Annotated in this window: 54 protein-coding genes (2 of these 54 cut by a window edge); 22 read left to right on the forward strand and 32 right to left on the reverse strand. The window is 70.6% G+C overall.

The features are described 5' to 3' along the window. Positions 1-408: the final stretch of an anti-sigma factor RsbA family regulatory protein gene (locus ACWEFB_RS00265; protein ID WP_452280743.1), read on the forward strand. Its footprint begins 528 nt before the window's first position; the window shows 408 of its 936 coding nt (coding positions 529-936); its start codon lies off the left edge, out of view; the stop codon is at positions 406-408. A gap of 26 nt (positions 409-434) precedes the next feature. Here the strand turns inward: ACWEFB_RS00265 and ACWEFB_RS00270 are convergent, their stop codons facing one another. Both ACWEFB_RS00270 and ACWEFB_RS00275 read right to left on the reverse strand, forming a co-directional pair. Further along, on the reverse strand, positions 435-2081 hold the full coding sequence (locus tag ACWEFB_RS00270; protein WP_452280745.1) for a thiamine pyrophosphate-binding protein: 1647 nt from the start codon (positions 2079-2081) through the stop codon (positions 435-437). Between the two features lie 13 nt (positions 2082-2094). Then, positions 2095-2856, reverse strand: coding sequence for a cyclase family protein (locus ACWEFB_RS00275; protein ID WP_452280747.1), 762 nt, complete (start codon positions 2854-2856; stop codon positions 2095-2097). Between the two features lie 333 nt (positions 2857-3189). On the opposite strand from ACWEFB_RS00275, the gene ACWEFB_RS00280 reads away from it, so the two are divergent. Continuing rightward, positions 3190-4374 (forward strand): DUF418 domain-containing protein, encoded by a 1185-nt coding sequence (locus ACWEFB_RS00280; RefSeq protein ID WP_452280749.1) that lies wholly within the window; start codon positions 3190-3192, stop codon positions 4372-4374. Positions 4375-4460: 86 nt separating this feature from the next. On the opposite strand, the gene ACWEFB_RS00285 is transcribed toward ACWEFB_RS00280, so the two are convergent. Then, a complete protein-coding gene (locus tag ACWEFB_RS00285; protein WP_452280751.1) occupies positions 4461-4808 on the reverse strand; it encodes a hypothetical protein in 348 nt (115 codons plus the stop codon). 279 nt (positions 4809-5087) lie between these two features. On the opposite strand from ACWEFB_RS00285, the gene ACWEFB_RS00290 reads away from it, so the two are divergent. The 3 genes from ACWEFB_RS00290 (at position 5088) to ACWEFB_RS00300 (ending at position 7813) form a co-directional block, all read left to right on the forward strand. Continuing rightward, positions 5088-6110 (forward strand): LacI family DNA-binding transcriptional regulator, encoded by a 1023-nt coding sequence (locus tag ACWEFB_RS00290; protein WP_326558655.1) that lies wholly within the window; start codon positions 5088-5090, stop codon positions 6108-6110. Positions 6111-6302: 192 nt separating this feature from the next. Then, positions 6303-6545, forward strand: a complete 243-nt coding sequence (locus ACWEFB_RS00295; protein WP_452280754.1) for a hypothetical protein — start codon at positions 6303-6305, stop codon at positions 6543-6545. A 14-nt stretch (positions 6546-6559) separates the two neighbouring features. After that, a complete protein-coding gene (locus tag ACWEFB_RS00300; protein WP_452280756.1) occupies positions 6560-7813 on the forward strand; it encodes a cupin domain-containing protein in 1254 nt (417 codons plus the stop codon). A gap of 33 nt (positions 7814-7846) precedes the next feature. Here ACWEFB_RS00300 and ACWEFB_RS00305 read toward each other — a convergent pair whose 3' ends face one another. From ACWEFB_RS00305 to ACWEFB_RS00325, 5 genes are all read right to left on the reverse strand, one after another. After that, complete coding sequence (locus tag ACWEFB_RS00305; RefSeq protein ID WP_452280758.1) at positions 7847-8497, reverse strand: hypothetical protein; 651 nt, start codon at positions 8495-8497, stop codon at positions 7847-7849. Further along, complete coding sequence (locus ACWEFB_RS00310) at positions 8494-11196, reverse strand: FtsK/SpoIIIE domain-containing protein (protein ID WP_452280760.1); 2703 nt, start codon at positions 11194-11196, stop codon at positions 8494-8496. The genes ACWEFB_RS00305 and ACWEFB_RS00310 overlap by 4 nt, the downstream gene beginning before the upstream one ends. Then, positions 11189-12058: a hypothetical protein gene (locus ACWEFB_RS00315; protein WP_326558650.1), complete on the reverse strand. Its 870-nt coding sequence runs from the start codon at positions 12056-12058 to the stop codon at positions 11189-11191. Before ACWEFB_RS00315 ends, ACWEFB_RS00310 begins: the two co-directional genes overlap by 8 nt. 7 nt (positions 12059-12065) lie before the next feature. Beyond that, complete coding sequence (locus ACWEFB_RS00320) at positions 12066-12326, reverse strand: hypothetical protein (protein ID WP_326558649.1); 261 nt, start codon at positions 12324-12326, stop codon at positions 12066-12068. 229 nt (positions 12327-12555) lie between these two features. Continuing rightward, positions 12556-12936: a hypothetical protein gene (locus ACWEFB_RS00325; protein ID WP_452280762.1), complete on the reverse strand. Its 381-nt coding sequence runs from the start codon at positions 12934-12936 to the stop codon at positions 12556-12558. Between the two features lie 89 nt (positions 12937-13025). On the opposite strand from ACWEFB_RS00325, the gene ACWEFB_RS00330 reads away from it, so the two are divergent. From ACWEFB_RS00330 to ACWEFB_RS00340, 3 genes are all read left to right on the forward strand, one after another. Continuing rightward, positions 13026-15590: an ATP-dependent Clp protease ATP-binding subunit gene (locus tag ACWEFB_RS00330; RefSeq protein WP_363601624.1), complete on the forward strand. Its 2565-nt coding sequence runs from the start codon at positions 13026-13028 to the stop codon at positions 15588-15590. A gap of 76 nt (positions 15591-15666) precedes the next feature. Continuing rightward, a complete protein-coding gene (locus ACWEFB_RS00335) occupies positions 15667-15864 on the forward strand; it encodes a hypothetical protein (RefSeq protein ID WP_326558646.1) in 198 nt (65 codons plus the stop codon). After that, on the forward strand, positions 15864-16214 hold the full coding sequence (locus tag ACWEFB_RS00340; RefSeq protein WP_326558645.1) for a DUF3140 domain-containing protein: 351 nt from the start codon (positions 15864-15866) through the stop codon (positions 16212-16214). The genes ACWEFB_RS00335 and ACWEFB_RS00340 overlap by 1 nt, the downstream gene beginning before the upstream one ends. A 144-nt stretch (positions 16215-16358) precedes the next feature. Here the strand turns inward: ACWEFB_RS00340 and ACWEFB_RS00345 are convergent, their stop codons facing one another. The 5 genes from ACWEFB_RS00345 to ACWEFB_RS00365 all read right to left on the reverse strand — a co-directional run bounded on the left by ACWEFB_RS00345 (position 16359) and on the right by ACWEFB_RS00365 (position 21271). Next, a complete protein-coding gene (locus ACWEFB_RS00345) occupies positions 16359-16595 on the reverse strand; it encodes a hypothetical protein (protein ID WP_452280765.1) in 237 nt (78 codons plus the stop codon). 388 nt (positions 16596-16983) lie between these two features. Then, positions 16984-18468 (reverse strand): S1 family peptidase, encoded by a 1485-nt coding sequence (locus ACWEFB_RS00350; RefSeq protein ID WP_326558643.1) that lies wholly within the window; start codon positions 18466-18468, stop codon positions 16984-16986. Positions 18469-18826: 358 nt separating this feature from the next. Beyond that, entirely contained in the window at positions 18827-19798 is a 972-nt protein-coding gene (locus ACWEFB_RS00355) for a LysR family transcriptional regulator (RefSeq protein ID WP_326558642.1), read from the reverse strand. A 100-nt stretch (positions 19799-19898) separates the two neighbouring features. Continuing rightward, positions 19899-20576, reverse strand: a complete 678-nt coding sequence (locus tag ACWEFB_RS00360) for a ThuA domain-containing protein (protein ID WP_452280768.1) — start codon at positions 20574-20576, stop codon at positions 19899-19901. Positions 20577-20623: 47 nt separating this feature from the next. Further along, positions 20624-21271, reverse strand: coding sequence for a hemerythrin domain-containing protein (locus tag ACWEFB_RS00365; protein ID WP_452280770.1), 648 nt, complete (start codon positions 21269-21271; stop codon positions 20624-20626). Between the two features lie 229 nt (positions 21272-21500). On the opposite strand from ACWEFB_RS00365, the gene ACWEFB_RS00370 reads away from it, so the two are divergent. After that, positions 21501-22829 (forward strand): M20/M25/M40 family metallo-hydrolase, encoded by a 1329-nt coding sequence (locus ACWEFB_RS00370; protein WP_326558638.1) that lies wholly within the window; start codon positions 21501-21503, stop codon positions 22827-22829. A gap of 90 nt (positions 22830-22919) precedes the next feature. Further along, the gene (locus ACWEFB_RS00375; protein WP_452280772.1) at positions 22920-23606 is read left to right on the forward strand and encodes a hypothetical protein; all 687 of its coding nucleotides are present in this window, start codon (positions 22920-22922) and stop codon (positions 23604-23606) included. 18 nt (positions 23607-23624) lie between these two features. Here ACWEFB_RS00375 and ACWEFB_RS00380 read toward each other — a convergent pair whose 3' ends face one another. Further along, entirely contained in the window at positions 23625-23816 is a 192-nt protein-coding gene (locus ACWEFB_RS00380; RefSeq protein ID WP_326558636.1) for a DUF5703 family protein, read from the reverse strand. 63 nt (positions 23817-23879) lie between these two features. After that, complete coding sequence (locus ACWEFB_RS00385) at positions 23880-24851, reverse strand: aldo/keto reductase (RefSeq protein ID WP_452280774.1); 972 nt, start codon at positions 24849-24851, stop codon at positions 23880-23882. Between the two features lie 210 nt (positions 24852-25061). Here ACWEFB_RS00385 and ACWEFB_RS00390 point away from each other — a divergent pair, with 210 nt between their 5' ends. The 6 genes from ACWEFB_RS00390 (at position 25062) to mshC (ending at position 30806) form a co-directional block, all read left to right on the forward strand. After that, positions 25062-26114 carry an LLM class F420-dependent oxidoreductase gene (locus tag ACWEFB_RS00390; protein WP_452280776.1) on the forward strand — a complete coding sequence of 351 codons (1053 nt, stop codon included), beginning with the start codon at positions 25062-25064 and terminating at the stop codon, positions 26112-26114. A 16-nt stretch (positions 26115-26130) separates the two neighbouring features. Then, the gene (locus ACWEFB_RS00395; protein WP_452280778.1) at positions 26131-26964 is read left to right on the forward strand and encodes an undecaprenyl-diphosphate phosphatase; all 834 of its coding nucleotides are present in this window, start codon (positions 26131-26133) and stop codon (positions 26962-26964) included. A gap of 147 nt (positions 26965-27111) precedes the next feature. Next, a complete protein-coding gene (locus tag ACWEFB_RS00400) occupies positions 27112-27828 on the forward strand; it encodes a histidine phosphatase family protein (RefSeq protein WP_452280780.1) in 717 nt (238 codons plus the stop codon). Between the two features lie 154 nt (positions 27829-27982). Further along, on the forward strand, positions 27983-28567 hold the full coding sequence (locus ACWEFB_RS00405; RefSeq protein ID WP_326558631.1) for a DUF3090 family protein: 585 nt from the start codon (positions 27983-27985) through the stop codon (positions 28565-28567). A 58-nt stretch (positions 28568-28625) separates the two neighbouring features. Continuing rightward, positions 28626-29444 (forward strand): SCO1664 family protein, encoded by an 819-nt coding sequence (locus ACWEFB_RS00410; RefSeq protein ID WP_326558630.1) that lies wholly within the window; start codon positions 28626-28628, stop codon positions 29442-29444. 123 nt (positions 29445-29567) lie between these two features. Continuing rightward, positions 29568-30806, forward strand: coding sequence for a cysteine--1-D-myo-inosityl 2-amino-2-deoxy-alpha-D-glucopyranoside ligase (gene mshC, locus ACWEFB_RS00415; RefSeq protein ID WP_452280783.1), 1239 nt, complete (start codon positions 29568-29570; stop codon positions 30804-30806). 100 nt (positions 30807-30906) lie between these two features. Here the strand turns inward: mshC and ACWEFB_RS00420 are convergent, their stop codons facing one another. From ACWEFB_RS00420 to ACWEFB_RS00435, 4 genes are all read right to left on the reverse strand, one after another. Beyond that, a complete protein-coding gene (locus ACWEFB_RS00420) occupies positions 30907-31698 on the reverse strand; it encodes a GntR family transcriptional regulator (protein ID WP_452280785.1) in 792 nt (263 codons plus the stop codon). 150 nt (positions 31699-31848) lie between these two features. Further along, positions 31849-32865 (reverse strand): methyltransferase, encoded by a 1017-nt coding sequence (locus tag ACWEFB_RS00425; RefSeq protein WP_452280787.1) that lies wholly within the window; start codon positions 32863-32865, stop codon positions 31849-31851. Positions 32866-32952: 87 nt separating this feature from the next. Then, a complete protein-coding gene (locus ACWEFB_RS00430) occupies positions 32953-33822 on the reverse strand; it encodes a PAC2 family protein (protein ID WP_326558626.1) in 870 nt (289 codons plus the stop codon). Beyond that, positions 33819-33947, reverse strand: a complete 129-nt coding sequence (locus ACWEFB_RS00435; RefSeq protein WP_326558625.1) for a hypothetical protein — start codon at positions 33945-33947, stop codon at positions 33819-33821. Before ACWEFB_RS00435 ends, ACWEFB_RS00430 begins: the two co-directional genes overlap by 4 nt. A 240-nt stretch (positions 33948-34187) precedes the next feature. Here ACWEFB_RS00435 and metH point away from each other — a divergent pair, with 240 nt between their 5' ends. Then, positions 34188-37718, forward strand: a complete 3531-nt coding sequence (gene metH / locus ACWEFB_RS00440) for a methionine synthase (protein ID WP_452280790.1) — start codon at positions 34188-34190, stop codon at positions 37716-37718. Positions 37719-37900: 182 nt separating this feature from the next. Here metH and ACWEFB_RS00445 read toward each other — a convergent pair whose 3' ends face one another. From ACWEFB_RS00445 to ACWEFB_RS00465, 5 genes are all read right to left on the reverse strand, one after another. Further along, entirely contained in the window at positions 37901-38110 is a 210-nt protein-coding gene (locus ACWEFB_RS00445) for a hypothetical protein (RefSeq protein WP_452280792.1), read from the reverse strand. Positions 38111-39187: 1077 nt separating this feature from the next. Continuing rightward, the gene (locus tag ACWEFB_RS00450) at positions 39188-39790 is read right to left on the reverse strand and encodes a hypothetical protein (RefSeq protein ID WP_452280794.1); all 603 of its coding nucleotides are present in this window, start codon (positions 39788-39790) and stop codon (positions 39188-39190) included. A 63-nt stretch (positions 39791-39853) separates the two neighbouring features. Continuing rightward, on the reverse strand, positions 39854-40465 hold the full coding sequence (locus ACWEFB_RS00455) for a hypothetical protein (protein WP_452280796.1): 612 nt from the start codon (positions 40463-40465) through the stop codon (positions 39854-39856). A 195-nt stretch (positions 40466-40660) separates the two neighbouring features. Then, complete coding sequence (locus tag ACWEFB_RS00460) at positions 40661-40903, reverse strand: hypothetical protein (protein WP_452280798.1); 243 nt, start codon at positions 40901-40903, stop codon at positions 40661-40663. Beyond that, complete coding sequence (locus ACWEFB_RS00465; protein WP_452280800.1) at positions 40900-41100, reverse strand: hypothetical protein; 201 nt, start codon at positions 41098-41100, stop codon at positions 40900-40902. Before ACWEFB_RS00465 ends, ACWEFB_RS00460 begins: the two co-directional genes overlap by 4 nt. Before the next feature lie 887 nt (positions 41101-41987). Between ACWEFB_RS00465 and ACWEFB_RS00470 the strand changes: the two genes are divergently transcribed. Then, the gene (locus ACWEFB_RS00470) at positions 41988-43193 is read left to right on the forward strand and encodes a helix-turn-helix domain-containing protein (protein WP_452280802.1); all 1206 of its coding nucleotides are present in this window, start codon (positions 41988-41990) and stop codon (positions 43191-43193) included. Positions 43194-43486: 293 nt separating this feature from the next. Here ACWEFB_RS00470 and ACWEFB_RS00475 read toward each other — a convergent pair whose 3' ends face one another. The 5 genes from ACWEFB_RS00475 to ACWEFB_RS00495 all read right to left on the reverse strand — a co-directional run bounded on the left by ACWEFB_RS00475 (position 43487) and on the right by ACWEFB_RS00495 (position 47464). Then, the gene (locus tag ACWEFB_RS00475) at positions 43487-44698 is read right to left on the reverse strand and encodes a helix-turn-helix transcriptional regulator (RefSeq protein ID WP_452280804.1); all 1212 of its coding nucleotides are present in this window, start codon (positions 44696-44698) and stop codon (positions 43487-43489) included. Between the two features lie 177 nt (positions 44699-44875). Continuing rightward, complete coding sequence (locus tag ACWEFB_RS00480; protein ID WP_452280806.1) at positions 44876-45214, reverse strand: hypothetical protein; 339 nt, start codon at positions 45212-45214, stop codon at positions 44876-44878. A gap of 173 nt (positions 45215-45387) precedes the next feature. After that, complete coding sequence (locus ACWEFB_RS00485) at positions 45388-45771, reverse strand: VOC family protein (RefSeq protein WP_452280808.1); 384 nt, start codon at positions 45769-45771, stop codon at positions 45388-45390. A gap of 77 nt (positions 45772-45848) precedes the next feature. Beyond that, entirely contained in the window at positions 45849-46751 is a 903-nt protein-coding gene (locus ACWEFB_RS00490; protein WP_452280810.1) for a PHP domain-containing protein, read from the reverse strand. 98 nt (positions 46752-46849) lie between these two features. Next, positions 46850-47464: a dihydrofolate reductase family protein gene (locus ACWEFB_RS00495; RefSeq protein WP_452280812.1), complete on the reverse strand. Its 615-nt coding sequence runs from the start codon at positions 47462-47464 to the stop codon at positions 46850-46852. A 1290-nt stretch (positions 47465-48754) separates the two neighbouring features. Here ACWEFB_RS00495 and ACWEFB_RS00500 point away from each other — a divergent pair. Both ACWEFB_RS00500 and ACWEFB_RS00505 read left to right on the forward strand, forming a co-directional pair. Next, positions 48755-49408 (forward strand): TetR/AcrR family transcriptional regulator, encoded by a 654-nt coding sequence (locus ACWEFB_RS00500; protein ID WP_452280814.1) that lies wholly within the window; start codon positions 48755-48757, stop codon positions 49406-49408. A gap of 24 nt (positions 49409-49432) precedes the next feature. Beyond that, positions 49433-51304 carry a bifunctional sugar phosphate isomerase/epimerase/4-hydroxyphenylpyruvate dioxygenase family protein gene (locus ACWEFB_RS00505; protein ID WP_452280816.1) on the forward strand — a complete coding sequence of 624 codons (1872 nt, stop codon included), beginning with the start codon at positions 49433-49435 and terminating at the stop codon, positions 51302-51304. A 61-nt stretch (positions 51305-51365) separates the two neighbouring features. On the opposite strand, the gene ACWEFB_RS00510 is transcribed toward ACWEFB_RS00505, so the two are convergent. Both ACWEFB_RS00510 and ACWEFB_RS00515 read right to left on the reverse strand, forming a co-directional pair. Continuing rightward, positions 51366-52790 (reverse strand): Nramp family divalent metal transporter, encoded by a 1425-nt coding sequence (locus tag ACWEFB_RS00510; protein ID WP_452280818.1) that lies wholly within the window; start codon positions 52788-52790, stop codon positions 51366-51368. 165 nt (positions 52791-52955) lie between these two features. Continuing rightward, positions 52956-53828, reverse strand: a complete 873-nt coding sequence (locus tag ACWEFB_RS00515; protein ID WP_452280820.1) for a shikimate dehydrogenase — start codon at positions 53826-53828, stop codon at positions 52956-52958. A gap of 111 nt (positions 53829-53939) precedes the next feature. Here ACWEFB_RS00515 and ACWEFB_RS00520 point away from each other — a divergent pair, with 111 nt between their 5' ends. Then, entirely contained in the window at positions 53940-54686 is a 747-nt protein-coding gene (locus ACWEFB_RS00520) for an IclR family transcriptional regulator (protein WP_452280822.1), read from the forward strand. A 123-nt stretch (positions 54687-54809) separates the two neighbouring features. On the opposite strand, the gene ACWEFB_RS00525 is transcribed toward ACWEFB_RS00520, so the two are convergent. Beyond that, positions 54810-55676 (reverse strand): aldo/keto reductase family oxidoreductase, encoded by an 867-nt coding sequence (locus ACWEFB_RS00525; RefSeq protein WP_452280824.1) that lies wholly within the window; start codon positions 55674-55676, stop codon positions 54810-54812. Positions 55677-55816: 140 nt separating this feature from the next. On the opposite strand from ACWEFB_RS00525, the gene ACWEFB_RS00530 reads away from it, so the two are divergent. After that, a protein-coding gene (locus ACWEFB_RS00530) for a winged helix-turn-helix transcriptional regulator (protein WP_452280826.1) crosses the window boundary here: on the forward strand, positions 55817-56015 show its 5' portion. Its footprint extends 245 nt past the window's final position; 199 of the gene's 444 nt are visible here — the first part of the coding sequence; it begins with the start codon at positions 55817-55819; the stop codon falls past the right edge of the window.

Raw genomic sequence — 56015 nt, forward strand, 5'->3', positions numbered from 1 at the left:
GACGGCTTCAACCTGCCACTGCCGCCCCCGCCCGCGTACGCCGAGACCGTCGTGATCGAGTTCCACACGCTCTGGGCGCTGCGCCGGCTGGTGACCGCGCAGGCACTGGCCGCCGGGCTGGCACCGGACCGGGTCACCGACCTGACCCTGGCGGTCAACGAACTCGCCGCCAACACGGTCGAGCACGGCGGCGCCACCGGCACCCTGGCGGTCTGGACCGACGGGAGCCAGTTGATCTGCCAGCTCACCGACACCGGGCACATCACCGAGCCGCTCGCCGGTCGGATCCCGGCCGCGCCGGACCAGGACGGCGGGCGCGGCCTGGTGCTGGTCAACGAGCTGTGCGACCTGGTACGCGTACACACCCGGCCCGGGGCGACCAGCATTCGCGTGCACATGCATCGCTGACCGGCAGCAGGGGCGCACAAAGGCGCTCAGTGCCCGCGGAAAGCCTCCTCCAGCCACCACGAACCGCGCTCGCCCGACACCTTCGCGTCGACCACCATCGGCCGGCTCCGGGAACCGGCGAGCCAATCCCGTACCGGGTCGAGGTCCTCGACGCCCCGGACGGTCACCCCGGCGCAGCCGTAGCCCCGGGCGATCGCGGCCAGATCGGTCTGCGGGAACGTCACCGTGTCCAACGGATACCCGTCCGGGCCGAAGTGGTGCACCTCCGCGCCGTACGCCGCGTCGTCGTAGACGACCACGACCAGCGGCAGGGCCAGCCGGGCGGCGGTGACCAGCTCGGCGGCCGACATGAGGAAACCGCCGTCACCGAGCGCGGCCACGGTGAGCCGGTCCGGCCGGGCGACCGCCGCGCCGAGCGCGCTGGCCAGACCGAGCCCGATCGACTGGAACGCCTGGGTGAAACAGAACCCCGCCACGTCCGGCACGTCGAGGAACATCGACGGGTAGCCCATGAAGTTGCCGGAGTCCACCACCACCGTCCGCTCCGCCGGGAGCAGATCGTCCAGGGCGATGGAGAGCGTCCGGGGGTCGATCGTGGCCGGCTGCTCCGTCCTGCCTCCGTCCACGTAGGACACCGATTGCCAGCGGCCCTCCCGCTCGATCCGCCGACCCAGCTCCGGCGTACGCCATCCGCCCGTCGGCGGATCCGACACCGGTTGCCCGGCCAGCCCGGCCAGCACCGCCCGCGCAACCGTCGCGACCTCGCCCGCCACCGTCAGGTCGACCGGTCGGTTCACCCCGAAGGCGGCCGGATCCCGGTCCACCTGTGCCACGACCGCGCCCGGCGGGATCAGCTCGCCGTGCCGGGTGGTCCACATGTTCAGCGTGCTGCCCCACGCGACGACCAGGTCCGCCTCACCGATCAGCGAGGTCGCCAGCGGGGTGGCGAACCCACCGGCCACGTCCAGGTTCCACGGGTCCCCGACGAACAGCCCCTTGGCGGCGGCGGAGACCGCGAGCAGCGCGCCGCACGCGTCGGCGAGCCGGACCAACGGTTCGCGGGCGGTACGGGCACCCCGGCCCGCGATGAACACCGGCCGGCGCGCCGCGCGCAGCGCCGCCACCAGCGACGCCACCTCCGGCTCGACCGGCGGCCCGGCGGGCGGGGCCGGTGCGATCCGGCCCGACCACGCTTCGGTCGACGCGTTCTGCACCTCGAGCGGAAGGCCCAGCAGCACCGTCGCGCCCCGGGCGGCGGCCCGGAAGGCGCTGCCGGCGTCCTCGGCCGCGTGCGTCGCCCGTACCCGGAGGAACTCGGCGCCGACCGAGGCGGCCAGGGTCGGCAGGTCGAGGAAGAAGTTCGATCGGGGTGCGGTCGCCTCCGGCGCCAGGACCAGCATCGGCGTACGGCTCTTCGCGGCCTCGGTGATGCCGGTCAACGCGTTGGTGAGACCCGGACCCTGGTGCACCGAGAGGATCCCCACCGTGCCCGAGGTACGGGCGAAGGCGTCCGCCATGCTCGCCGCACCACCCTCGTGCGCGGCCGGCACGAACCGGGCACCGGCCGCCACCAGCGCGTTCGTCACGTGGAAGTTGCCGCTGCCGACCACACCGAAGACGTACCGCGCGCCGTGCCCGGCCAGCACCCGGCCGACCACCTCGGATACCCGCATCGCCGGCCCGTGCCTACCGTTCGACCAGCGCGAGAACCCGGCACGGGCTGCCCGAACCGGCCACGATCGGCAGCGGCCCGGCGATCACCACCGCACCGGTCGGCGGCAGCTCGGCGAGGTTGCGCAACTGGGTCAGCCCGTACTTCTCCTGACCCAGCAGGTACGAGTGGCACGGGAACGGCGGGTCGAACGAGTGGGCGGCACCGGCGTCGGTGCCGACCGTCTCTACCCCGATGCCCTGGATCGGCGACTCCTCGGCCAGCCAGCGGGCGCACTCCGCCGAGATCCCCGGCGTACTGCCGGCGTTGGCGTACCGCTCGGCGTCGTCGCCGTACGCGTCCCACCCGGTGCGGTAGAGCAGCCAGCCGCCAACCGGCAGCTCGCCGTGCTCCGCCTCCCACGCCCGCACATGCTCGATCTCGAGCAGAAAGTCGGGATTCGCCGCCGCGTCGGCACTGCGGTCGATCACCACGGCCGGCGCGATCAATCGGCTCACCGGCACCTGCGACACGTCGGCCGCCTGCTTGCCGGTGACCCAGTGGATCGGCGCGTCGAAGTGGGTGCCGGTGTGCTCGCCGGTGGAGAAGTTGTTCCAGTACCAGGCGGGGCCGCGGTCGTCGTACCGGCTGATCTCGGTGAGCTGGAACGGCCAGGTCTGGCCGAACTGCTCGGGCAGGCCCAGGATCGGGGTCTGGTCCGAGAGCGGCGCGGTGAGATCGACAACCTGGATTCGGCCGCCGGCAAGGGCGGCGACAAACTCCTGCAGCACCGTCATGCGGCGACGGTACACGCCCGCACCACTGCACGACGGACCCCTCCCACGGTCGTTGTCGGGGCGTTCGGACGGGTGTCAGGGGCGGGCCGAGCCGGCCACCCGGGGCCTGCTTCGCCGCTCGCAGCGGGGCTTGTAGACCGGCCGTACACCCCGGTGGTAGGACCAGCCCTACCCCGAATCCTCCGGTCTGCCGGCTGTCGAGCGAACTCGACATTTTCATACGTTGATTCCGACGATCCACCCGTCGGCGGCGGTTCGATCCACCCGTAGGCGGCGACCCGATCCACAGGCTGACATCCGGGGGGACAGGCCATGAATCCGTTCAGCAGTCCGATGCAAGTGGAACCACCCGCCGACGCTTCGGCGAGACCCGGGGACGGGGCGCGTATCGGGGACCTCGACGCGTTACGCGGCTTCGCGCTGCTCGGCATCCTGGTCGTCAACATCGCGTTCTTCGCGTCCGGTTACCCGTTCCATCTCGTACCCGATCCGGCCTACGGGTCCTGGGTGGACCAGGCCACCCGCTGGCTCGTCGAGTTCCTCTTCTCCATGAAGTTCTACCTGCTCTTCTCCTTCCTGTTCGGTTACAGCTTCACCCTCCAGATCGATTCCGCCGTACGGCGCGGCGTCGCCTTCGCCCCGCGCTTCCGGCGCCGGCTGGCGGGGCTGTTCGTACTCGGCGTACTGCACGCCGTGTTCCTCTTCCACGGCGACATCCTGACCACGTACGCCCTGCTCGGGCTGGTGCTGTTCGCGGCGCGGGGGATGCGTCCGAGGACCGCGTCGACCCTCGCGGGCGTCCTGCTCGGCCTGGTCGCGTTGGTCATCGCACTGGCGGCCGTGGGCGGTGATGGCCTGGTCCCGGATCACGCCGTCGCGCTCGACGCGGGTGCGCGGTCCACCGAGGCGCTGGGTGGTGGCCTCGGCTCGGTGCTGGTCGAGCACCTCCGTGCCATGCCGGCGATGATCGGGGCGCTCGTGGTCCAGGGGCCGCTCGCCCTCTGTGCCTTCCTGATCGGCCTGGCGGCCGGCAAGGTACGGCTGCTCGCCGACGTCACCCGGCACCAGGGCCTGCTGCGGCGGGTGCAGTGGGTGGGTTACCCGGTCGGCCTGGCCGGTGCGCTGGTCTTCGCCATCGGTGGTGGGACCGAGAACCTGACCGGCCTGATGCTGAGCATCCTCACCGCGCCCCTGCTGATGGCCGCGTACGTGGCCACGGCGCTGCGCGGATTCCAGACCGGGTGGGGCCACCGGATCGCCGGGATCCTCGCGCCCGCCGGGCGGATGGCCCTGTCCAACTACCTCGGTCAGTCGGTCGCCGCTGTACTGATCTTCACCGGGATCGGTCTCGGGCTGGTCGGTCGGGTCGCCCCGTTACCCACCCTGCTCATCGCGGCCGGAATCTTCGGCGGCCAACTCCTCCTCAGTGCATGGTGGCTGGCCCGGTTCCGGTACGGACCGGTCGAGTGGCTGCTGCGCTCGTGGACCGAAGCGCGCCGGGTCCCACTCCGGCGGTAGGGCACGAATCGTGCGGGACCGGGGCCCGCCCTGGTGCGCCGGGGCGGGCTGGTCACCGTGCCGGCGCGGGCACCCGTGCTCGGGGTTCAGCTCGACGACGCCGGGTCGGGCACCCTGCGGGGGGAGCGCAACGCGGCGGTCAGTGCCAGCGCGCCGGCCAGCAGGAGGGGCAGGCCGATCGAGAGGATGCCGAGCACTCCGAGCACGATCATGATGGTGCCGGCGACCGCCAGCGCCCCGACCCGGTGGGCTGCCGCCCGGCGCACCCCGTACGCGGCGAGCAGGCCCGCCGCGGCGGTCCCGCCGACGAACCAGGCGACCGCCTGGCCGCCCTGCCGGCCGATCAGCCAGAGATAGAGAACGGTCATGAGTAGCGCGATTGCCCCGGCGGTCGCGGCCAGCGGATCCCAGGCCGTACGTCGTCCTGCTGCCATGCTCTCCATGGTCGCAGACGTCGATGTCCGGTCGACGTGTCCTCGTTACGACACCGGAGCACGAGCGGGGAAAGCGCCGAGCCGGGGCCGAATCGGCTAGTCTGCGGGCACCACTTTCCGGAACAGTTCCGTAACTTGGTGCAAAACGCCAGAGCCGCCGGCACCGGCCGTCGCCTCGGCATCCGGCCTCGGCGAACGGTGATCGACCCGGGCCAGGTGCCGGCGCGACCGCGAAAGTGTTTCGGTCGTAGGCTGGAGCCTCGACGAAGGAGCTGCCTCGTGACGGTCGACGAAGGACGCCGGATCACCATCACCGCGATCGCCCAGGAGGCCGGGGTGTCGGTGCCCACCGTGTCCCGGGTGCTCAACGGTCGCAACGATGTCGCGCCGCAGACCCGGGAGCGGGTCGAGGAGTTGCTGCGCCGGCACGGCTACCGGCGCCGGGCCACCCGTCCACGGGCCGGCGCGAGCCTCATCGACCTGGTTTTCAACGACCTGGACAGCCCCTGGGCGGTGGAGATCATCCGTGGGGTGGAGGACGTCGCGCACGCGGCCGGCGTCGGCACCGTGGTGTCGGCCATCCACCGCAGGTCCACCTCCACCCGGCAGTGGTTGCAGAATCTGCGTACCCGGGCCACCGACGGGGTGATCCTGGTGACCAGCGACCTCGCCCCGCCGGTGCACGCCGAGTTGCGCCGGCTGAACGTGCCGATGGTGCTGGTCGACCCCGCGGGCGTACCCACGCTGGACATACCAACCATCGGTGCGACGAACTGGGCCGGCGGGCTGCGGGCGACCGAGCACCTGCTCTCCCTCGGCCACCGCCGGATCGGCTTCATCGCGGGCCCACCCCGGTTGCTGTGCAGCCGGGCCCGGCTAGACGGTTACCGGGCCGCGCTGGAGGCGGCGGGCATCCCCATGCTCGACGAGCTGATCGTGCCCGGGGACTTCTACCACGAGTCCGGATACTCGGGCGGCACCGCGCTGCTGGACCTCCCCGAGCCACCCACCGCGATCTTCGCCTCCAGCGACCAGATGGCCTTCGGTGCGTACGAGGCGGTCCGTCGGCGCGGCCTGCGGGTGCCCGACGACGTGAGCGTGGTCGGTTTCGACGACCTGCCCGAGGCGCGGTGGTCCTCGCCACCGCTGACCACGGTCCGTCAGCCGCTGGCGGAGATGGGGCTGCTCGCCGCCCGTACGGTGCTGCGCCTGGCCCGAGGTGAGCCGGTCGACACCCCTCGGGTGGAACTCTCCACCGACCTGGTCGTACGGGACAGCTCGGCACCCCTGGTCCGGCGCTGACCTGGCCGGATCCGGCTCCCGCCGAGGTACGCCGCGGGACTCCGCGAACCGCTTTGCGATGATTCGACCTGAATTAGGCTTCCTGGTGGAGTGACCCCGCCAGCGGGTTAGGGATGATCGTGTGCCGGGTACCACCCGGTTGCACGGCGCCCCGCCGCGTGGAAGGCGGGGCGACTGAACCGAGGGGGCCCGATGAGACTCGACGACGACGACATCCGGACGAGCGGCGGCGGTGCCGGCGAGGGTCCGGCCGACGGTGGGGCCAACCCCGGTCAGCGGGACGGCGGTGCCGACGGCGCCGCCGAGGGTCCGGCCGACGGCGGAGCCACGCCGGGTCAGCACGACGGCGGTGCCGACGGCAGCGCCGAGGGCCCGGCCGACGGTGGCGCCAACCCCGGTCAGCGTGACGGCGGCGCGGACAGCGCGGCCCGGTAGCCGGGACCCGGTAGATGACCGACAACGCGCCGGGCGGCGACCGCCGCCCGGCGCTGGCCCGTTGTGTGGCCCTGCCCCCGGCCGCGTTCGTCACCACCCACTGGGGTCGGGCACCCCTGCTGTCCCGGGCCAAGGAACTCGCCAACCCGGACGGCTTCACCGACCTGCTCAGCCCCGCCGACGCCGACGAACTGCTCAGTCGACGCGGTCTGCGTACCCCGTTCCTGAGAGTGGCCAAGGACGGCCAGGTGCTGCCGGCGGGCCGGTTCACCGGCGGCGGCGGTGCCGGGGCCGAGGTCGGCGACCAGGTGCTCGACGAGCGGATCCTCGACCTGTACGCCGACGGCGCCACCCTCGTCCTGCAGGGACTGCACCGCAACTGGCCACCGCTGATCGACTTCACCCGTGAACTGGGTACCAGCCTGCGCCAGCCGTTGCAGGTCAACGCCTACCTGACCCCGGCCGGCAACCAGGGATTCGCCACCCACTACGACACCCACGACGTCTTCGTGCTCCAGGTCGACGGGTCCAAGCACTGGCGGATCCACGAACCGGTCCTGACCGACCCGCTGGAACGTCAACCCTGGGGCGGGCGGGCCGACGAGGTCTCCGCCACCGCGGCCGGACCACCGGCGCTCGACGTCACCCTGGAGCCCGGCGACGCCCTCTACCTGCCCCGTGGCTGGCTGCACAGCGCCCAGGCCCAGCAGGGCAGCTCGTTGCACCTCACCGTCGGGGTCCGTGCCCTCACCCGCTACGCGCTGGTCGAGACCCTGCTCGGGCTGGCCGCCGAGGACCCGCGACTGCGCGCCGCGCTGCCGTTCGGGCTCGACCTCGCCGAGCCCGCCCAGATCGGGCCGGAGCTGACCGAGACGGTGGAGGCGCTGCGCGACTGGCTGGACCGGGCGGACCCGGTCGCGGTCGCGGCCAGGCTCAGGGAACGCGTCTGGTCGGCCGCCCGTCCCGCGCCGATCCGGCCGCTGGCCCAGGCGGACGCCATCGCCGGTCTCGACGCCGACTCCCGGCTCGCCCCCCGCGGCGGGCTCAACTGGCAGCTCGGGCCGGCCGGTCCGGACGAGCCCGACCGGGTCGAACTGCGCCTGTTCGACCGCACCATCACCTTCCCCGGACAGTGCGCGCTCGCGCTGCGGGCATTCCTCGACGGCGGTGTCTCCCGCGTCGGTGACCTGCCCGGACTCGACGACGACGCGGACCGGATCCTGCTCGCCCGCCGGCTGCTCCGGGAGGCGGTGGCCGTACCCGCCTGACCGCGCGCGAAAGCGTGGTCGGGCGGGTTGCCGTCAGCGCACCAGGGCGAAGAGGGCGCCGGTGGTGAGCAGGCCGGCGGCCACCACGATGGTCACCGACTTCGGGTCCAGCCCGGCGTGCCGGCGGTCGGCGAGCAGCTTCGCCGGGGCCAGCCCGACCACCGGGCCGACCAACGTCACCACCAGGCCGAGCACCGGCATCCCGATGGCCAGGTCGCCGCCGTACCGCAGACCGGCCGCGCGGGCGGCGAAACCCAGGGCGTACGCGACCGCCGCACCGAGTACGCCGAAGACCGCCAGCAGCGGCTGGGCCGAGCCGGACAACTCACCCGGATGCCTGGCCCGGTCCAACAGGTCCCGCACCCCGTCGAGCAGCAGCCGCGGATCGGTCGGGGCACCCGCGGTCGGCACCGGTGGGTCACCGAGCCGGCGCACCCCGCCGCCGAGCCGTTCCCGCAGCGTCTGCCAGAGCAGGAGCACCTCGGCGTCGGTCGACTCGGCCTCCTTGCGAGCCTCCTCCAGCTCCGCCTCGGCCCGGCGTACCGCCTGCTCGGCGTCGCGTACGGCGCGTTCGGCGGCGGAGACCTGGCCGGCGTACCAGCTCTGCGCCTCGCCCCGCTCGGCGTCCATCCGCGCGGTCGTCTCGGCCAGCCGGCGGATCAGCTCGGCGTACGTCCCGCTCATCGGGCCGGTCCGTACGGGATGATCGTCTGCCCGGTACGGTGCACCGCCCGGTCGAAGAAGAGCCCGCGCCACGGCCTCGGATACCAGTCCGGCCCACCGGTGCCCGGATACAGCGCCGAACCCAGCTCCGCCCCCTGTACGTCCAACGCCACCCAGGCCCCGATCTGGTCCGTACGCGACGCCGGGCCCCCGAGGTCCGCCCGCATCCGGGCCACCCCCCGCCACCAGGCCAGTACGTGCGTACGCCGCTCCGGCCCGTCGTGCAGGATGTGCCGCAGGTGCTCCAGCCCCGTACGCCCACCGGCCCGAGCCGCCAACCGACCGGCGGCGGCGTCGACCGCGTACAGCAGCAGGTAGTGCGGTTCGCCCGGGGCGGCGCCCAGACCGAGCCCGGTGGCCGTCTCGCTCATCAACTCCGGCACCGTCTCCTCGTCGTACCAGGCCGCGTCGTCACCGAGGGAGTCGTAGAGAGTACGGGCGGCCGAGTCGGCGTCCGGGTCCAGGCACGCGATCGAGAACCTGGCCGTGCCGGGCGGATGTTGCCGGTGCAGTGACCGGGCCGCCGCGTCCAGCACCGCGCACGCCTCGTCCACCCGGGTGCCGATGATGGCGAGGTTGCGCCCGGGTGCCCGGGGCAGGCGCATTCCGGCCGACCGCGACTGGACGTCGATGATCTCGCCGAGCAGGGCGACCGGACCGCGCGGACCACCGGCGGCCCTGCCCTCGGTCGACTCCTCGACCGGTCGCAGGGCCGCGAAGTCCGGTGCCTCGGCCAGCCGGGGTACCGCGTCGCCGTCGAACAACCGGGCCGGCGCGGCGTCCTGCGGGCGCATCCGCCAGAGCTGGTTCTGCAGCTCGCTCCAGGTGCCCCAGTCGCTGGCCGACGGGATCCGGGCCACCTGGTTGCCCTCCGCCATGCCGGACTCGGCGTTGATCACGGCGTGGTGCCGGGGCAGGGCCTGGGCCGCGTCGTTGCGTTCGGCGAGGATGCGCAGCGCCTTCGGCAGCGCGATCCGGAGGGTGAACTGGGCGACCAGGGCGGGCCGTCCCCACAGCGCCTCGATCCCGCGTACGTCCTGCGAGGCGAGGACCAGGTGGATGCCCTGCGACCGGCCCCGTCGGGCCAGGTCCTCGAGCAGGTCGGCCGCCTCCCGGGCGACCGCGTCCCGACCGGCGAGCAGCATCTGGAACTCGTCCACCACCGCCACGATCCGGGGCCAGTGCCCGTCCGGGTCGACCGCGCGCAGCTCGGCGAGCTTGGTCACCTCGTGCCGTTTGGCGGCGTCGGCCCGGCGGCGCAGTTCCTCGGCGAGGAACCGGAGCAGGGCCAGCCCGAACTCGCGGTCGGTGTTGACGTTGATCCCGACCAGCCGCATGTGCGGCAGCCAGCTCGGGTCCCGCCGGCCCTGGGCGAACCGGGCGAAGGACACCCCCTCCTTGAAGTCGAGCAGGTAGAACTCCAGCTCGGCGGGGGAGTAGCGGGCGGCCAGCGAACCGATCCAGGCGAAGATGAGGTTGGTCTTGCCGGTGCCGGACGGGCCGCCGATCAACGCGTGCGGCGGGTAGTCGCCGAGGCTGAGCAGCACCGGGCGCCCCTGCGGGCCGTCGCCGATCGGCACGGTCAGGCCGGTCGCCGAACCTTCCTTCCACATCTGGTCCACCGGTGGCAGCAGGTCGGTGAACGGCGCCGGTGCGGGACCGGCGGTGACCGTCGCGGCGATCTCCCGGCAGGTGTCGGTGACCAGGGCGGCCGGCGGTGGCGGATCGAGCCGTACGGGCAGGCTCGGGGCGGTACGCAGCCGGGTCAGGCCGTCACCGACGAGGACCCGCTCGACGTTCGGTTCGTCGGGCAGCTCGATGCCCCGGACCACCAGGTGCACCCCGCAGGCGGCGCCGGTGCGGACCACCCGGTCGAGCTGGCCGCGTTCGTGCCGGGACAGCTCGTCCCCGCCGAGCAGGACCGCCACCCGCCAGGGTTCGGGACGCCGGCCGGTGGCGGCGGCCAGTTCGCGCAGCGATCCGTACTCACCGGCGAGAACGGTCTCGTTGATCCGTCGGATCTGGTCGACCAGGTCGTCGAGGAGGCGGGCCAGACCGCCCGGCCCGACGAAGGTGAGCAGCCCGGCGGTGGACAGCGGGGCGAAGCCGGCCAGCCCGCCGCCGAGGTGCTCCGGGTCGTAGCCGATCAGCCGGACCGCGCCGGGTTCGGCGCGGCCGATCGCCCGCAGCAGCAGGGCGGCCACCACGGCGTCGCACCCGGCCCGGTCGTCGCCGGCCAGGTGCACGTGTCCCCGGTCCAGCAGCGGCACCAGCGCCGGCACCGGTTCGGCGCCGGGCAGCCGGACCGCGCCGACCCGCAACGCGCCTGCGGGTTCGTGCCGGTCGGCCGGGCTCGGCCGCCACCGGGGCCAGGGTGCGCTGGCCGCGCCGGGCGCCTCGTCGGTCGCCGCCTCGGCGGTACGCCGGGCCAGCTCGACGAGCTGGCCCTCGTACTCGTCGGCGATCTCGGCGAGCCGGCGGTCCCGTTCGGCGCCGACCCGCTGCGGCACCCGCGCGGCGGCCCGTCGGGTCCGGGTCAACCGGTCCCGCGACCCGTCGAGTTCGGTACGGGCCTGGGTCAGCCGACCCCGGGTCGCGCCGAGCGCGTGCGACAGCATGCCGCGGACCCGGGTGACGAGCTGGGTCCGAACGTCAGCCATCGGACTCCCGCAGGTTCTGGGCGGCCACCGACCGGGCGTCGCGACCGAGCCGGTTGAGCAGCAGGCCGGTGAGCACCCCGGCGGCCACCGCCGGGTCGGCCGGGTGCGGCGGGGCGGTGGGGTTCTTCGGCGGTGGCATCCGGCAGACCCGGCTCAGTGCCGTCTCGAGCACCTCGGCGGGGAGCCCGGGGAGCAGGTCACGGGCCTTGCCGGTGAGTTCACCGCGCAGTCGGGGCAGGTCCTGTGCCCGGGGCGGGTGCCCGAGCAGCTCGGCCGCCAGGTCGCGCAGCATCGGTGGGGCGACCGCCGCCATCCCCAGCCCCACGTCGGCCGGTACGTCCCGGAGCTGGGCGTGGAGCTGGCCGCGGTCGTCGGCGCGTACGCGTTCGGCCACCCGGCGCAGCAGGTCCTCGGCGTCGGTGATCTCGCGGTCCGGTTTTGCCTCGGGTGAGTCCCGCTGGCCGGTCAGCTCGGTCACCCGGACCGACCACCACCGGTGGACCGGCCCGGCCTCGCCCTGCGGCTCCGGTACGGGCCCCGGTCCGGCGGTCGGCTGATCGTCGGCCGGTTCCCGCCGCTGCGGCTGCCCGGCGGCCGGTGGCCCGTCGCCGGCCAACCCGATGGCGGCCAGGTACGCGGCGAACTGGTCCTGTGCCACCCGCAGCGTGTGCCCGGCGGTCTCCGCGTGCTCGGTGGCTGCGGACAGCTCGGGCACACCCATCGGATCGGCCGATTCCTGGCGCACCCAGCGCAGCCGGTCGGCGGCCTGCCGGAGCCGGTCCAGCGCCTCCGTCACCAACGCCACCGGCAGCTCGTCGGCGGCGGCTCGTACCTGCGCGCCCAGTTCCTCCACGATGGACATCGGCGGCTCAGAGGGTCGAGACGTAGAGCTGCGCCTGCTCCACCGCGGCCAGGGTCGCGGAGAGACATTCCTCCAGTTCCTGGGAGGCCTGGGAGAGCGAGGCCTGGGCGGCGCTGACGGTCTCGTGTCCACTGCCCTCCAGCGCGCCGGCCAGGGTCTGCTGTGCCTCGGTCAGCTTCTCGCTGGCCGCCTGCACCGCGGTCTGGCCCTCGGTGATCTGCTGGAGGGCGGCATCGATGGCTGCTTTCAGCTCGGCGACGCTCGCCACGGCGGAACCTCCTGGGGGCGGGCGGGGAGGGCTCTGGTTTTGTTCTGGGGTCAACATACCCCCGTGGGCGGTTGTCGCCTCAGTGTCCGTTCCGACGCGCACCGTGGCTTCTGACGGAGCCCGAGGTCGGACCCCGGCACTCGCCATTTCGGGCAACATTGAGTCGGATCTCCGACAGAATGCCCGAGACGGGGGTACGGCAGCCGCCCGAGACGGCGTACGGCAGCCGTCAGTCGGGACGCAACCAGCGCGGCCCGCGTACCTCCGCCCCCAGTGCCTGGACGCGGGCCCGCAACTCCCGGTCGGCGGTGACCACCACGCAGTGCCGCCCCGGAGCCTCCGACCGGACCACCTCGACGATCCGGTCGTCGCCGGACCCGGCGGCGGACACCACCCGGACCGGGTCGGCTCCGGGGATGTCGCGGGCCGCCCCCTCGACCACCAGCACCACCTCGACGGGGCCGGGCAGGTCCGGCAGGCCCGCCTCGGCGACCGGGACGAGCGCGTCCCGCAGCCGACCGGCCGCCCCGGCCCGGTCCCGCCACCAGCCGTCCGGCCGGGAACCCATCACGTTCGCGGCATCCACCACCAGCAGCGGCTCGGTCTCCATGGGGTCAGCCTGCCACCGGCGCACGTTTGTCGGGCCTGCGGCGGGGTAGGCCACGCCGACCGTGTCTTGCCCGTCGAAGGGGACCAGAGATGACGCAGCCACCCGGTGACTCCGGCGTTGACCCCTGGGACGAGTTCCTGGCGCGGTACTTCGGGCGCGGTGAGGGTCGTCGTCCGGCGCACCGGGTGGACATCACCCGGTTGATGACCGCCGATGCCCGGGAACTGCTCGCCGACGCCGCCCGCCGGGCCGCCTCCGCCTCCAGCAACGACCTCGACACCGACCACCTGCTCTGGGCCGCCCTGCAACGCGAGCCGCTGCGCGAACTCGTCCGCCGGGCCGGGGCCGACCCGGACGCACTCGCCGGTGCCCTCGGCGGCCAGCAGCGCCCGGCCGAGCCGGCACCGCAGGGTCAGGTGCCACCGAACCTTTCCCTGACCCCGGCCGCGAAGCGGGCCCTGCTCGACGCCCACCAGCTCTCCCGCGCCATGGGCGCCTCCTACATCGGCCCCGAGCACATCCTGATGGCCCTGCCGCTCAACCCCGAGTCGCCGGCCGGGCGGATGCTCGCCGCCGGCCGGATCCAGCCGCAGTCGCTGCAGAACGCCAACTCGGAACGCTCCGGTGCCCCCGGACCCAAACCCGACCGGGGCACCCCGACCCTGGACCAGTACGGCCAGGACCTCACCGACCTGGCCCGCGCCGACGAGATCGACCCGGTCATCGGCCGGGCCGACGAGATCGAACAGGCGGTGGAGATCCTGTCCCGCCGGACCAAGAACAACCCGGTCCTGATCGGCGAGGCCGGGGTCGGCAAGACCGCGATCGTCGAAGGGCTGGCGGAGCGGATCGCCGACGGCGACGTACCCCGCACCCTGCTCGGCAAGCGGGTGGTCCAGCTCGACCTGGCCGGGCTGGTCGCCGGCACCCGCTACCGGGGCGACTTCGAGGAACGGCTGAAGAAGGTGATCGACGAGATCCGCGCCCACGGCGAGGAGCTCATCGTCTTCCTCGACGAACTGCACACCCTGGTCGGCGCCGGCGGGGCGGGCAGCGAGGGCGGGATGGACGCCAGCAACATGCTCAAGCCCGCCCTGGCCCGGGGCGAGTTGCGGGTCGTCGGGGCGACCACGCTGAACGAGTACCGGCGGCACATCGAGAAGGACGCGGCCCTGGCCCGACGGTTCCAGCCGGTACTGGTGCCCGAGCCCTCGGTGGACGACACGGTGGCGATCCTGCGTGGGTTGCGTGACCGGTACGAGGCACACCACCAGGTGCGGTTCAGCGACGAGGCACTGGTCGCCGCCTCCGAACTGTCCGACCGTTACCTGACCGACCGGTTCCTGCCGGACAAGGCCATCGACCTGCTCGACCAGGCGGGCGCCCGGGTACGCCTGCGCACCCGTACGCCCGACAACGACGTACGCGACCTGGAGCGGGAACTCGAGGACCTGCGCCGGGACAAGGAACAGGCGGTCGCCGACGAGCAGTACGAGCGCGCGTCGCAGTTGCGCGACCGGTTGCAGGGCGTACAGGAGCGGATCGAGTCGTCCCGGGGCGACAACGGCCAGCAGCAGGTGCCCGAGGTACGGCCACAGGAGATCGCCGAGGTGGTCTCCCGCGCGACCGGGATCCCGGTCAGCCAGCTCACCGAGGAGGAACGGGACAGGCTGCTGCGGCTGGAGGGGCACCTGCACGAACGGATCGTCGGCCAGGACGACGCGGTCAACGCGGTGGCCGAGGCGGTGCGGCGCTCGCGTACCGGGCTGGCGGATCCGGACCGGCCGATGGGCAGTTTCCTGTTCCTCGGCCCGACCGGGGTCGGCAAGACCGAACTGGCGCGTGCCCTCGCCGAGGCGCTGTTCGGCGAGTCCGACCGGATGATCCGGCTCGACATGAGCGAGTTCCAGGAACGGCACACGGTCAGCCGGCTCGTCGGCGCCCCGCCCGGATACGTCGGGTACGAGGAGGCGGGCCAGCTCACCGAGGCGGTACGCCGCCGCCCGTACGCGGTGGTGCTGCTCGACGAGATCGAGAAGGCGCACCCGGACGTGTTCAACATCCTGTTGCAGGTCCTCGACGACGGCCGGCTCACCGACAGCCAGGGCCGTACGGTCAACTTCCGCAACAGCGTACTGATCATGACGAGCAATCTCGGTTCGGAGCTGATCACCGGCACCCAGCGCAGCGTCGGGTTCGGCGGCGACGGGGAAGAGGACGAGAGCATCGAGCTGCGGGAGCGGCTGATGCGCCGGCTGCAGGAACACTTCCGCCCCGAGTTCCTCAACCGGATCGACGAGGTGATCATCTTCCGGCGGCTGGAGAGCGAGCAGTTGCGGCAGATCACCGAGTTGCTGCTCGAGGACACCCGGCGGCGGCTGCACGCCCAGGACATCGTCGTCGACTTCACCACCGCGGGGGTGGACTGGATCGCCGAGCACGGTTACCAGCCGGAGTTCGGGGCCCGCCCGCTGCGCCGGACGATCCAGCGCGAGATCGACAACCGGTTGTCCCGGATGCTGCTGGACGGTTCGCTCTCACCCGGTCAACGGGTGACGGTCGACGCCGCCGACGGCGCGCTCACCTTCGACGTGTCGGACAGCGGCCACAGCAGCGGACGGAACACGGCGGCGGCCGCGGCGGCGGCCGAATGAGCACCGCCGGCCGGATCGGGTTCACCTGTGTGGACACGGACGGTCCTGACGGCGGCACGGCGAGGGGAGTCGGACGGTGAGCCAACCCGAGGAGAGCCGGGAGAAGAGCCCGAAGACCGATGCGGTGCTGCAACCGCCGACCGCGAACCCGGACCGGACACAGTTGCGGGGCGAACGCGACCGGCCGGACCGCGACGACGCTGACCGTGACGAGGGGGACCCGGGCGAGGATGACCCGGCGGGGACCTCGTCGACCTCCCGGAAGGAGCGGTGATGGCCCGCGACCAACGCATCGAACCCGAGGTCGAGCAGCTCTGGCAGGACTTCCACGACCGGGTCAACGTCACCTCGGAGCAACTGCGTACCTGGTTGATGACGCAGGGGTCGGGGGAGGAGGCGTTCAGCCCGGATCCGGACCTCGACCTGCCCGAGCCGGGCCGGCAGATCCTCGCCGTGAAGCGCAAGCGGAAGGTCGACCTGACGCCCGAGGACATCGACGTGATGCGGGTGACGGTGGACGGGATCGAGGGGCTGCTCGACACCCGCCCCGATGCGGGCCCGAGCGACGAGGGCTGGCGCCGGGCCCTGCTCGACCTGGGCCACGACCCCCTGCTCGAACGCTGACCCCAACCGACCGCTGCCGCCGCAAGGCGACGGTCCGCCCGCCGCTGCCACCGGGGGCAACCGGGCCCGCCACTGCCAAGACGCCGGAAAGGGCCCCTCGGATATCGGAACGCGATAGCGAGGGGCCCCTTTCTCGATCCGGTGTCATTCGCCGCCGATGCTGGGGGCTCCCAACCCGGCCGACTCGGCGGCGTCCCGGCGCTCCTCGCGGAGCGCCTCCTCGCGGGCGAGCAGGGCCGCGTACTCGGCGACGTCGGCGGGGGTGGGCAGGTCGGGCGCCCGGCGCAGGAACGCCTCCACGTCGCGGGAGGCCGCGGTGTGGGCGGCGGCGATCCGCCGCGCGTTCTCCCGGTCGTCGTCGGGCGGAATGAGGTCGGTCATGTACCTACCGGTACCCGGTTCGAGGCGATTCGCACCTCTGGCCGGTAGCCGCGGCTGCGCCGGGCGGGAGTAATTCCTAACTCCCGTCGATGCCCGCACCACCGATCCCCGCGACGATCTTGCACTTGTGGCGCCTGGATCAGGGCACTCATCCGGATTTGTGTCCCACCACAAGTGCAAGATCGTCGCGCTGCCTGGTCGGCGGCGTATGAGTGGTCGATCTGCGGGTTCTGGGGCTTTCGAGAGCGGCGTGTACGACGACCAGCCAGAGTGGGGGATTACTCGTCTGGAGGGGCGGGTTGCGGGGTCCGGTGCGTACCCCGCAAACCCGCCCGATCCGTCCGGTCGCCGGCCGACGCGGGTCTTGCCCGCGCCGGCCGGATTCCGGTTACGGGTTGGTGATGCCGAGCGAGTAGCTGCCCGAGCCGCTGTACGCGTAGACGTCGTAGCGGTAGTACCCGGCGGTGCCGTTGTACGTGATCGTCTCGTCCGAGCTGGCGGTCTCGCCCGCGGCCACGTCGACCCAGGCGCTGCCGTTCCACTTCTGCAGGTAGAGGTCGAAGTCCACCCCGGACGGCCCGTCGAGGCAGCCGCGGTGGGTGCCGGAGACGGTCGACTGGTAGTAGCTGCCGCCCGGCTGGAACTGGCTGTTGCCGCTGGTCACCGAGCCGGTGTAGGTCGCCTCGTAACCGGTGCACCCGGTCGGCGGCGGCTCGCCGGGGCCGCCGCTGCCGGTACGCAGCGTCAGGCCGTACACCGAGAGGATCTCGTTGACCGGCTGGAAGTACGTGGTCCCGCCGGAGGTGCAGTTGCCGGAGCCGCCGGAGGTGACACCCTGCGCCTGCTGGCCGGAGAGCCAGGAGCCGCCCGAGTCACCCGGTTCGGCGCAGGCGTTGGTCCGGGTCAGCCCGGAGACGGTGCCCTGCGGGTACGTCACCGACGAGTTCTTCGCCTGGACGGTGCCGCACTTCCATCCGGTGGTGGAGCCGGAACGGCAGATGGCCGCGCCGACCGCCGACTCGGTGGAGCCGGCCACGGTCACGTTGCCTCCGGCGTAGTTGTTCACCCACGGCTGCGGGGTCCAGTTCGAGTTGGTCTGCACCCAGGCGTAGTCGTTGCCCGGGAACGAGGAGCCCCGGAAGGTGCCCGAGGCGACCTGGTTGAAGCCCTGGGTCGCGGTGCCGGTGGTGCCACAGTGGCCGGCCGTCACGTAGCCGCCGGTCACCGGGAAGCCGACCGAGCAGCGTCCGCCGCCCATGTAGTAGGCGTCGCCGCCGCGTACGTCGTAGAACGGGACCGGGGACTCGGTGGTGGGGACCAGCCGGACCGCCTTCGCGTCGACCCCGCTCGCCTTCACGAACGTGCCTGCCGCGGTGCTGTCCTTGGCCAGTACGACCACGGTGTTGGTGGCCACGTCGACGTACCAGCCGGCGACCGACTCGTGGGTCGCCTTGGTGGCGGCCCGGTCCAGCCCGTTCTTGACGCCGTCGAGTTGGGCCGCGCTGCGCGCCACCACCTTCGCCTGGGCGCCCGCGCCGGTGACCCGGTCGGCGAGCGCGGCGTCGGTGATCGCGACGACCAGGGCACCGCCGTCGGCGCTCACCCAACCACCCGCGTACGCCCTGCCGAGGGACTTGCGCAGGTTGGCGTCGGTCCGGCTGGCCTTGTCGTCGCGGGTGATCCGGTCCTTCGCCTCGGTGGCGGTCAGGCCGAGGTCACGTTGCATGGCGGCGAGCATCTCCGGCGCCGCGGCGGTGTCCGCCGCGCTCGTCGATGCGGTGCCGGGGGCCGCGGTCGCGGGTAGGGCCACGGTCGTGAGGACACCCGTGGGCAGCAGGATCACCGCTGCCACCGCGGCGAGTCTTCGCTTCATCCGTTCGTCTCCTTGGGGGTATGCCGGCTCCCGGCACGGCGGGCGAAGCGGGAACATGGGGGTTGCTTCACCACGCCGTGGCGACGCGGGCGCGTCCAACCCGGTGACCCGGCGATGTGGATGGTCCGGTGCCCTGCCGATCGGGGTTCGGTCCCGGTGCCGGACGGCCGTCGGCCGCCCGCCGGGACCGGATCGGGCGGGGCAGGCTTAACCTATCGGCCACATAATCGACGCAGGTATATATCACCTAGCTCATACCGCGCGGACCGGTGACCGCCCGACCGGACGGTCGCCGGGCACGCTCCCGCCACGGGTACGGACCTGGCGTGGAGTCGGCCCACACCGGCGGGTGGATCGGTCAGGCGGCGGCCATCTGCTGCGGTCCGAAGGCCGGGTTGCGGGCGAGCCAGGCGAGATAGTCGGGGTTGCGGTGCAGGGAATCGGTGTACGCGGCCACCGCGTGCCCGAGCACCCGGTCGGCGATCCCGGCCGCCGGTGCCTCCGGGTGCCAGCCGAGCAGCAACCGCCACCGCAGCGGCGCACCGGCCAACGGTCGGGTCACCAGACCGGAGACCGGACGGAAGGTGGCCTGCGCCAGCGCCACCGCCTCACCGGCGTCGACCAGGTCCAGACAGCCCCGGATGTCGGTCTCGTACATCTTGCGCGGGGTGAAGCCGGCCCGGGCGCAGGCAGCCGCGAAGCAGTCGCCGAAGCAGCCGTCGCCGGGTGCCACCGCCCACTGTTCGTCGCGCAGCATCTCCAGCTTGACCTCGTCCACGGCGGCGAGCGGATGCGCCTCGGGCAGGACGACGAACACCGCGTCGACCGCGATCGCCCGCCAGGTCAGCCCGAACTCCGCCGACGGGGTGGCGTCGCCGCAGACTCCGGCCAGGGCGTAGTCGAGCCGGCCACTGAGCACCATCTGGGCCAGCTCATCGACGTACCAGGAGGCGTAGGTGCTGATCTGGGCGTGCGGCTGGTCGGCCGCGAGCCGGTGTACCAGCCGGCCCACGAGCGGGCTGTTCACCCCGCCGAACCGGTACCGGCTCAGGGTCGTACCGGTGCCGGCGAGTCGGGCCGCCTCGTCCTGGAGCCCCTTCATCGCCGGCAGCAGCACCCGGGCGCGGGCGAGCACCAGCTCCCCGAGAGCGGTCGGCCGGGCGCCCCGGCGGTCCCGCTCGAACAGTGGCCCGCCGAGCGTGCGCTCGATGCGCTGGAGTTGTGCGGTGAGGGCGGGTTGCGCCAGTCCCAGCGTGGACGCAGCTTTGGTCACGCTGCCGGTCTCCGCGATCGCGCAGACCACCTTCAGGTGCCGCAGCTCCAGGTTCATAGCGTGACGGTAGGACTATGACGGGATCTACGGGAAGACCTTCGGCCAGTGAAAGATCCCCCAAACGAAAAGTAAAGAGCAACCGAACGGTCCACCAGGGCTAACGCGCCGCCCAGAGCAGCCCACGCTCGGTGATGGCCCGAACCTCGGGTACCTCAAAATCGTCCAGCTTATGGCCGACGGTCGATACGAATATCCGGCCCGAACCCCAGTTTCGAGTCCATATTGCGGGCAGGGTGACCGGTCGGTGCCACGCTGTCCCCGATGGACCGGCCCCCGTCGGGTCGGCCGGCTCGGGATCGAAGGTCACCGTGGCGAGTACGTCGTTGAGCGGGTCGGACAGCACCCAGTACTTCTCCGTGTGCAGGGCCACCGAGTCGATGCCGGCGACAACCGGGTGTCCGGCCCGTTCCGGCACCACCGTCAGCTCGTGGTGGACGAACCCGGGTGGGTGGTGTACGAAGACGCCGCCGGTGAGTTGGTGGTAGGTGGTGTGGTGGAAGGCGCCGACGATCCCGCCGTGCCAACCGGCGAAACCCGTACCGGCCCGTACCGCGTCGGCCAGACCGGTCGCCTGCGCGTCGGTGATGGTGCCGATCGACCAGCACTGCACGATCAGGTCGGCGGCGGCCAGCCGGTCGGCGTCGGTGTAGACGTCGAGGTCCTCGTGAACCTGCACGGCGAAGCCCCGCTCCCGAAGGAACGGGGCGAACAACTCCGTCGCCTGGACCGGGACGTGCCCGTCCCAGCCACCACGCACCACGATCGCGTCCCGCACCGCTGCTGCTCCCGTCCCCGGTGGACACCCCGCGGCGGCGGGTCCGGTCAGGGCCGCTGCGCCTCGGGCAGATCCTCAACGTACGTCTGCCGTCCGCTGACCGCGTCGCGGACCTTGTCGACCACGCCCACCGCGGGTTCGACGATCCGGTTCCACGGCGGCGTGGCCGGGGTGGTCGGGTGCGGGCGGGTGGGCGCCGCCTCCTCGGCGATCTGCACCCGGTTGCCGAGCCGGATCAGGTCCGCCTCGGTGGCGATCGAGTGCAGGGCCGGGAAGATCTCCGTCGCCGCGACCTCATTGTGCCGGCCCACCTGCTCGGTGATCTCGCTGAGGGTCCGCTCGAACTCCGGGTCCCCGGTCGTCGCGGCGGACAGGTCCACGAGTGAGCGCAGCAGCGCCGCATCGGCGGCGATCTCCCGGTCCGCGACCGGCTCGCCGTCCGGCAGTGCGCTGCGCACGCTCGGGTACAGGTACTGCTCCTCGGCCGACAGGTGCCGGGTGAGGGTCGCGGTGAGCACCTCGGCGACCCGGTGGCGCTGGTCGGCCGGCAGCGCCGGGTCGGCCAGTTCCCGGCACAGGGCGCCGATCTGTTCGTGCTCCCGGGCGAGCAGGTCGACCATGCTGAGCCCGCCGGGACGGTAGTGATCGTCGTCGACGCCGGCGGTGGGCGGCAGCGGGGGTAGGGGCACGGTCACGGCGATCCTCCTGGGAGCGGCACTGCGGTGAAGTAGGCGGATGTGGGGACGCCGACGGCGATACCCGTACCCGTGACGGGCCAAACCCGGCGGTCGATGTCTCGGGCCGGCGTCCCCCGATCCCGTCACCCTCGGTAGTCGGTCGTGCGGGACGCGGCGGCCGGGTCGGAGCGACCACAGGGCGGGCCGACCCGACCCACCACCGGGGTGGGCTGGTATGAAGAAACGCATGACCAGCCATGCCGCTCCCAACCATCCCAGCGCCACCGACGAGGTCGTCGACATCTGCCGTGACCTGCTGCGCATCGACACCAGCAATACCGGGGACAACGCCACCAGCGCCGGCGAGCGGGTGGCCGCGGAGTACGTGGCCGGCCAACTCGCCGAGGTCGGCATCGCATCCGAGTTGCGCGAGTCGGCGCCCGGCCGGACCAGCCTGGTGGCCCGGATCCCGGGCACCGATCCCGGTCGCGGTGCGCTACTCGTGCACGGGCACCTCGACGTGGTGCCCGCCGACGCCAGCGAGTGGTCGGTGCACCCGTTCTCCGGGGAGATCCGGGACGGCTACCTCTGGGGCCGGGGCGCCATCGACATGAAGGACTTCGACGCGATGGTGCTGGCGGTGGTCCGCCAGTGGCAGCGCACCGGCGTACGCCCACCGCGCGACATCGTGCTCGCGTACACCGCCGACGAGGAGGCCGGCGGCGACTACGGCGCCCACTTCCTGGTCGACCGGCACCGGGAGCTGTTCGACGGGTGCACCGAGGCGATCGGTGAGGTCGGCGGGTTCTCCTACTCGGTCAACGACGACCTGCGGCTCTACCTGATCCAGACGGCCGAGAAGGGCCTGGACTGGCTGCGCCTGCACGCGAAGGGGCGACCGGGTCACGGTTCGATGGTCCACGACGACAACGCGGTCACCACGCTGGCCGAGGCGGTCGCGCGGGTCGGCCGGCACACCTTCCCGGTCGTGCTGACCCCGACCGTACGGACCTTCCTGGAGCAGGTCTCCGAACTGCTCGGAATCGAGTTCGACCCGAACGATCCGGAGCTGGCGATCGCCAAGCTCGGCCCGATCGCGAACATCGTCGGTGCGACCATTCGCAACACCGCCAACCCGACCCGGCTCGAGGCCGGTTACAAGGACAACGTGATCCCCAGCCGGGCCAGCGCGACCATCGACTGCCGCAGCCTGCCGGGCCAGTCCGAGCTGCTGCTGGAGCAGTTGCGCCAGGTCATCGGGCCGGAGATCGAGGTGGAGTACACCCACCGGCAGCCGGCCGTCGAGACCACCTTCGACGGGGACCTGGTCGACGCGATGTCGGCCGCGCTGCGGGCCGAGGATCCGGGTGCCCGGCCGGTGCCGTACATGCTCTCCGGTGGCACCGACGCCAAGGCGTTCGAACGGCTGGGTATCCGCTGCTTCGGCTTCGCCCCGCTGCGCCTGCCCGCGGACCTGAACTTCTCCGCGTTGTTCCATGGCATTGACGAGCGCGTACCGGTCGACGGACTACAGTTCGGCGTGCGGGTACTCGACCGGTTCCTGCGCGGCAGCTAGCCGCGCCGGAGCAGTTCGCAAACCGGGGCGTTACCGACACGCCGCGGCATCATGTCCCGCGTTATGCCACCTCGAAGGGAAAGCCACACCATGACCGACCAGCACGCCGAGCTGGACGCCGCCCTGGAGCGGGTCATCTCGACCGCTCGGGCCCACCTCGCCGCGGTCAAGGCCGCCGAGGGCCGGATCGACGACGACGACGTCTGGCAGGCGTACGTCGCGCTCAACAACGCCTCGTTCGAGTACGACGAGCGGCTGCTCGACGCATTCGGCGAGGTCACTCCCTGGGACGTGGAGTCGATCGACCCGAACGAGGCCGACGAGCGGTTCGGTGTCGGCCTGGGCGGCGTCGACGGCAACGAGTCGACCGACCCGCACCCGCGGGTGCTCTCGGTCCGCCAGCGGCGCGACTACCGGGTGCCCAGCGTCGCGGCACTGATCCGGGTGGCCGAGGCCGCCCGCCGCGCCGCCGCCGGCGAGGACGAGGAGTCCGAGCCGGTCGAGGGAGTCGGCGAAGCGGTCCTGGAGCTGCTCCAGACCGGCGACGGCTCGCTCGGCGCCCTCGACATCCCGGAACTGGAGCCGCTCGACGGCCTGGTGATCGTCAGCGAGGTGGCGGAGCCGCTCAACCTCGAGTCGTTCGACGACGACGACAGCGCCGGGCCGTTCCAGCCGGGTGCCGAGGACCAGCTCGTCGGCCGGCTCGACGAACACCCGTTCCTGCCGACCGACGCCGAGCACGACCACGATCACGACCACGAGCACTCGGCCCGATAGTCGGCCGGCAGTCGCGAATCAGTAGGAGAGGCCCGGTTGCGACGTTTGTGCCAGGCGGCGACGCAGCACCACCTGCCGCGTACCGTCCCGGAACAGTCGCACCCGGGCCAGCTCCCAACCGGAGAATTCGGCCTGGATCGCCAGTTGAGCCGCGGCGGTCATCCGATCGACGTTCGACGGCAACCGTAGCGGGGCGTATTCGTAGTCCATGCCCCCTATCCTGCCCACGCCCGTCCGGAGACACCAGTCCTTGAGATCGGGACGACTACCCGGTCAGCCGTCCCGCTCCGGATAGCCGACCGGTACGGCCGACACGTCGTCCAGGGCACGGGCGATCTCCCCCGGCAGGGTCATCCGTTCGACCGCCAGCGCGCCGAGCAGTTGGCCGACCGTACGGGCGCCCAGGATCGGGGCGACCACACCGGGCCGGTCGCGTACCCAGGCCAGGGCCACCTCCAGGGGTGACACGCCCAGTCCGCCGGCCGCCGTGGCGACCGCCTCCACGATGCTGGAGCAGCGGGGCTCCAGGTAACTGGCGACGAAGCGCTCGAAGTGCGGCGAGGCGGCCCGCGAGTCGGCCGGCCGCCCGTGCCGGTACTTGCCGGTCAGCACCCCCCGACCCAGCGGCGACCAGGGCAGGACACCCAGCCCCAGGCCCTCGCAGGCGGGCAGCACCTCACGCTCGATGCCGCGCTCCAGCAGCGAGTACTCCACCTGGGCGGCGATCACCGGCGCCCGGCCGGGGAACGCCGCCTGCCAGGTGGCGGCCCGCGCGGTCTGCCAGCCGGAGAAGTTCGACACCCCGACGTACCGGACCCGACCGCTGTTCACCGCGTGGTCCATGGCGCCGAGGGTCTCCTCGATCGGGGTGTCCGGGTCGTAACCGTGCACCTGCCACAGGTCCACGTGGTCCGTACCCAGCCGGCGCAGCGAGGCGTCCAGGGTCCGCAGCAGGTGACCCCGCGAGCCGTCGCGCCGTCGCGACGACCCCGGCCGCAGCCCCGCCTTGGTCGCGATCAGCAGGTCCTCGCGGGGGACCAGGGTGCCGAGCAGGGACCCGATCACCGACTCCGCGTCGCCGTCGGAATACACGTCGGCGGTGTCGACCAGGTTCCCGCCGGCATCGAGAAAGCTCTTCAGTTGGGCGGCCGCATCGTCGGCGTCGGTGTCCCGACCCCAGGTCATGGTGCCGAGCGCGAGCCGCGAAACCGCCAGCCCGCTTCGGCCGAGCGGTCGCTGTTGCATGGGTGAACCTTATTCAGAACATCGCCGAACCGATATCCTCGCTCCCGCTGATGTGTGCCGCGCCGCGTGTTTCGGACCTGCATGAACGCCCGAATGACGGCCTTCCGACACCACTGCACCATTCCGACGGCGCGTTGCCCACCGGGTGACCGGGCTGTTCCCGGTCATTGCGTACCCTGATGCGACTTGGCACGCGGATGGGGAGGACCAGTGCGACTCGGGCTCAGCCTCGGCTACCAGACGGCGTGGAGCACACCCGCCGACCACCTCCTCCTGGCGCAGGAGGCGGACCGGCTCGGCTATTCGGTGGTCTGGGCCGCCGAGGCGTACGGGTCGGACTCACCCAGCATGCTCGCCTGGATGGCGGGGCAGACCGAGCGGATCGACCTCGGTGCGGCGGTGATGCAGATCCCGGCGCGTACCCCGGCGGCGACGGCGATGACCGCGGCGACCATCGACACCCTCTCCGGTGGCCGGTTCCGGCTCGGGCTCGGCGTCTCCGGGCCACAGGTCTCCGAGGGCTGGCACGGCGTACGTTTCGCCAAGCCGCTGGCCCGCACCCGGGAGTACGTCGACATCGTCAAGCTCGCGCTCGGCCGCAAGCAGGTCGAGTACGACGGGGTCCACTACCAGCTCCCGCTGCCCGACGGACCGGGCAAGGCGCTCCGGCTCGGCTTCCACCCGTACCGCGAGCACGTGCCGATCTATCTCGCCGCGGTCGGGCCGAAGAACCTGGAACTCGCCGGTGAGATCGCCGACGGCTGGTTGGCGGTCTTCTTCGCGCCCGAGTTCGCCGCCGAGCAGTTGGCCGCGGTGGCCGCAGGCAGGGCCAAGGCGGGCAGGGAACTGGCCGGCTTCGACGTCGTACCGAGCGTCCCGCTGGTGCTCGGCGACGACATCGCCGCCTCCGCGGAACTCGTCCGCTGGTACGCCGCGCTCTACGTCGGTGGCATGGGCAGCCGGGAGCAGAACTTCTACAACCAGCTCGCCACCCGGATGGGGTACGGCGACGCCGCCCGCGAGGTGCAGGAGCTGTACCTGGCCAAGCGGCAGCGGGACGCGGCGGCGGCGGTGCCGCTGGAGTTCATCGACCGGACCTCGCTGCTCGGCCCCAAGGAGCGGATCGCCGACCGGATGCGCGAGTACGCCGCGTCCGGGGTGACCACCCTGTCGGTCACCCTCTTCGTCGCCGATGTCGAGAGCGGGGTGCAGGCGTTGCGGACCGCCGCCGAGGCGCTGGAGCTGTCCGGGGTGGGCGAGTGAGCGGGGCGGTGAGCGGATGAGCTGGATCGAGGCGATCGTGCTCGGCCTCGTACAGGGGCTGACCGAGTTCCTGCCGGTGAGTTCGTCGGCGCACCTGCGGATCACCTCGGCGATCTTCTTCGACCGGGACGCAGGGGCCTCGTTCACCGCGGTCACCCAGCTCGGCACCGAGGCGGCCGTGCTGGTCTACTTCGCCAAGGACATCTGGCGGATCACCCGGATCTGGGTGGTCGGGATCTGGGACCGTTCGGTACGCGGCAGCCTGGACTACCGGATGGGCTGGTACGTCATCGTCGGCTCGATCCCGATCGGGGTCTTCGGACTGGTGTTCAAGGACCAGATCCGGACCGCCGCGCGGAACCTGTGGCTGGTCGCCACCGTCTTGATCGTCTTCGCCTTCGTGCTCGCCTTCGCCGAGTACTGGGGCCGGCAGACCCGGACGATCAAGGACTTCACCATGCGCGACGGCGTCGTGATGGGGCTGGCCCAGGCGGCGGCGCTGGTCCCCGGCGTGTCCCGCTCCGGCGGCACCCTCACCGCCGGCCTCTTCCTGAACCTGACCCGCGAGGCCGCCGCCCGGTACTCGTTCCTGCTGGCCATTCCGGCGGTGGTGATGTCCGGTCTGTTCAGCATCCCGGACGTCTTCGACAACAGCGGCGACGGCTCCATCCCGACCGTCGCCCAGATGATCGTGGCCACCGTGATCGCGTTCGCGGTCGGGTACGTCTCCATCGCCTGGCTGCTGCGTTATGTCGCCCACCACACCCTGTACGCCTTCGTGCTCTACCGGGTCGCCCTGGGCAGCCTGGTCCTGGCCCTGCTCATCACCGGCACCATCACCGCCACCTGAGCCGCTGGTAAGCGCCACCTGAGCCGCTGGTAAGCGCCGTCTGAGCCGCGGGTGAAGCGCCCCTGAGCCACCGGTGAGCGTCCTCTGAGCCGCCGTTCAGGCGCCACCTGATCCGCCGGTAAGGAACGGCACCGTAGGGTGGGTCTCGTGGCAACCCTCCTACTTCTGCGACACGGTCGGACCACCGCGAACGCCAGCGGCGGCCTGGCCGGGCGCCAGCCGGTCGAGCTGGACGAGACCGGCCGGGCGCAGGCCGTGGCGGCCGGTGCCCGGCTGCGCCCGCTCCCGCTGGCGGCCGTGGTCAGCAGCCCGCTCATCCGCTGCCTGCAGACCCTGGAACTGGCGCTGCCGCAGGTCCCGCCCACCCTCGAGGACGACCTGATCGAGTGCGGGTACGGCGACTGGGAGGGGCAGCCGCTGAAGAAGCTGGCCAAGGATCCACTGTGGCCCGTGGTGCAGCAGCACCCGAGTTCGGTGGTCTTCCCCGGCGGCGAGGCGATGGCCGCGATGGCGACCCGCGCCGTGTCGGCGGTACGCCGCTGGGACGCCAGGGTCACCGCCGAGCACGGGCCGGAGGCGATCTGGCTGGCCTGCAGCCACGGCGATGTGATCAAGGCCATCGTGGCGGACGCGCTCGGCGTACATCTTGATCTTTTCCAGCGGATCGTGGCCGACCCGGCCTCGGTGACCGCGATCCGCTACACCCCGACCCGCCCGTTCGTGCTCCGGCTCAACGACTCGGCCGGCGACCTGGGCAACCTCGTACCGCCTCGTCGGACCCGGCGGCGGCAGCCCCGCGCGGCCGACTCCGACGCCGCGGTCGGCGGCGGTGCCGGCAGCGGCGAACCGGGGCTGCAACGATGACCCCGGCCGACCTCACCGCCGGCCCCGCCGATCGGGCCCCGGTAGCCGTTCCACCAGGCACGACAGGGCCGCACGGGCGGGCGGGCCGGGGGTGCCCGGCGATTCGGGTCGGTGCGCTGCGCGGCGGCGGATCGGGCCGGATAGGGTCGTGGGTATGACCCACCAGGTGCACGCCTTCGAGCCGCCAGAGCGGTTCGTCGCTGGGACCGTGGGCCCGCCCGGAGAGCGGACGTTCTTTCTCCAGGCCAAGGGCGGCGGCCGGGTGGTCAGTGTCGCCCTGGAGAAGGTCCAGGTGTCGCTGCTGGCCGAGAAGCTGGAAGAGCTGCTGACCGAGGCGCAGCGCCGCTTCGGTGTCGAGCTGCCCGAGCCGGTGGTGGTCACCTCCGACAACGACCCGCTGGACAACCCGGTCGACGAGGAGTTCCGCGTCGGCACCCTGGGCCTTGCCTTCGACGTCGACACCGCCACGGTGGTCATCGAGGCGATCGCGGCCGGTGAGGCCGAGGCGGAGGTCGAGCTCGGTGAGCCGGACGAGGTGGACGAGACCGACGAGGAGGACGAGGAGCCCGATGACGACCTCGACCGGCTGCGGGTGCGGTTGACCCCACAGGCGGCGCGGGAGTTCATCGAGCGGGCCCGCCGGGTGGTGAACGCCGGCCGGCCGCCGTGCCCGCTCTGCGGCCAGCCGCTCGACCCCGCCGGTCACCTCTGCCCACGCCACAACGGCTACCACCGCTGATGGTCGACACCCCGACGACCCGGATCGGCCGGGCCCCGAGCGGCCGGGTGCCGCTGCGGTGACCTCGTCCGACGTGCAGCCGGTGCTCGACGAGAGCGACGCGCTACGCCTGCTTCGGGGCGGTGAGTTCGAGCTGGAGGGGCGGCTCACCGACGCCTCCAACACCACCCTGCGGGGGTTCCTGACCCTCGACGGGGTGACCGCCCGGTGCGTCTACAAGCCGGTACGCGGCGAGCGACCGCTGTGGGACTTCCCCGACGGCACCCTCGCCGGCCGCGAGGTGAGCGCCTACCTGGTCTCCCGGGCCACGGGCTGGGACGTGGTCCCGCCGACGGTGCTGCGCGACGGCCCGTTCGGCCCCGGCGCCTGTCAGCTCTGGATCGACGAGCCCGCCGACGCCGAACCACTGGTCGGGTTCGTCCCGGCGGGCAGCCTCCCGCCCCGGTGGTTCCGGGTCGCCGCCGCCCAGGACGACGACGGCGTGCCGTACGCGCTCGCACACGCCGACGACCCCCGGTTGGCCCGGATGGCGGTCTTCGACGCCGTGATCAACAACGCCGACCGCAAGGGCGGCCATGTGCTGATCGGCCCCGACGACCGGATCTACGGCGTCGACCACGGGGTCAGCTTCCACGTCGAGGACAAGCTCCGTACGGTGCTCTGGGGGTGGTCCCGGCGTGCCCTGCCGCCGGACGCGATCGAGGTCCTGAGCGAGCTCGCCGCCGGCCTCGTCGGGGCGCTCGGCGAGGAACTGGCCGAACACCTGACCATCAGCGAGGTCGCGGAGGTCTCGGCGCGGGTGAACCGGTTGCTGGAGACGGCCCGGTTCCCGGTTCCGCCCGAGGACTGGCCGGCGATCCCGTGGCCACCGATCTGACCCCGACCCACCGCGCCTGACCAGGCATTCGGTCCGTTTCCGTCGGCCCACGCGCGCGCCCTGTCGCATTGATCACCTCGGGCTGTCCCGATCGGCCCGGCCGGGCTGGCTAGGCTGGCCGTCATGGACGCATGGACGGGGCATCAGGTGCCACGGCTGCCGGGAACCGGTGAGCCACTGGCGTTGTACGACTCGGCGCGCGGCGCCGCCCACCCGAGCCGCCCCACCGGGCCGGCGACGATGTACGTCTGTGGCATCACGCCGTACGACGCGACCCACCTCGGTCACGCCGCCACCATGATCACCTTTGATCTGGTGCAGCGGATGTGGCGGGACAACGGGCACGAGGTGCGCTACGTCCAGAACGTCACCGACATCGACGATCCACTGCTGGAGCGGGCCCAGCGCGACGGCGAGGACTGGATCGTCCTGGCGATGCGGGAGACCGCCCTGTTCCGCGAGGACATGGAGGCCCTGCGGATCATCCCCCCGGCGCACTACGTCGGCGCGGTCGAGTCGATCCCGGCGATCGTCGGCAAGGTCTGCGCCCTCTACGACGAGGGTGCCGCGTACCGGCTGGAGGACGGGACCGGGGACGTGTACTTCGACCTCGCCGCCGCGCCCCAATTCGGTTACGAGTCGAACCTCTCCCGCGAGGAGATGCTCGTCCTGTCCGCCGAGCGGGGCGGCGACCCCGACCGGCCGGGCAAGCGCGACCCGCTGGACCCGCTGCTCTGGCGCGGGGCCCGCGAGGGCGAACCGGCCTGGGACGGGGGACCCCTCGGGCCGGGCCGACCGGGCTGGCACATCGAGTGCGCCTCGATCGCCCTGGACCTGCTCGGCAACACCATCGACGTGCAGGGCGGCGGCAACGACCTGCTCTTCCCCCATCACGAGTGTTCGGCCGCGCACGCGGAGCGGTTGACCGGCGAGTCGCCGTTCGCCCGGCACTACGTACACGCCGGCATGATCGGTCTGGACGGCGAGAAGATGTCGAAGTCCAAGGGGAACCTGGTCTTCGTGTCCCGGCTGCGGGCCGACCGGGTCGACCCGATGGCGCTGCGTCTGGGCCTGGTCGTCGACCACTACCGGTCGGATCGGACCTGGACCGACGAGGTGCTCAAGACCGCACAACAGCGGCTGGCCCGGTGGCGGGAGGCCGCCGCCGCGCCCGCCGGGCCGTCCGGGGCCGAGCTGCTTGCCGGCGTACGGGCCCGGCTCGCCGACGATCTGGACACTCCGGGTGCGCTGGCGCTGGTGGACGACTGGGTGGACAGCACCCTCGCCGGTGACGGCGACGACCCGGCCGCCCCGGCGCTGTTCGCCGACACCGTCGACGCGCTGCTCGGCGTGAAGCTCTAGCCTCCCGTCCCGGGGCACTTCCATGATCGCGAAGAGTTCGGCTCGCCAGGACCGGCCGAACTTTTCGCGACCATGAACGCGGACAGCAGGTCGTTCAGGGTCAGCCGAGCACCAGGCCGGGATCGGGTTCGGGGTCGGCCGCGGGTCCGGGGATCCGGTACTCCTCGGTCAGCGTGGTCATCGGTCCGGGCCACGTCGCCTGGGCCACCTCGATCGGCTTGTGCCGGTCGTCGTACGCGACGTGCAGCAGGTGCAGGACCGGGGTGTCCGGCCGGATCTGGAGGATCTCCGCCTCCTCCCGGCTCGGCTGCCGGGCGCTGATGGTGTCGGTGGCGGAGGCGTACCCGCGCCCGATGGCCTCCTCGGCCTCCTGGTAGAGCGGCCGGCCGAAGGACTCCATCCGTTCCAGGCTGGTGCCGGCGGCGTCGGCGACCCGGAACCAGGAGGCACCCACCTCGACCGGCACGTCCTCGGTCCGGACCAGGTGCCGCCGGATGACCAGTTCGGTGCCGTCCGGCACCCCGAACGCGTCGGCCACCTCCGGCGGTGCCGGTGCCCGGCCGACCTGGATCAGGTGCTGGCGGTAACGGGCGGCGAGGTCGGCGTGGTAGCCCCGGTGACCGCCGTAGCGGCCCCGGGAGAGCCGGTTGAGCCGGCGGCGGGTGCCGCGTACGTAGGTGCCGGAGCCGGGCTTGGTGATCAGTACGCCCTCGACCCGGAGCTGGTCGATGGCGCGCTGCACGGTCTGCTTGGCCACCCCGAACATCTCCGCGATGGCCGGGATGCTCGGCAGCCGCTCACCGGCCGCCCAGTCGCCCTGACGGACCCGCGTACGCAGTTGGCTCGCGATCTGCCGGTGCGGGAACTCGGCGGCCCCCGGGTTGATCTGCACCTGGTCCTCCCTCTGCCAGCCCAACGAGGTTCCTACCCCTACCAGCACGACTAGGTTCCTAGGATGCCGTACGCGCGGTGGTCCGGCCCACAGCGACACGCCGAGGACCGGACCTTCCGCGAAACTCCTACGCGTTCGGCAGGTGACGGATCACGGCTTGCGGCCGAGCACCACGCCGTTCGCGCCCGGTGCCTCGAAGGCGAGCGTACGGATGTCGGTGAACCCGGCCCGGCCCAGCCACTCGCGGTACTCCGCGCCGGAGTAGTTCTTCCCGCCCTCGGTCTCCACCAGCATGTTCATCCCCATCAGCGCGGCTTCCGGTGGCCCGGTCCGGTCGTCGTTGAGCAGCAGCTCGGAGATGATGATGGTGCCGCCGGGGGAGAGCGCGGCGAAGCACTTGGCCAGGATCAGCTCGTTGGTCGGCTCGTCCCAGTCGTGCAGGATCATGCTCAGCAGGACCGCGTCGTATCCCTCGGGCAGCGCCGGGTCGGCGAGGAAGTCCCCGCTGACGGCGTCCACCGTGCCGGTCAGCCCGGCTGCGGCGATCTTCCCGTCGGCCTGGGCGCAGACGTGCGGCAGGTCGAGGACGGTGGCCCGCAGATCGGGGTACTGCCGGCAGAGTTCGATCGAGAAGGCGCCCGCCCCACCGCCGACGTCGAGCAGACGCCGGTGCCCGGTGAAGTCGTACGCGCCGGCCAGCGCCCGGGCGGTGAAGATCGAGGTGGAGTACATCGCCTCCCAGAACAGGGCGAGCATCTCCGGGTCGTCGGCGTCGAACACCGACCCCTTTGCCTGGGGGTCCCAGGTGAGCGGCTTGTCCGTACGCAGCGCCTCGCCGATGCGGTGCCAGGGCAGGTAGGTGCGCTCGTCGCAGTAGCGCACCTGGCCGCCGAAGTAGTACGGCTTCCCGGCGACCAGGAACTCCTCGGCCAGCGCGGAGTTGCGGTAGCCGCCGTCGGTCTTTTCCAGCAGGCCCAGCGAGGCGCAGGCAGAGAGCAGCAGGTCGGCCGGGCGTGCGGCGAGGCCGAACTCGGTGCTCGCGGTCTGCACCGTCAGCACCTGCCCACCGGCGATCCGGGTGAACAGGCCGAGTTCGACCGCCGCCGCGAAGGTCTTGAAGCTCCAGAAACCGGTCACGAGCCCCATAAGCGGGGTAGGGGTGATCATCCCGACATATGATCATTCAGATCGATGTGTCGCGCCTTATCTGTCAGCTATCCGACAGATGCCCCTTTGTTACCGGTGTGTGAACCCTTACCAAGAGCCGGCGGTCGGGCCGGCGGAACCACCCCGACGACGCAGGTACTTCTCGAACTCCTGGGCGATCTCGTCCCCGGTCAACGGCTGGATACCGGCGTCGCCGACCCGCTCCTCCAGCTCCCGGACGTACTCGCCGAGTTCGGCGTCCTGCTCGGCGGCGGAGCGCACCCGCTGCTCCCACTCGGCGGCCTCCTCGGCCAGGTCGGCCATGGGCACCGGCAGGTCGAGCACCTCCTCGACCCGGTGCAGCAGGGCCAGGGTCGCCTTCGGGCAGGGCGGGTTGTTGGCGTAGTGCGGCACGTGCACCCAGAACGACACCGCGTCGACCTCGGCGCGGGTGCAGGCATCCTGGAGCACACCGACGATCCCGGTCGGTCCGTCGTACCGGGTCGGGGTGAGCTGGTAGCGCTCGGCCGCGTCCTTGTCCGACGCGCTCCCGCTGATCGGCAACGGCCGGGTGTACGGCACGTCGGCGAGCAACGCCCCGAGCAGCACGATCCGGTTGATCTCCAGGCTGTGGCACAGCTCCAGGATCTGCTCGCAGAAGGTCCGCCACCGCATGCTCGGCTCGATCCCGCGGATCAGCACCACATCGCGGTCGGTCCCCTCCGGACTGGCCAGCATGAACCGGGTGGTCGGCCACTCGACCCGGCGGGTCTCGCCCTCGGCCATCGTGATCGTCGGCCGGCTCACCTGGAAGTCGTAGAAGTCCTCCGGGTCGAGTTCGGCGATCTGCCGGGCCTGCCAGACCTGCTCCAGATGCTCCACCGCCGCGGTCGAGGCGTCGGCGGCGTCGTTCCAGCCCTCGAAGGCGGCGATGGCCACCGGCGAACGCAGCGTGGGCAGGCCGTCGAACTCGGTCACGCGAGCACCTCGCCGTCACCGTCACCGCGCTGGGCGATGTCGAGCCGGATAACGCTTGACCGGTTGATGCTGAGCCCGGCCGTCCCCGCGCCGGGCCCGGTGGCGCTGTCCCTGATGTCCCTCACGTCCGTCAGCCTACGTCTCAGCGCGGGATGGGGCCCGCCGGCCGCGCCGACACCCCACGCTCGCACGCGACCTCGCCCGTTACAGCGCCGTTCGGCCCGGCCGAACCGACCGGTACGGCCGTTTGGATCACCGCAGGTCGGACAACCCGGTACGGACCACACCAGGCGACGCGAATCACATAATGTGGGAGTGTGTGTTGTGCAACCGTCAGTGGGCTCGATCCGCATTAGCCTGAATGGGTGCCTATTTCGCTGCTGGACGCTCTCGCGACCCGGATCCTGATCGCCGACGGTGCGATGGGGACCATGTTGCAGGCAGCCGATCTGAGCCTGGACGACTTCGAGGGCTACGAGGGCTGCAACGAGGTCCTGAACGTCACCCGGCCCGAGGTCGTCCGGTCGGTGCACGACGCGTACTTCGAGGCCGGTGCGGACTGCGTCGAGACGAACACCTTCGGCACCAACCTCGGCAACCTCGGCGAGTACGACATCCAGCACCGGATCGTCGAGCTGGCCGAGGCCGGCGCCCGGATCGCCCGGCAGTCCGCAGACCACTGGTCGACGCCGGAGCGGCCCCGGTTCGTACTCGGGTCGATCGGGCCCGGCACCAAGCTCCCCACCCTCGGACACAGCCGGTACGACACCCTGCGCCAGGCGTACCTGGAGAACGCGATCGGGCTGCTCACCGGCGGCGTCGACGCGTTGATCATCGAGACCTGCCAGGACCTGCTCCAGGTCAAGTCCGCTGTGGTCGGTGCCCGGCGGGCGATGGCGCAGGCCGGCCGTACGGTGCCGTTGATCTGCCACGTCACCGTCGAGACCACCGGGACCATGCTGCTCGGCAGCGAGATCGGTGCCGCGCTGACCGCCCTCGAACCGCTCGGCATCGACCTGATCGGGCTCAACTGCGCCACCGGCCCGGCCGAGATGAGCGAGCACCTGCGGTACCTCTCCCAGCACGCTCGGGTGCCGCTGTCGGTGATGCCGAACGCCGGCCTGCCGCAGCTCACCGCCGACGGCGCCTACTATCCGCTGACCCCGCAGGAACTTGCCGACGCGCTCGACCGGTTCGTCAACGAGTACGGCGTCTCGCTCGTCGGTGGCTGCTGCGGCACCACCCCCGAGCACATCCGGGCCGTCTCCGAGCGGCTGACCGGAGCCACCCCGGTCGCGCGCCAGCCACAGCCGGAGGCCGGGGTCGCGTCGATCTACCACCATGTCCCGTTCGCCCAGGACGCCAGCGTCCTGATGGTGGGGGAGCGGACCAACGCCAACGGCTCCAAGGCGTTCCGGGAGGCGATGCTCGCCGGCGACTGGCAGGCGTGCGTGGAGATCGCCCGCAGCCAGGCCCGCGACGGCTCGCACCTGCTCGACCTCTGCGTCGACTACGTCGGCCGCGACGGCGCCGAGGACATGCGCCAACTCGCCAGCCGGTTCGCCACCGCGTCCACCCTGCCGATCATGCTCGACTCGACCGAGCCCCAGGTGATCGAGGCAGGGTTGGAGATGCTCGGCGGCCGGTGCGTGGTCAACTCGGTCAACTTCGAGGACGGCGACGGCCCCGAATCCCGCTACGCCCGGGTGATGCCGATCATCAAGGAGCACGGCGCCGCCGTGGTGGCACTGACCATCGACGAGGAGGGCCAGGCCCGTACGGCCGAGTGGAAGGTCCGGGTCGCGTCCCGGTTGATCGACGACCTCACCGGCCGGTGGGGGCTGTCGCTGGGCGACATCATGGTCGACACGCTGACCTTCCCGATCGCCACCGGCCAGGAGGAGACCCGCCGCGACGGCATCGAGACGATCAACGCGATCCGTGAGATCGCGAAGCGTTACCCCGGCGTCAACTTCACCCTCGGGCTGTCCAACGTCTCCTTCGGACTCAACCCGGCCGCCCGTCAGGTGCTCAACTCGGTGTTCCTGCACGAGTGCGTACAGGCCGGCCTGACCAGCGCGATCGTGCACGCCAGCAAGATCCTGCCGATGTCGAAGATCCCGCAGGAGCAGCGCGAGGCGGCCCTCGACCTGGTCTACGACCGGCGCCGCCCGGCCACCGACGACCAGCCCGCGTACGACCCGGTGCAGCGCTTCATCCAGGTCTTCGAGGGCGTCGACGCCGCCTCGGCGCGAGCCACCCGGGCCGAGGAACTCGCCGGGCTGCCGCTGGACGAACGGCTCAAGCGCCGGATCGTCGACGGCGAACGCAAGGGCCTGGAAGCCGACCTGGACGACGCCCTGACCGAACGCCCCGCCCTGGCGATCATCAACGACACCCTGCTCGACGGGATGAAGGTGGTCGGCGAGCTGTTCGGCTCCGGCCAGATGCAGCTTCCGTTCGTGCTCCAGTCGGCCGAGGTGATGAAGACCGCGGTCGCGTACCTGGAACCGCACATGGAGAAGGCCGACGACGGCGGCAAGGGCAAAATCGTGCTGGCCACGGTCAAGGGCGACGTGCACGACATCGGCAAGAACCTGGTCGACATCATCCTGTCCAACAACGGCTACGAGGTCGTCAACATCGGCATCAAGCAGCCGATCACCGCGATCCTCGACGCCGCCGAGGAACACAGGGCAGACGCCATCGGCATGTCCGGCCTGCTGGTCAAGAGCACCGTCATCATGAAGGAAAACCTCCAGGAGATGGTCTCCCGAGGGGTCGCCGAACGCTGGCCGGTCCTGCTCGGCGGGGCCGCGCTCACCCGGGCCTACGTCGAGGATGATCTCCGTTCGATGTACGCCGGCCAGGTGCACTACGCCCGCGACGCGTTCGAGGGACTGTCCCTGATGGACCGGGTGATGATCGCCAAGCGCGGTGGCGCCGCAGTGGTCGACCCGGAACGGGAAGCGGCCCTGGCGGCGCGGCGGGCCCGCCGGGAGCGCCAACGGACCATGGTCGGCGACGCCCTGCCGGACATCAACGACTCCTCGGTCCGCTCCGACGTCGCCACCGACGTCGAGGTGCCCGCACCACCGTTCTTCGGCACCCGCGTCATCAAGGGTGTGCCGCTGGCCGAGTACTCGGCCGTCCTGGACGAGCGGGCGACGTTCGTCGGCCAGTGGGGGCTGCGCGGTGCCCGAGGCGGCAACGGCCCGACGTACGAGGAACTGGTCGAAACCGAAGGACGGCCCCGGCTGCGCTACTGGCTGGACCGGCTGATCGCCGACAAGGTGCTCGAAGCGGCCGTGGTGTACGGCTACTTCCCGGCGTACTCCGAAGGCAACGACCTGGTGGTGCTGGACGAGAACGGGAACACCGAACGGGCCAGGTTCACCTTCCCCCGCCAGCGGCAGGAACGCCGCCTCTGCCTGGCCGACTTCTTCAAGCCGCGCGGTGAGCAGTTGGACGTGGTGGCCCTGCAACTGGTCACCGTCGGCCAGCCGGTCAGCGAGTACACCGCGAAGATGTTCGCCCGCAACGAGTACCGCGACTACCTCGAGGTGCACGGTCTGTCGGTACAGCTCACCGAGGCCCTCGCCGAATACTGGCACCGCCGGGTCCGCAGCGAGCTGGTCCTGCCCGGCGGCCGTACGGTCGCAACCGACGACCCGACCGACCTCGCCGGCCTGCTGCACAACGACTACCGAGGCTGCCGGTACGCCCTCGGCTACACGGCCTGCCCCGACCTAGAGGACCGGGCGAAGGTCGTCGACCTGCTCGGCGCCGACCGCATCGGCGTACGCCTCTCCGAGGAGTTCCAACTCGAACCCGAGCAGGCCACCGACGCCATCATCGTCCACCACCCCGACGCCAATTACTTCAACGCCAAGTAGGACGGCGGGAACATTCGACTCGCCGGGCGGCCCGATCTGCTTACGGCATAGTGATTCCGCGCACGACCTGCCGGCTGCCGGTGATGCTCTGAGAACTCTCTTTACGTCTTCAAGGCGGCCCGCAACGGACCGCCGGTCGCGTGCGGTGTGGGACCGGGCAGGGTGCCTAGAACACGGAAGGGTCATCCGTGTTCTAGGCAACCATCACCCTCGAAGTGCTTGAAGCGGAGATTTTGGGCCAGCTCGTTGATCGCACGCTGAAGCGGTGACTGATGTTCGTCCTCGGGAAGGAACGTCAACCAGCCCTCCTGGAAGGCGGCATCAACGACCTCGCCGGCATGCCGCTCGATCCGCCGTGCGTACTCAGCGTCATAGTCCGGCAACCTCGTCATTGCCCTTCGTCGGATGTTCGTGCCTTCTGACAGGCTACCCGGCGTTAACGGTGGAGCCGGGCAGCAGGAGGCCGCAACGGTCATATGTAGGGAACGGTAGGTCACCCGCTGTACAGCGCCAGGCCGTCGGAGTTGGACCGAGGATGACTACCGACGACAAACGTTTCGGCAGCCCAGCGCCACGCACGCCCTGGCTGCACCGGAAGGCCGTTAAATGCCACGTGAGCCACCATCCGCAGGGCTAACCCTGGGTCGACGTGGGCCCGCTTGTAATGGTGCCGCGGATGCCGGCCCGCTCCACAGGAGTGCGGGTCGACGGCGTACGGAATGGCAAGCCAGCCACGGGCCTTCAAGGTGGTGGGCCAGACGCATATGGGGTTATGCGGCATCGATTCCGGCGGACCGTCCCAGCGGGCGTGCGTTTGCCTCTGAGTGAATGCGCTCCCTGGGCGTTCGTACATCCGGGAGTGGTCGGTGCTGTCATCGCCGCCGTACGGCCTTCGACAGTCGGTCGAGGCAGGCTTCGTTGTGCGCCCCGACCATCGGAAGCCCGTTCCCGAGGTTCAGAAATACGGTCAACGGAGTGTAGACATGGTGGCCGGAGTGGTGTCGCCATTTGAGAGCGGGGAAAGACGTTAACGCGACGACGTCGGAACGCCGGATCGTCCGGGACCATAGGAGTCCCCGGACTGTGATGCCATCCCGTTCCAGCGACACGGACATGCGGTAGGCGCGTACGGCGAGAGTGGCGCCTGCGGCCACGGGGATGAGAGCGGCGTACGCTGCCAACCCGGACAGTTCCACTGAAAGTGGCCAAGCGAGCATGGCGACGGCTGTACCGAGTGTGGTGTTGGCGATGCGAGTTATCGGCAGCGGGCGGAGTACCACGGCCAATGATGGCACGCACCTGGCCTTCACCGACCACAATGCTCGCCGCGGCGGCGTACCCGATCGTGCCTGTGCGTCGGGACGTCGTGCGAGGTGACCGCCGCGACTACCCAGACCGGTGCTGGCTTGTCGTCGGGCGGTGCGGGGTGCGGCAGTCGATCTTCTGCGGTCAAAGGATGACGAGGAGCCTCAACTGCCCTGTAGGTGGTTTGCCAGGTCGACGGCGAAGGCCCGTACCTGGTCTTGGGTGCTGGTCTGCTGAGGGAAGACCACGATGGCCACCACGAGGTTGCTCACCACCAGGAACACGTCCCGGTTGCGGACGTACGCCTGATCGCCTACTCCGGGCAGCGGCTGTAGGTCTGTCCCGAGTCGCAGTAGAAGTCGGCGTGCAGCATCCGGTGCATCGTCCCGACCCGGGGTGGCGACGTAGTAGGAGACGGTGATCTTCGGTGCCGGGATGTAGTCGGGATGGTCGCGGGGCAGCAGCAAGTCGCAGTTGTTGGACTCGTCCTGCTGCACGCTGTAGGCGACGCCGAGCAGGTGCATGCTCGGTGTGAGCGTCGAGCAGGCCGGCGGTTCGGCGCGGAACTGGCCGTCGTCGTTGAAGCCGCCGGCCAGGTATGTGATCAGGGCGGCGGCCAGCAGGACGGGAACGAGGATGGCCGCGACCAGGATCAGGATCCGCCGCCGAGGACGGCGTCCCGAGGGTACGAGCTGAGGTCCGTCGCCGGACTGGTGCTCCCGGGGCTGGGGGCCATCGACTCGCGGCTGGTGCTCCTGGGCCTGCATGGGTGTGGATCTTAGCCAGGGGTTGTCTTCCGTGTCTGCCCTTTTAGGACGACATTTGATGGGTCAGGCGGTTTCGGAGCCGTCAGTCGGGGTGAGAGGTGGCAGCGAGATATTGAGCTTTACGGGTGCTCCGGTCGGAGGCGTGAATTCGAGTGTCAGACGACGCGCCGTCGCAGGCGGCGTCGGACGGAACTTCCAACGTGTTTCCCATTCTGTCCTCATGCCTCCACTGAGCCCTGAGGCTAGGCGGTAGGGAGTGCCGATGTCGTCGGACACGATGAGGGCGATTCTTCTGAATCGTTCCGCAGGCCACGGTGGCGGTCGTGATCCCCGCTCGGCTCGCCCCTCCCATTGCCTGTATGAGGACATGAAGCTGCTGGATGCCGTCTCCCGAGCCGGGCCTTGCTCCGCGTCGAGCACCACTTCGATGTGGTTGGCCAGGCTGACCTGTACAAGCTCGGCACGTACCCCGGCGACGCTGCCTACCGGCAAGGGGCGTTCAAGCGTTAGCCGGATCCGTGGGACTTGGCGCACCGTCACCAGGTATACGTGGTCAGGGTCGTAGTAGTCGAGATGGAAAGCTCCGTTGTCAAGCCGTTCGACAGAGCGGTTGTCGTGGGTCGGTCCTGTGGGGCGCCGGAATAGAGACCTGATCACGTCCTCAAGGTCCACCATGCTCGACACACTATCCGCCGCCTCCGGCAAGCTTCGGATATCGCTCACCCGCATTCGGCGGAGTGTCACGCCTGCACCGATCTGCCACCCATATCCCGAGACCGTGCCCGCCGTGCAGATAGACGTCGCCCCGGACCGCGATGGTCCGGGGCGACGTCTTGCTGTCCGGAGCCGGTTGCCGCCGACCCGGACTGGTCACAACAGGTGGACTCGCTCGGTGCTGCCGTCCGGGCGCTGCACGGTGAGGCTGCCGCCGCCGCGCTCCATCAGGTCGTGCACCAGGTTGTAGACGACGAGGGCCCGGTTGATCGTGTCCGTTTTCGTGTCCCTGGTCCGCGCGCACGCCATGTCGAGGGCGTCAATCGCCCGAGGTGTGAGGTTGACAGTGACCTTGACCAGCGCCCGCGTCGTCCCTGTACCCGCCTTCGGGTTGGTCACGGGGTCACGCCAGCGAGCAGGACCGGCACCACCGACGCCGCCCGCCCGCCGGGCCGCTGCCGGATGGCCCACGCCAACTGCTCGCACTCGGTTCCCTTGCACTGCGGGCACCGGCGACCGTTGAGGTGAGCGTCGAGGGTCCGGGTCGCCGCCCACCAGATCGCGGCCGGGGTGAGTGGCTCGTCCTGTCGGCTCACCGGTTCGGCTCCCTCAGGTGTCGCTCGATTGCCGCGCGTGGGACGTAGGAACTCGCGCAGGGCGGGTGCTTCGATGCCTCCGTTGGGGTGTATCTCAGCGTGTGAGCGGATACCCAGAATTCGTAGTCGAGTCCGCGTAGCCGGGGCGCCATCCGGTCTATCGCGAACACCCGCACGATCGTTGCTGTCGTGGCCGGCCTGCCGTCGTCGTACCACTCGCCCGGTTGGAGCCGGAGGAGCAGGCCGCGCGGGACGGGCGGCAGGGTAGCGGTCACCACTCGCTCGGCGTCGCGACGAGGCTCCGTGCCCGGTCGAGTGCTCGGCACGATCCGTCTTCCTTGCACTGTTCGCACGTGCTGTCCCGGTGCTTGGCGACCACTCGCAGCGCCTCCCGGATCATTTCGGCCGCGTCGCTCATGACGCTCCCCACCAGGCAGCCTGCCGGGAGTTGAGGCGCCTCCGTGTTGCCGGATCCGACCGGTAGGACCGTCCAACCATCGCCGCCCCGACCAGCAGAGCTGGACGCTGACCTGCCGCGCGGGTCGGCTCGACCGGTTCCGGTGCGGGGCCGGGGGTCACCTGCTCGACCGGCCCAGGGTCGCATTCTGCCGCCTCGAACGACGCCACGACCGGTCGCTCGCGCCGGGCAATGTCTGGCTCCGGGACGGGGAGGGAAACCACTGGGGCTGGAGCCGGATCGACACCCGACGCGAACCACTTTCGTCTGGTGCTGTTTATCGCCATCGCGTACCTCCAAGCTCGGAAAGCAATGGTGCGCTCACACACCGTGCTGTTAACCGGACAGTAGGGCGATGAATACCTAGGTTGGTGCGTACATGCACCATCGGTCGTACCGTGGGTGGCAGCATCCCCTCAGGGAGGACGTCATGCCGCGCAGATCCACTCCGGACACCGCCATCGGTCAGCGGATCCGCGATCGCCGTAAGCTGCTCAAACTCACGGTCCGGGTCGTTGCCGACCTGGCCGGGATCCACCATTCCACACTGTCGCGAATCGAACGCGGTGAGATCAGCGCCGACAACCGGTTCACCCTCGCGTCCATCGCCCAGGCACTCCGCTGCCCGGTCACCGACCTCACCGGCCAACCGGTCGCGCCTGTCGACCACGGCGATGCGCAGGTCAGCGGTTCCGTGTACGAGACACTCCGTGCTGTCATCGAGGCAGACCTCCAGTACCGGCCAACGCAGGCGGATGCCCTTCCCATAACCGCGCTTGCCCATGAACTGGACCTGATCCGCGATCTTCGTGCCCGGTGCGACTACGCCGGCGCGACAACCCGCATCCCGAGTCTGCTTCGCGGCCTCCATCTCGCGGCCTACGGCAGTGACCGTGCCGAGGCGCTGCGGGCGCTCGTCATCGCCGAGGACACCGCTTCGTTCGTGGTCAGGTACGCCGGCAACCCTGCCGCCGCATGCCTTGTCGCCGACCGGGCGCAGCAGGCGGCTGAGGCGCTCGACCAGCCGGTCATGCTCGGCCTGGCCGCGTTCGCCCGATCCCATGCCGCCACGGGCTGCGGTCTGTACGAGCGGGCGTTGACGATCGCCGACCATGCGGCCCGCGATCTGGAGGCGCACACCAACCTGCCCGACGGCCGCGAGATGCTGGGGCAGCTCTATATGACGCAGGCGTACGCGCTGTACGCGCTCGGACGGGCCGAAGACGCCATGGAGCCCGTCGCACTGGCGGAGCGGATCGCGGCCGACACGGGCGACTCCGACGCCCTCCGGCTCATGTTCGGCCCGACGAACATCAACTTCTGGCGAATCGCGATGGAAGCGGATGGCGATTCGCCGGGACGGGCTGTGGAGATCGCACGGGGCACCACGCCGCACGCGGTGGATTCGATCTCCCGACAGTTCGCGTTCTACTCGGACACCGGTCGGGCCTTGGCAAGGACCGGTCGGGACGCCGAAGCGTTGCGGATGCTCCTGACGGCGGATCGCCTGGCGCCCCAGCGGATGCGAAATCCGATTATGGTCGAGACCGTACGGAGCCTGCTGGAGCGGTCCCGCAGGGGTACTGGCTGGACGGAGCTGCGTGGGCTCTGCGAGAGGCTCGGTATCGGGTCGTAGACCGCCGCACCGCGTCCGGGCGGCGTCTCGCGAAGCTCAACCCGTACCCTCCGGATCTTCGTCATGATCTAGCCACGGACCAGGTGGGGCGCGGCGACGCGACTCCCGCCGCCGCGTCCCGGGTCAGCCACGGGGGCAGCCGGCCCGGCGCGATCGGTAGGTGCGGCGAGGTGAACGGCTGCGAGGTACCACGGGCGCAGTCGGTGCGACACCTCGCCGCGACCATGGAGTCACGGTAGGTACCAGCGAAGGTGCGCAAGGGTACGCGGCGTACCCGGTTGCGGCATGTACCCCTACAGGTTGACGCCCGCTCGTTCGGCCAGTTCGACCGCGTCGCCGCGAACCGACGCGGGTGCCTCCGTTGCCAGCCGAGTCAGCATGTCCCTGGCTGCCGGCGAAAACCGCACCGTCTCGGGTGAGGTGGCATCCGCTTTCGTCAGCAGGTGCAGGGTCGCCTCGCGGGCGCCCTCGAGGTCGGCACTCCGGGCCAGCTCGACGTAGTGCCGACCTCGGCGCTCAGTGGAGGGAATGGCCAGCGGGTCGAGAGCATGTGCCCGCCGCTGCGCCTCTTCCGGGTCGCCGAGGTCGACGGCGCACATCACCGCGTACACCTCGACCAGCGGCCGGGACACCCGGGTCCGGAGGCCGACGAAGTCCGCCGGTAGCGCCCGGTGCACGATGTTCCGGGCGGACTCCCAATCCGCCCAGGCCCCCTGGTCGCCGTTGCGTGCCCGCGTCAACGCCGCGCACAGATGCAGATCGGCCAGCATCTCGGCGTACTCGGCTGGGCCGTCCGCAACCCTCGGCTCGATCAGGCTGCGCGCCTCTCGTAGCCGCTCCACCGCTTCGTCACTCCGACCAGTGGACCGGAGCAGGTGCGCCGCGTACCAGATGGCCTGCGCCAGGGCGAGTGGGTCGTCCGCGTCCATGGCCGCGGCCATGCCCCGGTCGACGGTCAGCCAGCACAGCTCGCGGTCGCCATGCCATGCCAGGTATGCCTGAGCCAGGTGATACGACTGGGCAAGCAGGGCCAAGGCGGTTCGTCGGTCGGGTCCCTCGTGGAGTCGTGCCGCCCGCTGCGTGGAGTTGAGCAGGCCGGGCAGCAGGGCTCCGATCTCGGTCCGCTGCTGGCGCGAGGTGTGCCACGTCTGCCAAGCGGAGTCGGTCTCGCCGCGCAGGTACTCGGTGGTGGCCGGCTCCCCGCTCACCGTCACGTGCCATGTGGTCAACGCCCGGCGGACGTCCTCGACCGCAGGGTGGCTGGGGCGGCCGTCAAGCGACAGGGTGACCGCCGGCCCGAACAGGTCACCGAGGTCCCGAACGCCGAGATGTGGAGCAAGCTGTTGGGCTGCCCGCAGGGTCAGGCTCCGCTTGCCGTTCTCGATGAACTTGATGGTGGTGGGTGAAAGGCTGGCCAGTCCGGCGAGCCTCTCCCGTGAGAGGCCGGCAGCCCGGCGTAGACGCTCGACTCGCTGTCCTGGCGTGGGCTGTGCCTGCTCGGCCATCTGACACCTCACCGGGGCTGGGATTGGGTACACGATGTACCCCGACGGTACGCCGGGGGAACGATCGAGGGGATGCAGCTCACCCGGACGCGGCCGCAGGCGGTGCAGCGCAATGGCAGGATCTCGCCGCGTCGCTACAGGACATGGTGCAAGCTCGGGATGACTCGATCCGGTCCGTCAGCGTGGTGCCTGGTCAGGTGGTGCACCGGTCGCCGTGGGGTGAATTCCGAACTTTTCAATCACGAATCGCCAGAACAGGGCAACCCCGTCCTGAGCCGGTCTGGCTATCCGGTCGTTACGGCCGGTGTGTGCGAGGTGTTTGATGGTGACCCAGTTGTAGGCGGACCGGACCACGATGACGTCGACCGGTGCCGGTGTGACGGGTACGGCCGTGACGATGATGTCGGTCATCGAGGTGGCGCCCGCCAGAAGGTTCTCGGCCTCGAACGCGATCACGCTGTCGACGATGTCGAGCACCGGTTCATAGGTCGTGCTGCTGTCGAGGACGGCGCGCAACCGCGTCGCGATGTCCGCCCACGGCTCTCCGCGGAAGTCGTGCGGCCAACCAAGGGAACGCATCGCCTCAGGCTGCCAGAGACACCGGGCGACAGGTCGGTGGGAGTGTCACCAGGGGAGCGGCGACGTGTCTCGCCGTCTCCACCGTCCCCGACCTCGAGCCCACCACGGCATCAGGCGACGCAGAACTCGTTGCCCTCGGGGTCCTGCATGACGACGTGCCCCAGGGCGTCGCCGTACCACTCCTCGCGTATCACGGTCGCACCGGCGGCCACCAGCTCGGGCACCTTCTGCCGGATCGGTCGTGCCCGCTCGGTCATGTCCCAGGGACCCGGGCCCGCCACCCGCACGTCGATGTGCATTCGGTTCTTGGCGGTCTTTCCCTCGGGCACCTTGAGGAAACTGATCGCGGGACCGTGGCCATCCGGGTCGATGATGGATGCGTTGTCGGGCTCGTCGAAACCGGGCTCCTTGACGTACGCCAGGGCAAGCGCCCAGAAGGCGGCGAGCCGCTGAGGGTTGTCGGCATCGCATCCCAGGGTCCAATGAGCCGCCATGGCGCTAACGTACGCGAGCCGGAGCTTTGGCAGTGTGGGTTGCGGGCCATCTGTTGTCGACCCGATGCGGGGATGGCTCAGCTCAGCCAGATCGGGTTGCTCCAGGCCCGTCCGCCGTTCGCGTCGATGACGGTCACTCGGATGTAGGCGCTTTCCCGAAACATGTCGAGTGGAAGCGAGCACTCGGTGAGACCGTGGCCAGACTGTACCCGCTTGCCGGGTACGCAGCCGGTGACCAGCACTCGGCTGGCCGGTGAGCAGCGGACCGTGATGTTGTCGCCATCGAGCTGGATCGCGTGGATCTCGGGTCCGGTGCTGGCGTAGTAGTGGCCGGCCTTCAGGGCGGCAAGCAACGCGGCGGGGTCGAGAGACTCGGCGCGCACCTGCACCCAGGCTGCGTGAGCTGGTGGGTCCTGGGGTTGGAAATGGGCGTCGTCGGCTGCGTAGACGCTGAGCCGGTGACCTCGGCCCAGGAGCAGATCGCAGAGGTGCCAGCTGTCGCCTCTGTCCTCCCATGCCGACAGGGCGTTGTATACCTCGACGGCGTGTGCGGCCTCCAAGCTTTCCGCGTCGGCGAGGGTGAGCAGGGACGCCGCTGGGTGCGCCATTCCGATGAATGCCCCGGCTGCGCGGGCTCGGCGGGCCAGCTCCGGTCCGGACTCTGCGGAGTCGGGCGGTGGGAAACCGAGTGGCAGGCCGACCGCGACGATGTGCCATTCTTCGGAGAACTCGGTACGAGGCGCGTGCAGTTCGGCGCCGAGCAGCGTGGTGAACGTGGACGTTCGAAGCGGCCGGGTGTCGGTGAGCGGGAATCCGTACTCGGGTCGGAAGTGATCGGTGATGGACACGAAGTCGTAGCCGGCCTCATGGTAGAGGCGGCTGATCTGGTCGGGTGGCAATCGGCCGTCCGAACGGTCGGAGTGGGTGTGCAGGTTGCCCCGCCAGAACCGGCCGGGTCGGTCGAACGGCAAATTGTGCATATCGTCAGGACCTTCGCTGGCGCTGTCGGGCAGATCGCCGCAACCTGCCGACCGTGGTCATCGAGGCGCCCCTCGGTGAGTCTGGGGCGTCGGATTGTTCAGCCACCAGCGGGAACCTGGTCCTTGACCTCGTCGTACCCGACCTTGGCGGGTTCTGCGGTCGGCGAGTAGATCACGCGGATCACGCCCGTCGGGAACGCCTCCGTTGCCGTCATCTTCAGGTGGTACGCCGCATCGCCTTCATCGAACAGCCTGCGGCCCTTGCGAGCCGCCACCGGGTGCACCAGCAGGCGCAGCTCGTCGACCAGCCCCGCGGCGAGCAGTTGCTGCACCACGGAGATCGACCCGGGGATGAGGATGCCCTTGACGTCGGCATCGGACTTGAGTGCGCTGGCGGCATCGAGGAGATCGCCGTTGATCAGCTCGGAGTTGCGCCAGGAGAACTCCAGCGGCTGGCGCGAGACGACCACCTTCCGTACGTCCCCGAGTTGCTTGGCGAACGGTGCGTCGTCCCCGCCCGCGGCCTCGCGGTCGGGCCAGGCCCCGGCGAAGCTGTCGTAGGTCTCCCGGCCGATGAGCAGCACATCGGCGGTGTCGTAATCCTCGCCGACGGCCCGGCCCATGTCCGCGTCGAAGTACGGGAAGTGCCAGTCGGGGTCGATCTCGGCCACCCCGTCGGCCGAGATGAACAACGTGGAAATGATTTTCGCCATCGGAGTCATCCTTCGAAACAGGTGATGTCGGTAGGGCGCAGCACCCCCAACCTATCGGCTGGCCCCAGCTCCGTCTGTGCTCCGGAGAGCGCCCCGCCGTGAAAATCGAACTTGTGTATCGGACGTCGTGGCGGGGCCGCCGGAGACGACAGCATCCGCTGGATCCGTGGGCGATTGAGGTGCGCAGCCATCCCGCCCGCCGTCGACCCGGCCGGTGCCGAGCAGACCGCCGGCCGAGGCGCCAGCGTCCGTACGGGCGTCAAGGCCCGCTCCCACAGCGCCTCAGACGCCGGTCCGCTCCACGGGAGTGCGGTCGACGGCGGAGGGGATGGCCCGACGGGCCGAAGGTCTGGTTGGCCTATTGGTTGAGGAGCGCCGATTCAGCCTGACCTAGACGTCCTGTACGAGCCGTACGCAGTTGTAGGCGACATACCCGGAGCACCCCAGGCAGTCCGGGTAAACCCTGATCCACTTGTTACCGCCGCCGCAGGACGAGTAGGACCCGCCAGAAACGTTGGAGCAGGCCGAAGGAGCCCAGGTACCGGAATGGAGGGTCCCGTCAGTCGGGTGATTTGTGCCTGGACCTAGGCGGATGTTGATGTTGCCCTGGCCGGACTTCGGTGTTACTGCACAGGACGCTGCGGCCTGTTGGATGGAGCCGCTTGGTACGGCGGCGTGCCCCAGTGAGCCTACCGCCAGTAGGAGTGTTGCGACGACCGAGGCGACGATCGTCGACCGCCTCATCCCCGTTAGGACTTGCATGCCTCTTCCTCTCAACCGGTGCTCGTAAAGTTCCCGACCCGTTCATTGTTGGATATCGATGGATATCAGGTACGTATCTGTCTCATCACCGACAGAGGATGATGCTTCTGTCGGAACATCAATTCTCGTTCGTTAACCCCGGCCCTCGCTCGATCCCTGTACTCCGGCGACATCGTCTACGACGGTGCCCTGATCGACGACCTGCCGAACTCCGACGTGGTCGCCTACCGGCGAAGCATGGAGTTCCTCGCCGACCTCGACGTGTCCGTCGTCCATCCCGGCCACTGGCACAGCTTCGACAGGACACGTCTTCGTCAGTTGGCCGAGACCCACCTGTGCCGGAGAGCGCAGGTCGAGGCTGGGTAGGGGGCGAGGCCGGCGTGGGCGAGGATGCCGGCAGTGCACGGTTGCGGGTCCGTGGGACCGGATGTACGCACTAGTACGTTCGTTATGCTGGCGAGTGGCAGCCGGGTTCGGTGTCGATGAAGTGTCCGTACCGACCCGAAGCCCGACGGGAGAAGGAGTTTCGTGAGCCGGCAGGCGGCACCAGAGCCCGAGGTCGATCGTCGGCGTGACGCCGAGCGGACCAGGGTCGACATCCTCGACGTCGCTACCGATGAGTTCGCCAACCAGGGTTACAGCGGGGCGCGGGTGGACGAGATCGCGGCGCGTACGCGTACCACCAAGCGGATGATCTACTACTACTTCGGCGGCAAGGAGCAGCTCTACCTCGCCGTGCTGGAGCGTGCGTACGCCGAGATCCGGGCGGCCGAGCGGGCCATCGACGTCGACCAGCTCGATCCGGTCGCCGCCATCCGCCGGATCGCCGACGTCACCTTCGACCATCATGAGGCCCACCCCGCGTTCATCAAGCTCGTCGGCGTCGAGAACGGCCAGCGGGCGGAGAACATGAGTCACGTCGCCCGGCTGGTGGACCTCAACAGCTCGGCGGTCGACGTCCTGCGCGGGGTGCTCGCCCGCGGACAGCAGGCCGGTACGTTCCGCACCGACGTCGACGCGCTGGACGTACACATGATGATCAGCGCCTTCTGCTTCTTTCGGGTCGCGAACCGCCACACCTTCGGCGCGCTGTTCGGTCGGGATCTGCTCGACCCGGCGTCACGCGAGCACTACCGCACGATGCTCGCCGACATGGTCGTCGGCTACCTCGGCCAGCGCTGACCCCGTACTCCCGGAAGGTGGGCCATGAGTAGCGTTACCCCGGCCGGACGTGCCGCGCTGCGCCGGTCGGTGGCGACGGTGTGCATCTCCGGCACCCTGGACAACAAGATCGCGGCTGCTGCCGCCGCCGGGTTCGACGGGATCGAGCTGTTCGAGAACGATCTCGTGGTGGCGCCCTGGTCGCCGGGTGAGGTCCGGGCCCGGTGCGCCGACCTCGGTCTCACTATCGACCTCTACCAGCCGTTTCGTGACTTCGAGGCGGTGCCACCGGCGCTGCTGAAGGCCAATCTGGGGCGGGCGGAACACAAGTTCGACGTGATGGCCGAGCTGGGTGTCGACACCATGCTGGTCTGCTCGTCGGTCGCACCGGCGGCCGTCGACGACGACGATCTGGCGGCCGAGCAGCTCGCGCTGCTGGCCGACCGCGCCCACGCGAGGGGGATGAGGATCGCGTACGAGGCGCTGGCGTGGGGACGGCACGTGTCCACCTGGGACCACTCGTGGCGGATCGTGCGGGGGGCCGACCATCCCGCGCTCGGCCTGTGCCTGGATTCCTTCCACGTGCTGTCGCGCGACGTCAGCCCGGCCGGCATCGCCGACATCACCCTGGGCAAGATCTTTTTCCTTCAGCTCGCCGACGCACCGCACCTGAGCATGGACGTCCTCCAGTGGAGCCGACACCACCGGCTCTTCCCCGGACAGGGATCGTTCGACCTGACCTCGTTCGTCCACCGGGTGCTCGCCGCGGGTTACACCGGACCGCTGTCGCTCGAGGTGTTCAACGACGTCTTCCGGCAGGCCGATCCGGTGCGTACCGCCGTCGACGGGATGCGGTCGCTGATCGCCCTGGAGGACAGCCTTCGACCGGCGGGCGGGTCGGGCGTCGAGGCTCGTCGGCTACCGGAGGCGCCGGCGTTGTCCGTACACGGTTTCAGTGAGTTCGCGGTGGACGGCCGGTCGGGGCCGGTGTTGCAGGCCGCGCTGCGGGGTCTGGGTTTCGCCCACACCGGGCAGCACCGGTCCAAGCCGGTGGAGCTGTGGGAGCAGGGCACCTGCCGGGTGATTCTCAACAGTGCGGTGACCCGCCCGCAGGCCCCGGGGACCGCCGCGATGAGTGCCTTCGCGTTGACAACGGCGGACCCACAACGGTCGCGGGCGCGGGCGGAGGCGTTGCTCGCGCCGGCCCTTCCGCGTGTCCGGGGTCCGCGCGAGGCGGACCTGCCCGCCGTCGCGGCCCCCGACGGTACGTCGGTGTTCCTCAGCCGGGACGACAACGACTGGCGGGCCGACTTCCTGCCCACGGGGGACGAGGTCGCGGGCGACGCCGGCCTCACCGCCACGGACCATCTCGGGCTGGCGCAGCCCTTCGACCACTTCGACGAGGCCGGGCTGTTCTACCACTCCGTGCTCGGGCTCGACCGGCTGAGCACCGAGGAGTACGCGGCACCGTTCGGGCTCATGCGCTCGCGCGCCTACGCCACTCCGGACCGGGCGGTACGGCTCGCGTTGACCGTGGCGCTGCTCCGTCGTGGCGAGTGGGCTCCCGCCGTTGTCGACCCGCAGCACGTCGCCTTCGCCACCGCCGACATCTTCGCCACCGCGGTGGCGATCGACCGGCTCGGCGGCACCACGCTGCACGTACCGGAGAACTACTACGCCGACCTGGTCGCCCGGTTCGCCCTGGCCGACGCCCTGGTCGCGCGCCTGCGCCGGCACGGCATCCTCTACGACCGCGACCAGCGCGGCGGTGAACTGCTCCACCTCTACACCCCGCTGTACGGGGGAAGGGTCTTCTTCGAGATCGTGCAGCGCCGGGGCGGGTACGACGGCTTCGGCGAGTCGAACGCACCCGTCCGGATGGCCGCCCACCGTCATCTGCGCCTGTCCGCGAGCTGACCCGGCCGGGAGCCGATGGCGTCGGTTCCGACCGGGTAGCGCGTACTCAGAGCGTGTCGGGTCAGAGCTTCTGGATCTGGGTGACGACCATGGCGATGGCGAAGAACCCGTAGAAGCCGATCGCCGTGACCATGCCGCCGAGCCGCCATCCGCGCAGCCGGATCGCGGTGGGTAGGTCCCTGGTGTTGAGGCGTACGAGCAGGATCGAGTACAGCAGGGTGACCACCGACGCGGCGCAGGTCGAGACGAGCAGCAGTCCGATCGGTTGGGTGAAACCGGAGAGCAGGATGATCGAACCGAGGACGATCTCGGCCCAGACGATCGCCAGATAGAGGCGGGCCTCGGTCCACCGGGCCGAGTCGGCGAGGTAGTTGCGGCGGAGGAAGTCGCTCGCCACCCGGCCGATGACGTCGAGCAGCCCCATCGCGGCGGCCCACAGCGAGACGGCGGCGATCGCGAAGAACAGCAGCTTGAGCCATTCGCCGACCTGGGAGGCGAGGATGTCGCCCTCGATCCGCAGGAACGTCGTGTCGTTCTTGAGGTCGTCCCGCCCGAAGAGGGTCTCGTACGCGAGCAGGCTCATGATCGTGATGGTCACGAAGCAGACCAGCAGGAAGGCGAAGAAGTGCTCGGTGTTGGCGCGCTTCCACCAGATCTTCCAGCGGGCGAGGTTCTGCTCGTCCTGGGGGAACGTGTAGCGGTCGGCGCCTGATGCCTCCTCCCGGCCGGTGATCGGGGAGATGAGTCGCGGTACGTGTGCGCCCATCCCGTACCGCTTGTCCCGGATCCAGTTGCTGAGCACCAGGTTGTGCACACCGCCCGCGCCTGCGGCACCGATCGCGCTGAGCAGCAGGGTGAAGGTGATGCCGGCGGGGATCTGGCCGAACCCGAGAACCGTCTCCTTCGCGCCCTCGCCCCAGGTGGACAGCGAGATGACAAAAACCACGATGACGGCGAGGAAGAACAGCGTGAGTGCGACCTTCACGACCTCGACCCGCTCGACGGTCTTGTAGATGACCTTCGAGGCGGACAGCAGTACGCCGATGACGACCAGGACGGCGACCGTGATCCAGACGGCGTCACCGCCCCCGACCAGGTACGTGAAGACGGTGGACCCGCCGGTGGCCCAGCCCGGCCAGACGTACTGGAACGCCCCGGCCAGGCAGATGACGATGCCCCAACCCTTCCACCAGCGGGAGAACCCGGCGACGGCGGTCTGTCCGGTGGCCAGGGTGTAGCGCTCGATCTCCATGTTGATGACGAACTGGACGGCGAGCGTGGCGAACGCCAACCACAGCAGGCCCAGTCCACCGATCGCGGTGAGGTACGGCCAGAGAATGATCTCTCCGGCCGCCATGCCGATCCCGACCGCGACGACGCCGGGGCCGACCATCCGGCGTAGCGACATGGGTTCCGGCAGTTGCTGCGTGACGGTGCCGCCGTCGGGTGGGGCGGCTGTTTCCGGTCGTGTTGCTGGTTGACTCATCGGGAAACTCCAGGGGTGTGGTGGTGGAGTGGGGGTTCCAGCGCCGGCGGGCGCTGCCGGTGCACGTCGGCGGTGGGCCGCGTGGCCGCGACGACCACGCCGCGCGGGAGCACCGAGGTGTGGGTGGCGTGGGCCTGGTCCGGTGGGGGAGCGGGCCGCACCCGTTCAGGCCCGGACATGGTGTCCACTGCCGTTCAGCAGCCGGTCGAGGTGGCCGAGCATCCGTTCGGTGTCCGGCGTACGGCCGGTGAGCAGCTCGAATGCCGCCGCGGCCTGGAACACGCACATCGCCGCGCCACCGATGGCACGCAGTCCGTTCGCCCGGGCGGAGCGCAGCAGTTGGGTCTCGACCGGCATGTAGATGACGTCGACCACCCACAGCCCCGGGTGCAGCAACCCGACGGGCAGCGGTATCCCCGGGTGCGTCCGCATGCCGACGGGGCTGGTGTTGACCAAGCCGTCGGCGTGCTCCAGCGCGGCGGGTAACTCGTCGGGTGCGGCCACCGCGATCCGGTGGATGTCGAACCGTCCCTCCAACGCCTCACCCAGGGCACCGCGCCGCTCGGTGTCCGGATCGACCACGGTGAGGTGCCCGACATCCGCGCTCAGTTGGGCGTACGCGCAGGCCGCGCCCGCGCCACCGGCGCCGAGCTGCACCACCCGGTCGACCGGCGCGTCCGGCAGTCCCCGCCGGAACGACTCGGCGAATCCGTACGCGTCGGTGTTGAAACCGAGCCGTCGGCCGTCGCGGAACACGACGGTGTTGACCGCCCCGATGTCGCGCGCCTGCGGGGAGAGGTCGTCGAGCAGGTCGATGACCTGCTGCTTGAACGGGTGGGTGATGTTGAGGCCGGCGAGCCGATCCGCCTCGGCGTTGTCCAACAGGCGGCCGAGGTCGGACGGGGTCCCCGGCTCGTCCACATCGATCAGCCGGTACGACAGGTCCAGACCGTGATGACGACCTTCGGTCTCGTGCAGCACCGGCGACAGCGATGCCCCGATCCCCGAACCGATCAGGCCGTACCGGCAAGGTTGCATGGGGTGGGACTCCCGTCATCGCCCACCGCCGTGGACGATCCGCGACAGTGAATGTACGAACTGGTCCGTTAGTAAGCTACGATTCGGCGGACCTGTCAAGGAGCTGCATTGGTGCGTGCCGCTGAGCGGAACATCCCCGACATGGCCGTCGCCCGGGTGTCGGCGGTCCTCGGCGCGTTCGACGCACGACACCGCGAACTGCGGGTGTCCGAGGTCAGTCGTCGTGCCGGACTGCCGATGTCGACAACCTCGCGGCTGGTGGCCGACCTGGTGACGTACGGGTTCCTGGAACGCACCGGACCGTCGCTGCGGATAGGCGTCCGGGTGTTCGAGATCGGGCAGTTCGCCGCTCGACGGCGTGACCTGCGGACGATCGCCCCGCCGTACCTTGCTGACCTGTGCGAGGCGACGGGGCTGAGTGTGCACCTGGCGGTCCTCGAGGCCACCGACGTTGTCTACGTCGAGGTTCTGCGGGGGCGGGACGCGCCGTCGATGCCGTCCGAGGTGGGCGGTCGGTTGCCCGCGCACGCCTCGGCGGTCGGCAAGGCGCTGCTGGCGTTCAGTGGTGAGCCCGCGATCTCCCTCGTCTGCGACCAGCCACTGAGGATGGTCGGCCCGCGTACGATCACCGCTCCCGGCCTGCTACGACGGCAGTTGGTGCGGATCCGGGAGTGCGGGGTGGCGTACGAGAGCGAGGAATCCGGTGCCGGGGTCGGGTGCGTCGCCAGCGCCGTCCTGTACGCCGACGGGCGCCCGGCCGGGGCTGTCTCCGTATCGGGCTGGGCCGACCGGCTGGACCTGCGCGCGGTCGGCCCGGCCGTCCGGACCGTGGCACTGGGTATCAGCCGGCAGCTCTGACCACGCCCCGTGCCGCCCATCCATTGTGCTCGTTCACGACCGGCGCCGCCGACTCCCGGGACGGCGCCGGTATCTGATCAGGCCGAGCGCGAAGTAGCCGCCTCCACGCGGCAGACTGCCTCGTCAGCGGCCGATCTTGTCCAGGTCGGCCAGGTCCTCGTCGGAGAGCTGAAGTGCCGCGCCGGCGACGTTCTCGCGCAGGTGCGTGGTGGACGAGGTGCCGGGGATGAGCAGGATGTTCGGTGACCGCTGCAGCAGCCAGGCCAGGGCGACGGACATCGGCGTCGCGCCCAACCGGGCGGCCACGGTCGAGAGCACCGAGGACTGCAGTGGACTGAAACCACCGAGCGGGAAGTACGGCACGTAGGCGATGCCCTGTTCGGCGAGCGCGTCGACCAGTCCGTCGTCCTGGCGGTACGCGAGGTTGTACAGGTTCTGCACGCACACGATCGGCGCGATCGCCTGTGCCTCGGCGACCTGGTCCGCTGTCGCGTTGCTCACCCCGAGGTGCCGGATCAGGCCCTGCTGCTGGAGTTCGACGAGAGTCTCGAACGGCTCGGCGAGCGAGCCGGGCACGGGTCCCTCGGCGTTGCCGAGTCGGAGGTTGACCAGGTCGAGCACCTCGAGGCCGAGGTTCTCGAGGTTCTCGTGGACTGCCCGGCGCAGGTTCTCCGGCTCTCGGGCCGGGGGCCAGCCGCCCTGCTGGTCGCGGTTCGCGCCGACCTTGGTCACCACGTGCAGCGAACCGGGGTACGGGTGCAGCGCGTCACGGATCAGCAGGTTCGTGACGTGTGGCCCGTATGCGTCGCTGGTGTCTATGTGGGTGATGCCGAGGTCGACGACCTCCCTGAGGACGGCGAGTGCGCCGTCGTGATCGGCGGGAGGTCCCATGACCCAGGGGCCGGCGAGCTGCATGGCGCCGTAGCCGAACCGGGTGACGGTCAGGTCGCCCATTGTCCAGGTGCCGCCGGGAAGGGAAGTGTGGAGCATGCTCATACCTCTGACTTTCGGGTCGAACCGGGCCGTCCTGGTTACCTGACGGATGCCTGCTTCACTATCGAGGGGTAACTTCCTGGTAGGAAGTAGGCACTTCCGAGTGCGCAACGCACCCACCGTGGGAGGAGCGGTCGATGGCGACGATGACGGCGGCCCAGCAGAGGGCACAGACCAAGGCGGAATATGACGCCTTCCTGGCGGGATGTCCCAGCCGCAAGCTGCTCGACCGGCTCTCCGACAAGTGGGTCACGCTGGTCCTGGCCGCGCTGGGCAGCGACGGCTCGCACCGGTTCGGCGCCGACTGTGCCGGTGAGCCCCGGTCGATGCGCTACT

This window comes from Micromonospora sp. NPDC004704 (genome assembly GCF_053601675.1).

Excerpts from the sequence above, each read along its gene's own strand:
- ACWEFB_RS00270 (WP_452280745.1), bottom strand. The coding sequence starts at position 2,081 with ATGCGGGTATCCGAGGTGGTCGGCCGGGTGCTGGCCGGGCACGGCGCG.
- ACWEFB_RS00275 (WP_452280747.1), bottom strand. The coding sequence starts at position 2,856 with ATGACGGTGCTGCAGGAGTTTGTCGCCGCCCTTGCCGGCGGCCGAATC.
- ACWEFB_RS00280 (WP_452280749.1), top strand. The coding sequence starts at position 3,190 with ATGCAAGTGGAACCACCCGCCGACGCTTCGGCGAGACCCGGGGACGGG.
- ACWEFB_RS00285 (WP_452280751.1), bottom strand. The coding sequence starts at position 4,808 with ATGGCAGCAGGACGACGTACGGCCTGGGATCCGCTGGCCGCGACCGCC.
- ACWEFB_RS00295 (WP_452280754.1), top strand. The coding sequence starts at position 6,303 with ATGAGACTCGACGACGACGACATCCGGACGAGCGGCGGCGGTGCCGGC.
- ACWEFB_RS00300 (WP_452280756.1), top strand. The coding sequence starts at position 6,560 with ATGACCGACAACGCGCCGGGCGGCGACCGCCGCCCGGCGCTGGCCCGT.
- ACWEFB_RS00305 (WP_452280758.1), bottom strand. The coding sequence starts at position 8,497 with ATGAGCGGGACGTACGCCGAGCTGATCCGCCGGCTGGCCGAGACGACC.
- ACWEFB_RS00310 (WP_452280760.1), bottom strand. The coding sequence starts at position 11,196 with ATGGCTGACGTTCGGACCCAGCTCGTCACCCGGGTCCGCGGCATGCTG.
- ACWEFB_RS00315 (WP_326558650.1), bottom strand. The coding sequence starts at position 12,058 with ATGTCCATCGTGGAGGAACTGGGCGCGCAGGTACGAGCCGCCGCCGAC.
- ACWEFB_RS00325 (WP_452280762.1), bottom strand. The coding sequence starts at position 12,936 with ATGGAGACCGAGCCGCTGCTGGTGGTGGATGCCGCGAACGTGATGGGT.
- ACWEFB_RS00330 (WP_363601624.1), top strand. The coding sequence starts at position 13,026 with ATGACGCAGCCACCCGGTGACTCCGGCGTTGACCCCTGGGACGAGTTC.
- ACWEFB_RS00340 (WP_326558645.1), top strand. The coding sequence starts at position 15,864 with ATGGCCCGCGACCAACGCATCGAACCCGAGGTCGAGCAGCTCTGGCAG.
- ACWEFB_RS00345 (WP_452280765.1), bottom strand. The coding sequence starts at position 16,595 with ATGACCGACCTCATTCCGCCCGACGACGACCGGGAGAACGCGCGGCGG.
- ACWEFB_RS00350 (WP_326558643.1), bottom strand. The coding sequence starts at position 18,468 with ATGAAGCGAAGACTCGCCGCGGTGGCAGCGGTGATCCTGCTGCCCACG.
- ACWEFB_RS00355 (WP_326558642.1), bottom strand. The coding sequence starts at position 19,798 with ATGAACCTGGAGCTGCGGCACCTGAAGGTGGTCTGCGCGATCGCGGAG.
- ACWEFB_RS00370 (WP_326558638.1), top strand. The coding sequence starts at position 21,501 with ATGACCAGCCATGCCGCTCCCAACCATCCCAGCGCCACCGACGAGGTC.
- ACWEFB_RS00375 (WP_452280772.1), top strand. The coding sequence starts at position 22,920 with ATGACCGACCAGCACGCCGAGCTGGACGCCGCCCTGGAGCGGGTCATC.
- ACWEFB_RS00380 (WP_326558636.1), bottom strand. The coding sequence starts at position 23,816 with ATGGACTACGAATACGCCCCGCTACGGTTGCCGTCGAACGTCGATCGG.
- ACWEFB_RS00385 (WP_452280774.1), bottom strand. The coding sequence starts at position 24,851 with ATGCAACAGCGACCGCTCGGCCGAAGCGGGCTGGCGGTTTCGCGGCTC.
- ACWEFB_RS00395 (WP_452280778.1), top strand. The coding sequence starts at position 26,131 with ATGAGCTGGATCGAGGCGATCGTGCTCGGCCTCGTACAGGGGCTGACC.
- ACWEFB_RS00405 (WP_326558631.1), top strand. The coding sequence starts at position 27,983 with ATGACCCACCAGGTGCACGCCTTCGAGCCGCCAGAGCGGTTCGTCGCT.
- mshC (WP_452280783.1), top strand. The coding sequence starts at position 29,568 with ATGGACGCATGGACGGGGCATCAGGTGCCACGGCTGCCGGGAACCGGT.
- ACWEFB_RS00425 (WP_452280787.1), bottom strand. The coding sequence starts at position 32,865 with ATGATCACCCCTACCCCGCTTATGGGGCTCGTGACCGGTTTCTGGAGC.
- ACWEFB_RS00445 (WP_452280792.1), bottom strand. The coding sequence starts at position 38,110 with ATGACGAGGTTGCCGGACTATGACGCTGAGTACGCACGGCGGATCGAG.
- ACWEFB_RS00450 (WP_452280794.1), bottom strand. The coding sequence starts at position 39,790 with ATGCAGGCCCAGGAGCACCAGCCGCGAGTCGATGGCCCCCAGCCCCGG.
- ACWEFB_RS00455 (WP_452280796.1), bottom strand. The coding sequence starts at position 40,465 with ATGGTGGACCTTGAGGACGTGATCAGGTCTCTATTCCGGCGCCCCACA.
- ACWEFB_RS00470 (WP_452280802.1), top strand. The coding sequence starts at position 41,988 with ATGCCGCGCAGATCCACTCCGGACACCGCCATCGGTCAGCGGATCCGC.
- ACWEFB_RS00475 (WP_452280804.1), bottom strand. The coding sequence starts at position 44,698 with ATGGCCGAGCAGGCACAGCCCACGCCAGGACAGCGAGTCGAGCGTCTA.
- ACWEFB_RS00485 (WP_452280808.1), bottom strand. The coding sequence starts at position 45,771 with ATGGCGGCTCATTGGACCCTGGGATGCGATGCCGACAACCCTCAGCGG.
- ACWEFB_RS00490 (WP_452280810.1), bottom strand. The coding sequence starts at position 46,751 with ATGCACAATTTGCCGTTCGACCGACCCGGCCGGTTCTGGCGGGGCAAC.
- ACWEFB_RS00495 (WP_452280812.1), bottom strand. The coding sequence starts at position 47,464 with ATGGCGAAAATCATTTCCACGTTGTTCATCTCGGCCGACGGGGTGGCC.
- ACWEFB_RS00505 (WP_452280816.1), top strand. The coding sequence starts at position 49,433 with ATGAGTAGCGTTACCCCGGCCGGACGTGCCGCGCTGCGCCGGTCGGTG.
- ACWEFB_RS00510 (WP_452280818.1), bottom strand. The coding sequence starts at position 52,790 with ATGAGTCAACCAGCAACACGACCGGAAACAGCCGCCCCACCCGACGGC.
- ACWEFB_RS00515 (WP_452280820.1), bottom strand. The coding sequence starts at position 53,828 with ATGCAACCTTGCCGGTACGGCCTGATCGGTTCGGGGATCGGGGCATCG.
- ACWEFB_RS00525 (WP_452280824.1), bottom strand. The coding sequence starts at position 55,676 with ATGCTCCACACTTCCCTTCCCGGCGGCACCTGGACAATGGGCGACCTG.